This window comes from Yersinia aldovae ATCC 35236 (genome assembly GCF_000173735.1).
GTDB lineage: Bacteria > Pseudomonadota > Gammaproteobacteria > Enterobacterales > Enterobacteriaceae > Yersinia > Yersinia aldovae.
In genome coordinates this window covers 1-57,671 of the sequence record NZ_ACCB01000023.1, presented here as the reverse complement: position 1 = coordinate 57,671, position 57,671 = coordinate 1, and the positions used below count along the sequence as shown (strand labels likewise).

The following is a 57,671-nucleotide window of genomic DNA, read 5'->3' as shown; positions in this document are numbered from 1 at the left end:
TGCTGATAACCGGCAGCGCTGAGGAGTTGGTGGCCCTGCTGGAAGATATCCCATAACGCATCATCATCCGGCAGCACCGGCGGGCGTGAACTGAAACCGGTGTTCGGCTCAATAGTCAGTTGATACCAGGATAAATGCGGAGGATTGAGCGCAATTGCCTGACGCAAATCATCCAGCGCCTCTTCCAGCGTTTGGTCCGGCAACCCGTGCATCAAATCCAGATTGAAACTGCGTAGATTCAGTGAAGTTGCCAGCTCTGCGGCCCGTATTGCCTCATCCGGCCCGTGTATCCGCCCCAGACGCGTTAGTTTCTGCGCGCTAAAGCTTTGCACGCCGATGGAGATGCGATTAATCCCGGCACGCTGGTAGCCGCTGAAACGATCAGCTTCAACCGCGCCGGGATTGGCCTCCATCGTGATTTCTGCATCAGTAGCGACCGGTAACCTTGCGCGCACGCCGTCAAGCAACTGCTGCATCGCCTCGGCGCTGAGCAGGCTGGGTGTACCGCCACCGATAAAAATTGTGCTGATTTCACGGCCATTAACCAAAGGAACATCAGCATCCAAATCCGCCAATAAATGCTCTACATATTCCTGATGAGGAACATCGCCTTTCAGCGCATGAGAGTTGAAGTCACAGTAAGGGCATTTCTGTACACACCACGGAATATGAATGTAGAGACTCAGCGGGGGTAATTTAAGCATTGCGCAGCGTATCCAACATCAATTTCAGCGCCTGACCACGGTGAGATACTGCGTGCTTCTCTTCACGAGTCAGTTCTGCGGCAGTTTTACCCAGTTCTGGCACATAAAAAATAGGGTCATAACCAAATCCGGCCGCACCTGCGGGTTGGTGAGCAATCACTCCCGGCCATTGGCCGTGGAATACCAATGGCGTTGGGTCTTGGGCATGGCGCATATAGACCAACACGCAATGGAATTGGGCGGCCCGCTGTGCCTCAGGGACATCTTTCAGTGCTACCAGTAGCTTCTCCAGATTTTCCTGGTCGCTGGCATCTGTACCCGCATAGCGCGCGGAATAGATACCCGGAGCACCGCCTAATGCATCAACCGCCAAACCTGAGTCGTCAGCCATCGCTGGCAAACCGGTGATTTGTGCTGCATGACGTGCTTTTAAGATGGCGTTTTCGATAAAGGTTAAACCCGTCTCTTCGGCGGATTCTACACTCAGTTCGGTTTGCGCCACCACATCCAAACCAAAGTCGGCCAGCAAGTTTGCCAGCTCACGCACTTTGCCGGGATTGCCGGTCGCTAATACTATTTTTTGCATGGAGGGTCCTGAATTTTATGTGAGCAAACAGTTATAGCGAAATATCTGCTACTCAATCAGTGCCGCAACTTCTGGCGGAACTTGCTGCGGGTTAATGATTTTGATCTGTTTATGCCGCCCTAGCTCGCCTTTTTCGAGAATCACCTGACTTTTGGCGACCCGGAATTGTTTGGCGATAAATTTGATTAAATGGGCATTGGCCTGGCCATCAACGGGTGGGGCGGTAATGGCGACTTTAAGTTCATCGCCATGTAAACCGACTATCTGGTCACGGCTGGCTTTCGGCTGAATATATAGCCTGAGCACCAGCCCGTCCAGCAAGGGAGTGACTGCACTCACAGCACGAACCAAAGCTCGCCTAGCAGATCCATACCTAAATAATTGATCAGATACAAAATAAGGATAACCACCATCGCGGAGAAATCGATCCCTCCCATCGCCGGCAGGATGCGGCGGATCGGGGCCATTAGCGGCTCAGTTAGCTGAAGCAACAAATAATCCATCGGGCCGCGCCCCTGGCTTATCCAGCTCATCAATGCGCGGATAATCATTACCCAGAAAATCAGATAACCGGCGGCTTTTACTAATGAAATAACACCGAACAGTAGGTTATACAAACTGAGAGACATCGAACTGCTCTGGATAAGCACCAATAGCGGATACTTAATGGTCATTAGCAAGAACGCCAACAGCAACGATGCACTGTCGATCGGCCCCATTGACGGGATTATACGGCGCAGTGGGCCAATAATCGGCTGGGTTATTTTGACGACAAACTGTGAGAACGGATTGTAGAAATCACTGTGAACCCACTGCATCCAAATACGTAACAGCAGTACCATCACGTACAGGTCAATGACCGTTTTGGCCAGAAAAGTCAGCGTTAGCATGAGTCGCTTTTGTCCTTAATAAAATGAGAGTGTATTCGTCTATTTTAACTGCCCCTATCTTAACGAGAAAGCCTCGGGGCCAGTGTCGGATTTTGTAAATTTCGCGCGGCTAGAACAGTTTTTCCATCTCTTTAGCTCGCTTAATGGCAGCTTGCATGGCATTAGCAACGGTTTCCGGCAAATGCTGTTCATTAAAGATACGAATGGCTTCGGCGGTGGTGCCACCTTTAGAGGTGACTTGTTCACGCAATGTCGACAGTGGCAATTGTGGGTTAGCCTCCACCAGCGCAGTTGCCCCTGACGCTGCTTGTTGCACCAGTAAACGGGCTGTTTCACTGTCAAAACCTAATCGCTCGGCTTCTTGTTGCATCGCTTCCATAAACAGGAAGAAATAGGCCGGAGCGCTACCTGCGGCGGCAATAATACTATTGATACCGTTTTCATCATTTACCCAGCAAACTTTACCCACCGAACTCATTAGCTCAGCAGTAAAATCACGATCACTTTGCGAAACCTGCTGCGGTGCATACAAGCCGCTCATGCCTTTGCCCACTAATGACGGCGTGTTAGGCATAATGCGTACCAGATTCAGTTTATCGCCCAGTAACTCATCGAAACGGGCAACCTGCACACCGGCGGCAATGGAAAGCACCAGCTTGCCGTTAAAATCGATATATTCCTTTAAAGGCTGGCAGACATCCGCCATTAACTGCGGTTTTACTGCTAATACCACCACTTGGGCCTTTTGTGCTTGGGCAATATTATCATTACTACTGATAACGCCGAACTCAGCAGCCAGTGCATCACGATGCTTCGCCGAAGGAGCACATACACTGATTTTGTTGGCCGGATAACCACCAGCCACTAAGCCGGCAATAATAGCGCGCGCCATATTGCCCGCGCCGATGAATGTTATGTTGCGATGTTGCATCAAATTCTCCTGTGCCCTTCGCACTAGTATGTTTAAGCGCGGGAACCAAAAATGGCCGTACCAATGCGCACTAACGTGCTACCGGCGCTAATCGCCGCAGCCATATCATCAGTCATACCCATAGAAAGCGTATCCATCTGAGGGTAGCGGGCTTTTAAAGTCAAGAACGCCTGATGCATTTGCTCAAATACTGCCAGTTGCCGCTGATAATCACTTTCTACTGCGGGGATTGCCATCAGCCCACGTAAATTCAGATTAGGCAACTCGCTAAGGCTATCGGCTAATGCAGGTAACCCGGCTAAGGCAATACCCGATTTACTTTCCTCATCGCTGATATTGACCTGTATTAACACATTCAATGGTGGCATTGCCGCCGGACGTTGTGCGCTCAGGCGCTGCGCTATCTTCAACCGATCAACGGTATGGCACCAGGCAAAGTTTTCTGCCACTAATCGGCTTTTATTGGATTGTAGCGGGCCGATAAAGTGCCATTCAAGATTAGCGTTATTGGCAAAATAGTGGATTTTATCCACGCCTTCCTGCACGTAGTTTTCACCAAAGGCGTATTGCCCGGCAGCGATAGCTTCTTCGATGGCTGTCACAGGTTTTGTTTTACTGACAGCAAGTAAGATAACTTCTTCTGGAGAGCGTGCGCAATTGCGTGCAGCCGTTGCGATTTTTGCTCTGACATCCTGTAGATTCTGCTCAATTGTGCTCATATGGACCCAGGAGTTTGATATGGATTTCACCAGTCTGGATGACAGAAACACAGACCCGGATAACCCGGCCTTTAGCCGCATAGCCGCCAAAAGCATTGATTTAGAAAAACCTGATCTTACCGGTGAGGGTTTTAATGAACAGGACTTTATTAATAAGGTGGTGGCTAGTGTAAATCATAATGCCTCGGATCTGCACCTTTGTACCGGTTATCACCCAGTATTGCGTATTGACGGTGAGTTACAAACATTTACTCATTGGCCGCGAGTCAGTAAACATTGGCTAAACGGGCTAAGTCAGTATCTATTAAGTGAGGTACAGCAATATCGATTACAACAACAGGGGCAGGTTGATTGCGCTTATAGCACCCCCGATGGGCAACGATTACGGGCTAATCTTTTTCATCAAAGGCTGGGGCAATCTGCCGCTCTTCGACTGATCCCCACAACCAGTCCGTCGCTGGTGGCATTGGATGTGCCGCCAATTATTAATCAGCTTATTCTACAAGTGAATGGGCTAATTCTGGTGACGGGTGCAACCGGTAGCGGTAAATCTACTACGCTGAGCGCCATGATCAGTGCCATTAATCAGCAGCAGGCACGTCATATCATTACCCTCGAAGATCCCATCGAATTTATTCACTCCAATCAGTCATGTTTGATACAGCAACGAGAGCTAGGCTGCCATACTCGCTGTTTCAACAGTGCACTACGTGGCGCACTGCGGCAGGATCCCGATATCATTTTGCTTGGTGAGTTACGGGATTTGGATACCATTCGATTGGCGCTTACGGCTGCGGAGACTGGCCATCTGGTATTGGCAACACTGCATACCCGCACCGCGACGCAGGCAATAGACCGATTAGTCGATGTTTTTCCGGCAGAAGAGAAAGCAACGATTCGGGCGCAGTTGGCGGCCAGTTTACGCGCTGTAATTGCACAAAAATTATGTCATAAGGCGGGTGGGGGCCGTGTGGCGCTGTTTGAAGTTCTCACCCAGACTACGGCGGTAAGCCACTTGATTCGGGAAGGTAAAACCTACCAATTACCCACAGTGATACAGGCAGGTCAGCAGTGGGGGATGCAGACGTTTGAACAAAGTATGGCGCAGCGGAGAGAGCAGGGTACTTTAGCCGTAGCGCATTGATTCGGTCATTCCAGGCAAGGCTAACACCGCTGCGGTTTCAATTTGACGAATGATATGGCCTGGTGGGTTATCCGGGCCATATCAAGTCGATGCTATGGGCGTAATTAAGCCGCTGGGATCTGCTGAGTAATACAGTGAATATTGCCACCACCTAACAAGATCTCTCGAGCAGGAACACCGACAATCGCGTAGTCAGGGAACATCTGCTGCAACAGATCGTGCGCCAGCCCGTCAGTGCGGCTATCCAACAGCGGATAAATAATTTGTTGATTGCTTATCAGGAAGTTGACGTAAGAACCCGCCAGACGCTCACCGGCAGTACGTGGCACAGCATCACTGGATAACACGTCGAAAGTCTCTTCTTCGGTGTTATACAGCGGGCCGGGTGCGGGTAACTTCCAGATTTTCAGCTTACGGCCTTGGGCATCAACCGCTTTGGATAACACCTCAAAAGCAGCAACAGATCGGGCGTACTGTGGGTCTTGCTGGTCGTCAGTCCAATGCAGAGCAACTTCTCCTGGGCGAACGAAACAGCACATATTGTCGATATGACCATCGGTCTCATCGTTATAAACGCCGTCTTGTAACCAGATGAAATGGCTGACACCCAGGTATTCACGCAGCAACTGTTCAATCTGTGCCTGATTGAGATGCGGATTGCGGTTTGGATTGAGCAAACATTCAGCGGTGGTCAGTAGAGTACCTTCACCATCGGTATGGATAGACCCCCCTTCCAGTATCAATGGTGCGCTGTAATGGGTGCAATGCAGATGCTCACAGACCTGGACTGCCACTTTCTCATCCTGTTGCCAGTCAGCATACAGGCCACCGTTAAGGCCACCCCAAGCGTTAAATTGCCAATCAACCGCGCGGCGTTCACCGGCAGCGTTGATGACCATTGTCGGGCCAGTGTCACGCATCCAGGCGTCGTCACTGGCCATTTCGACCAGCGTGACGCTGGCAGGTAGGGTTGCTTTGGCCTGTGGCATAAATTCAGCGGGCACGCCCATAAATACTGGCGTTGTGCGGCTAATCGCTTCGGCAACTTTGGCAAATGTTTGTTGAGCAGGGATACCTTTACCGCGCCAGTTATCCTGACGATATGGCCACAGCATCCAGACGGCATCTTGCTTTGCCCATTCAGCAGGCATAAAGAAGCCATCCTGCTGTGGTGTGCCTGCTAATGCCTGGGTTGGTAAAATCGTGTCTTGTGCCGCCATCATTATCTCCGGGTCTTGCCGTCAGAAGTGGCTAACACCTGATACATTTCTGGGCGGCGATCGCGGAACAGGCCCCATGAAGCGCGTTGGGCTGCAATTTCTTGTAAATCAAATTGATGCACCAAAACAGCTTCGTCGGTTTTGTTGGCCTGAGCCAGTAGCGCACCGGTTTGATCAGCAATGAATGAAGAGCCGTAGAAGGTCATTTCTAACCCATCGATATATTTACTTTTCTCGGTGCCAATACGGTTAGAGGCAATCACAGGCACCAGATTAGCGGCAGCATGGCCTTGCTGAACACGAGTCCAGTGCGGTTGGCTGTCAATGTCGGGGTAAGCGGGTTCGGAGCCGATAGCCGTCGGGTAGAAGATTACCTCAGCGCCAAGCAGTGCCAGACTACGGGCAGTTTCTGGGAACCACTGATCCCAACAAATACCGACACCCACTTTGGCATAGCGGGTCTGCCAGACTTTAAAACCGGTATCGCCCGGAATAAAGAATTGCTTTTCTTGATAGGCCGGGCCATTAGGAATATGAGTTTTGCGGTATACATCCAATACTAGGCCGTCAGCATCAATCATAACCAGCGAGTTATAATAGGCGTTGTTGGCTTTCTCAAAGAAACTCAGTGGCAATACCACTTCCAGCTCGGCTGCCAGCTTGGAAAAATGTAGAATAAGTGGGCTATTGTCCAGCTCTTGGGCCAGCGCATAGTGTTCCGGGCTTTGATCAATGCAGAAATAAGGTGCCGCAAACAGCTCCTGAATCAGAATTATCTGCGCGCCTTTGGCGTGGGCTTGTCGCACCAGTTTCTCGGCATTTGCAATGTTCTTAGGCAGATCCCAGGAACAGGCCATTTGAGTCGCAGCAACAGTTACTTTTGTCATGAGAAAACCTCAATAAATGTAAAAAACACCCGCAAGGGGTGCGCAATATTTTGAGCCGCTGATTGGCATAGGTTCAGTATACAATTCTGTGGGTATGGGTGTCATGTTATGCAAAGATTGTAGTGGTTGGCCGCGGAAACAGTAAATGGAAAACAGCAGATATGAAGGTTAAATTAGTGTGTTCAAGCCTGCCTGTTCGTCAAACCAACTTTCCAGAATAATCACCGCAGAGGCGGCATCAACACTGCCTTTATCCAGCGCACGGTAACCGCCGCTATCGAATAAATTAGCGCGAGCCTCCACGGTACTGAGGCGCTCATCCTGTAAGGCTATCTGTACACCAAAACGGCCATGAAGACGATTGGCAAACCGGCGAGCACGCGCTGTTAGCGGTTGCTCGGTACCATCCATATTCAGTGGCAGACCAACCACAACTAAATCAGGTTGCCACTCTTTCAGCAGTTTTTCGACTTTCTGCCAATCCGGTGTGCCGTCTTGCGCTTTAAAGGATGTCAGGGCGCGAGCCGTTCCGGTCACTTCCTGACCGATAGCCACGCCGATACTTTTGGTTCCAAAATCAAAGGCGATAATGGTGCGGTTAGACATTATGCGTGTCCTGCCTGCGGAGCAATATTAAAGATATTAATACCCAATTTATTGGCAGCGGCCTGCCAACGTTCAGCAATCGGCGTGTTAAACAGGATATTGGTGTCTGCTTCAGTGGTTAGCCAGGCGTTATCCAGCAATTCCTGTTCCAATTGCCCTTGCTGCCAGCCCGCATAACCGAGTGCCACCAACAGATTTTTAGGCTGCTCTGATGTACCAAATGTCTCTAACACATCTTTAGAGGTGGTTATCATGGTTTCAGGAGAGATAGGAATACTGGAGCCAAACCCTTCTCGTGGCGAATGCAGAATAAAACCACGGTCTTCTGCCAGTGGCCCGCCCGCTAATACTGGTTTATCCAGGCGTATTGATGGGTCACGAGGCGTTGGCGTGATATTCAGTTTCTTCAATACGGTTTCTACCGTGAACTGCTCCAAGGGTTTGTTAATGACCAACCCCATCGCCCCCTCATCATTGTGCTCGCAGATATAGACAACCGAGCGCTTAAATTGAGGATCCTGAAGTGAAGGCATAGCAATAAGAAAATGATGCTGTAAATTCATTATGTTATAGAGAGGATTCGCTGAGTTAATGAATGAAATACTGCCAGTATGCGGATAAATGCGGATAAAGTCACGGCTCCCCTTCGTCCTTGAAGCCGCAGGGTTGTTAGCTGTGTTCGCGCACCCGAATCACTTACTTGAGTAAGTTCATCGGGATTTGCTCTCTTGCTGCCTACCTGCAACGTCAATGACTTTGGGGGGTTCTCTTCGTCCTTGAAGCCACAGGGTTGCTAGTTGTGCTCATGATTCGGCCCATCCTTGGGCCTTACTTTTATGAGGCCGCGGTAAGCGGCGCTCAAGTCATTTTTTTGGTTTATTTGTTTGCTAACCGCACTTCGATGGCATCCATCAGCATGCCGGTAATCGACATATCCGGGAAGGCGGCTTCAATTTCACGAATGCAAGTCGGGCTGGTGACGTTAATTTCCGTCAGACGATCGCCGATGATATCCAATCCGACAAAAATTAAGCCTTTTTTCTTCAGTACTGGTGCAACCGCGCGAGCAATTTTCCAGTCACTTTCACTCAGTGGGCGGGCTTCGCCACGGCCACCGGCTGCCAGATTGCCGCGGGTTTCGCCTTGAGCCGGAATTCGCGCTAAACAATAAGGAACCGGTTCACCATCGACCACCAGAACACGTTTATCGCCTTCTTTAATGGCCGGCAGAAAATTCTGCGCCATACAGAAACGGCTGCCCAGCTCTGTCAGTGTTTCAATAATAACCGACAGGTTAGGGTCATCGCGTTTCACGCGGAAGATTGAGGTGCCGCCCATACCATCCAGCGGTTTTAGAATAATATCGCCGTGTTCCTGATGGAACTTGCGGATATGGTCTTTACTGCGGCTAACCAGTGTGTCGGGTGTTAGTTCAGGGAACCACGCGGTAAACAGCTTTTCGTTACAGTCGCGCAGGCTCTGTGGCTTGTTGACCACCAGCGTGCCTTTATCTTCTGCACGTTCCAGAATATAGGTGGCGTAGATGAACTCAGTATCAAATGGCGGATCTTTACGCATCAGAATGACATCAAGATCATGCAGCGCGATGTCTTGCTCTGTGCCAAAACTGAACCAGTCGTCTTTGTCCTGTTTTACATTCAGCAGGCGGGTGCGAGCGCGGCCGTCACCACCACGCAGGTAAAGGTCACCCATCTCCATATAATGCAGTTCCCAGCCACGCTGCTGCGCTTCCAACAGCATAGCGAAGCTGGAGTCTTTCTTGATATTAATGGACGAGATTGGGTCCATTACGATGCCGAGCTTGATCATTCTTTTCTCCTAACGGGAACGAATTTTATCCCAGATCGCCAAACCGCACCTGTAAAGCAGTGATTGCGGTAAGGGCGGTAGTTTCGGTACGCAGCACTCGCGGCCCTAGCAGGATATCAGTAAATCCAAGGCGTGAGGTCATGGCAATTTCATCGGCAGAAAGGCCCCCTTCCGGGCCAATCAACAAACGCACTTTGTTGAGTGACGCAGAGAGGGTATTGATACTGTTATTAGCGCGCGGGTGCAGGTTCAGTTTTAGGCTGTCATCTTGCTCTGCACACCATTCAGATAGCTGCATTGCTTCGCGGATCTCCGGGATCTTATTGCGCCCGCATTGCTCACAGGCCGCAATAGCAATCTTCTGCCATTGCTGAATCTTCTTCGCCAGACGTTCACCATCCAGCTTAACGCCGCAGCGTTCGGAAAATAGCGGGGTAATCACATTGACACCCAGTTCAATGGATTTCTGGACGGTAAATTCCATTTTCTCGCCACGAGAAATTACCTGGCCTAAATGCAGATTTAGTGGTGATTCGCGGTCTTCCAACAGCCCTTCAGCGATGCGTACAATCAGGTTCTTTTTATCGGCGCGGATAATTTCGGCGGTGAAAACCTGATTGCTGCCATCAAAGAGTTGCAGATTTTGACCTTCCATCATGCGCAGCACTCGGCCCACATGATTGGCCGCTTCATCGCTGAGTGCCAGTTCAGTATTTGCCTGCAAAGGCTGCGGATGGTAAATGCGGGGTATACGCATGAGTTGATCGACGTCCTGAAACGAAAACATACCGTGTGGCAAATGGCACCACACGAAATAAATAAGTGCCTAAGGATACCAGAGGCAGGGATGTCTCAGCCAATATACTAGATTAGCCTTTTTGCTGCTGGCAAGCGCGTTGTACATAAGGGTTATGATTCCCTTGTGCTTTTGCGACGCGCTCATCACGTAGACATTCCCATTCTGTCACCGGATAGAGGCGGTTCCAGGCATCAAACAGCTTGCTTTGCTGGCTGGAAAGCCGCAACTGGTACTGGTCGCGCATATAAAAATAGGTACGCGCAATCGTCCCGCGTGCGCGTACCGGAGGCTCTGCCAGCTTGTTTTTGAAATCAACTTTCATCGCACACTGACCATATTGGCCGTCGCCGCCATTCCATTGGGAATACATAAAGTTGTTGCGATCACCATTCACTTCACCGATAGCCGGTTGCAGATTATGCAGGTCAGTCTCTATCTGACGATAAACAGGATCTTTTGTGCAGTTTTTGCGACCACCTTCCTGCCAGCATTGGCGCTGATGACCAAATTGCCAGGCGGGAACCACATGCTCCCATTCGATTCGCGCAGCTCGTTGGATATTTTTTCGCGGCTGATAGCCACAACTTTGCAGATCCGGGATACCCTTTTTACCTTGCCAATCAATGCGGCAACCACAGTAGAAACTACCGGGCGCATCCTGATTGATTTTGGCAGCCACCGCTTTTGCCTGAGAAAAGTTATTGATACTTTGGCTGTAGCCGGGGAGCGCAAGCAGTGGGGAGAACAAAACCAGCAGGAATAGAAGTTTGCGTAACATATCTCAAAACAGCCCGATGATGAAAAACAGGCAGGTTATAGATAATAGTTATGGATGGCAAATTAACGTGCTGTTTTATAACAGGTAACGTTAATTACTAACGGCTTTTACCCCCGTAAATTGCAGTTTTTCGCCACATTGACGGCAGCGATATTCGCTCTCACCACGTTGCACTTTATTGTGGCGACGAATAGTTAAGGCGTGTTGCTGGCACTTGCATTGGTAATTGAAAGTCTTACTGCGCACAGAGGTGACTTCAAACTGATGAGTGCGGCTGGCTGGGACTTGCAATACCTGTTCCATCATCCAGCGCCACTCTTTACCATGCGGAGGAACGCGACCAAATTGGCGATAAACCAGCAAATGGGCCAATTCGTGAGGCACAACTTCATCAATAAAAGGCTGTTGATTTTCCAGTAATAATACCGGATTAAGGCGAATTTCGAAGGATTGCAGATAAGCGCTGCCCGCACTGGTGCCGCGCTGATGGTAGTTAATTTTTGGCTCCGGATAGTCGGAGCCAAGATGCTGATTTGCCAGCAGTAATTTGTGGCGCAGACAGCACATAACGGCTTGCTGTAACGCGATGGGGATTCTAAATGCACTCATATCGCGGAAGAATAAAACGGCAGATAACCAGATGCAAGCCAGTAGTTTGGTCTATTCTTAATGAAATATTATATAAAAAATATAATATAAAAATATATAATGAAATTTCAATACCTGAGATACACATGAATAACAATAAAATGATCAGTATGACTCTGATGAGGCATGCAGCAGGGCAAGCCTGTGATGTGCTGCGAATATTGGCGAATGAGGATCGGTTGTTATTACTGTGCCAACTAAGTCAGGGGGAGAAGGCCGTTGGTGAATTGGAAGCGGCACTAGGCATTCACCAACCGACACTTTCGCAACAGCTCGGTATTTTGCGCAGTGATGGGTTGGTAAACACCCGCCGAGAGGGGAAACGCATATTTTATTCCATCGCTGATAGCAAGATATTGACGCTGCTTGAGGTGTTGTATCAGCTTTATTGTCCACAACAAGAGGTGAGTGATGACTATTGATTGGGCTAACTTTACGCCCTACAGCGCACTGGCTGGTGGGGCTATTCTCGGTGGGGCTGTTGCTATTTTTTTGTTATGGAATGGCCGTATCGCAGGTGTCAGCGGTATTTTGGGTGGTTTGCTGCCGCCGAAAATCGGTGATGTTTTTTGGCGTGTCGCGTTTGTTGCCGGATTGATGGCCTCTCCTTTGGTTTACTCCCTGTTTACCCCGCGACCTATCATCCAGATTGATAGCAGTTTACCTGTTCTGGTCCTGGCCGGATTGCTGGTCGGGATTGGGACTCGCTATGGTGCCGGTTGTACCAGTGGCCACGGTGTTTGTGGGTTAGCCCGATTATCACCGCGTTCATTGGTCGCCACCTTGAGTTTTATGCTGTCCGGTTTTATTACGGTGTGGTTGGTTCGTCATCTACTGGCTTAGGAACAGATTATGAATATATTCTTCTCATTGCTGACGGGGCTGATCTTTGGTTTGGGGCTAATAGTGGCCGGTATGACTAACCCTGTGAAGGTTCTGGGGTTTCTCGATATTGGCGGCCAATGGGACCCATCACTGGCTCTGGTGATGATGGCGGCAGTGGTTGTCGCGACACTGGCCTTTCGCTGGGCAAAAAAACGTAACGCCACTTGGCGAGGACTTCCTCTTAACATACCAACGTCTACCCGCGTGGATCGGCGTTTAATGGGCGGCAGCGTGTTATTTGGTATCGGCTGGGGGTTGGCAGGGATATGCCCGGGGCCAGCGTTGGTGCTCCTGGGCGCGGGGATGTACAAAGGTGTCATCTTTGTCGCCGCGATGCTGGCAGGAATGGCAATATTCAGCTTGATTGAGCGCTATCGAAAGTCATAAAAAATCAAGCATAAAAAAACCCCGGCTGGCGGGGTTTTTGTTATTGAGATCTTACCGTCTGAAAGTTATTTCAGGCCAGCAGCTTCTCGCAACAAGTCGGCTTTGTCGGTATTTTCCCAAGGGAACTCTTCGCGACCAAAGTGACCGTAAGCGGCGGTTGCTTTATAAATCGGGTGCAGCAGATCCAGCATCTTGATCAAGCCATAAGGGCGTAAGTCGAAGAATTCGCGCACCAGAATAATTAACTGCTCGTCTGAAACTTTCCCGGTACCGAAGGTTTCCACCATGATCGAGGTGGGTTCTGCAACGCCGATGGCGTAAGAAACCTGAATTTCACAACGATCGGCCAGGCCAGCCGCGACGATATTTTTTGCTACGTAACGTGCGGCATAAGCAGCAGAACGGTCAACTTTGGATGGATCTTTACCAGAGAATGCGCCGCCACCATGACGTGCCATGCCGCCGTAGGTATCAACAATGATTTTACGGCCGGTCAGACCACAGTCACCCATTGGGCCACCGATCACAAAACGGCCCGTTGGGTTGATATGATATTTAGTCGTCGCCGTGAGCCATTCAGCAGGCAGAACCGGTTTGATGATCTCTTCAATCACCGCTTCTTGTAAATCTTTCAGGCCGATATCTTCTGAATGCTGAGTTGACAGGACTACCGCATCAATCCCGACAATGTTGCCGTTATCATACTGGAAGGTGACCTGGCTTTTTGCATCCGGGCGCAGCCACGACAACGTGCCGTTTTTACGCACCTCAGCCTGACGTTGTACCAACCGGTGAGCATAGGTAATGGGGGCTGGCATTAAAACGCTGGTTTCGTTGGTGGCGTAGCCAAACATCAAACCCTGATCGCCCGCGCCTTGCTCCAGTGGGTCTGAGCGGTCAACTCCTTGATTGATATCAGGAGATTGCTTACCAATCGCACTTAAAACGGCGCAAGAGTTGGCGTCAAAACCCATCTCAGAATTAACATAACCGATTTCGCGCACGGTATTACGGGTGATCTCTTCGATATCTACCCACGCGCTGGTGGTGACTTCACCACCCACCATGACCATACCCGTTTTGACATAGGTTTCGCAGGCAACACGCGCTTTCGGGTCTTGTTCAAGAATCGCGTCAAGAACTGCATCAGAAATCTGGTCCGCAATTTTATCCGGATGCCCTTCAGAAACTGATTCTGACGTAAATAGGTGTTTAGCCATTATCTTCTTTACCTTGAAATACAAGTGAAAAGTCACTGCATAGCGCTGAGTGTCAGGTAACAAAAACCTTCACTTAATGAAGTATTCTGATACGTTGATATCTCGCAACGCCTCTTTAGGCAAAGCCTTAGCAGTTTATCCCATTCGTACCTGGCGCCGCAGCTAACAACCTTGCAACACCACGTTTTGGGAATATCAATTTAGAAGCCTTGCATGATTTGTCGCATACTCAGCATTCTGGCAATTAGAATCTTTGGATGTATTAACATCTGGACGTCTATTTTAGGTCAGCTTTTACCCTTAATGCCAGCCCTTTTTGCATCAAGATATTTCTCACTTTAGTTGTCAGTTGATTTATTTACCGCTTGATACACTTGCAGGCCATTTTCATTTTGCATTTTGCTCGCATTATAGGTATAAACTGCGCGCGCAGCTTATTTGATATGCAATGATGAAGATGGCAGAAGATGACATTAGCTCATTGTGAGATTCGCGGAGTTTTACACTCAGGCGCTTAACGGCGATGAGCGCTAAAATAGCGGCGTCATCGAACTGTTACTTAATTTGTCTATTATCTATTAATAAGGTCTTGTCCGTTCATTGAGAGCGGCATGCGTGGAGGTGGTTGGATTAATGATCCGTTGTCTACTGGTTGCTGCACATCAACAGCTGCGTCGTTCTGGCGTTCAATCTCCCCTTGCAACCTTCCTTTCTTGTACACCATCAAGGCGATGTTACACCCACATGGGTGCGACTCAGGATTCGCGGACGGGTTAATCACCGTCTGAAGCACTGAATCCGGCTAGCTTGAGGACTTTGCGGCTAATCCGATTCACAAAATCTCAATACGTATTTACAGTCAAACGTATTTTCCATTTAAACGTGTTTTACCCTTTTGGGTAATGAATAGCTGAGTGATAAACCGCTTGTGGGTCGCGCTTTTTAGTGCAATCTTCTGCCAGTTTGGCATTCACGCGGCTTGTCCTTGCTGGTTGTGGCTGCGATAGTGGCTGACTTTATCGTCAGTATCGCAATAGAGGCGAATTATGTCTGATGATAACTTGATTGGCCGTCCGGTAGCTGCGGGCGCACATGTTTCTTTACGCTCCATGCAGGAGGTTGCCATGAATGACCGCGATGCCAGCAAAATGCTGAGCACATATAACGTCGCCTATTGGGGTGGCAACTATTATGACGTCAATGAGTTGGGTCATATTAGTGTTTGCCCTGATCCAGATGTCCGTGAGGCGCGTGTCGATTTGGCACAACTGGTTAAAGGAATGCAGCTTGAACAGGGGCAACGTCTGCCTGCGTTATTCTGTTTCCCACAAATTTTGCAGCACCGTTTGCGTTCAATCAACGGTGCATTTAAGCGTGCGCGTGAGTCTTTCGGCTACGAAGGCGATTATTTCCTGGTTTACCCGATTAAAGTCAACCAGCATCGTCGGGTGATTGAGTCACTGGTGAACTCCGGTGAACCGTTAGGGCTGGAAGCGGGTTCTAAAGCTGAAATGATGGCAGTGTTAGCTCATGCTGGCATGACCCGTTCGGTTATTGTTTGTAACGGCTATAAAGACCGTGAGTATATTCGTCTGGCGTTGATCGGTGAAAAACTGGGCCATAAGGTTTATCTGGTTATCGAAAAGATGTCAGAAATCAAAATGGTACTGGAAGAAGCTGAACGTCTGAATGTTGTGCCGCGCTTAGGTGTCCGCGCACGTTTGGCGTCACAAGGCTCCGGCAAATGGCAGGCCAGTGGTGGTGAGAAATCCAAATTTGGTCTGTCTGCTACCCAGGTGTTACAACTGGTTGATATGTTGCGTAAAGCCAATAGCCTGGAGAGCCTGCAATTACTGCATTTCCATTTGGGATCTCAACTATCCAACATCCGTGACATCTCCACAGGTGTGCGTGAATCTGCCCGCTTCTATGTGGAATTACACAAACTGGGTGTCAATATCCAGTGTTTCGATGTGGGTGGTGGTCTGGGGGTGGATTACGAAGGGACACGCTCCCAATCCGATTGTTCGGTTAACTATGGCCTGAATGAATATGCCAATAATGTTATCTGGGGTATCGGTGATGCCTGTAACGAGCATGGCTTACCACATCCCACCGTGATTACCGAGTCTGGCCGCGCTGTAACTGCGCACCATACTGTGCTGGTATCCAATGTTATTGGTGTGGAACGTAATGAGTTCAGCGAACCACAGGCACCGGAAGAAGATGCACCTCGTGCGTTGGAAAGCCTGTGGGATACCTGGCAGGAGATGCAGGAGCCTGAAAATCGACGTTCACTGCGTGAATGGCTGCATGATAGCCAGATGGACTTACATGATGTACATAGCCAATATGCCCACGGCATACTGGACCTGACACAACGCGCTTGGGCAGAGCAGATGTATTTGAGCATTTGTAATGATATCCAGAAGCAACTGGACCCAAGCAATCGCGCGCACCGGCCCATTATTGATGAACTACAAGAGCGCATGGCTGATAAGCTATACGTGAATTTCTCGTTGTTCCAATCCATGCCTGATGCATGGGGTATCGATCAGCTATTCCCGGTATTACCGCTCGAAGGCTTGAATAAGCCGCCAGAGCGCCGCGCGGTATTGCTGGACATTACCTGTGACTCAGACGGCACTATCGACCACTATATCGACGGTGACGGTGTGGCAACCACCATGCCGATGCCGCCGTATGATGCAGAGAATCCTCCACTGCTGGGCTTCTTTATGGTGGGTGCGTATCAGGAAATTCTGGGCAATATGCACAATTTGTTCGGTGATACTGCCGCAGTAGATGTGTATGTGTTCCCTGACGGCACGGTTGAAGTCGAGCAGACTGACGAAGGTGATACCGTCGCAGATATGCTGGAATATGTGCAGTTGAATCCGAAAAAATTGCTAAACCAATTCCGCGATCAAGTGAAAGAAACGGATCTGGATGTAGAATTGCAAACTCAATTTATGGAAGAGTTCGAAGCGGGTTTGTACGGTTATACCTACCTTGAAGATGAATAACGGCTAGCGGGTTATCCAATATTGACGAAAGGGCAAACGCAAGTTTGCCCTTTTTGTTTGTGCTGTTACTGGTTATTCAGCGGATATCAACCACACTAATGTTAGTGATTTATGGTGACAATCTGAGGGGGCTTTAATGGGATGGGTTAGTGTTTGTAAGGCCAATTACGTCAAGCCGGACTCTCCTTTCTCCGCTCAGGCTGAGGGTAAAAGCATCGGTATCTATCTGGTGAATGGTGAATATTTTGCGATGGAGGATATTTGCCCTCATGCCAATGCATTGTTAAGCCAGGGGTTTATGGATGGTGAAACAGTCGAATGCCCATTGCACGGCGCATTGTTTGATGTACGAACCGGACACTGTCTGCGCGAACCCGGTGATCGGGATTTAGACACCTACCCGGTGCGCATCAATGGTGACCAGATCGAGGTCAATCTGAGTATAGATCTTCAAGGATGACAAATAAGCAGTGACGAAGGTTCAGCAGTGAGTCATAACGCCCGCATAATCACGAGCGTTATAATTATAAGCTACCTGGATTTACTTCCCGGCAGCGATACGTTGGCGGATATGATCGGCCCGCCCTTGTGATGATGGATGATCATCAAACATGCTGCTGGAGCGGCCAGCCTCCATCGTTGCCAGCTTCTCAAAGCTGGTGACCAAACCATTTGGATCGATACCGCGTTTTTTCAGCAAATCAAATGAGTAATCATCGGCTTCGCTTTCTTGCTTTTGTGAGAATTGCGCATTGACCAGTTTCTCACCGATATCGGCCAACTGAGACTGGGACAACTGACCGGTAACACCGCCAGCAGAGGCTGCGGCAGTGCGCAGGGCGGTGGTGCCGTAAGCCACTTGCATCGCTTTACGGGTATGGCCTAACGCCACATGGCCCATTTCATGGCCGAGTACGCCCTCGACTTCATTGTCGGTCATCATGTCCATCAGACCGCTGTAAACACGAATACAGCCATTTGCCATCGCCCAGGCATTCACGTCTTTAGTGACATAAACCTTATAGTTAGCTGGCGTACCATTGATGTTATCCCCCAATGCGGCTGAGATTTTGGCCAGACGTTTTGCATAGGTGCTGTCTGCTGGCGCTATTTGAGCCTTCTGATCCATTTCTACGCAAGATTTATCACTGAGCGTTTTGACATCAGCATCGCTCAGGGTTGCGGCCTGAAACGCTTGTGCGCCCGATTGCATCAAGCCATCAGCACTCATATTCTGGCAGCCGCTAAGCAGTGCCGTAAGGCTTAGTGCAATCATTGAGGTACGAATTTTCATAACACTTTCTTCCTGTGGTCATGCCATTTTTATCATTAGATAAGGCAATTTTGCTGGCGATAATAATTTATTAAGGGCGAGGATCTGTTTACCCTCATTATCCCTAAGTCACTATCACATTATTGCCAACTATCGCATTAATAGCTGTTGAATCGACGACGGTTGTTCTACTCTGTCGGCAATAGGTCTTGCCCGAAATAGTCGTTGCAACGTATGGTTTGTATCGGTCTGTTTGCAAAAACGAATACTTCCAGCCGCACCGAGCGGTTAATTTGCTCATTGTTTGGCTAAAAACGCAGCGAGGTTAGCGCGCCTTGGGCGTTACAGCTATAGCTTTATTCTGAAAATCAGCAAATTCCATTGGTCATTAATATGGAAGTTATAGCTTATTTGGTTTTAGTGATTGCCGTTTCAATGTCGAGTCTGAGAAAATGGTAACCTTGAACGCTTTTTTTAATCCGACCTGGAGTAAAACATGTCCTCTCGTAAAGAGCTTGCCAACGCGATCCGCGCATTAAGCATGGACGCCGTGCAAAAAGCGAATTCCGGCCACCCCGGTGCCCCAATGGGCATGGCAGATATTGCAGAAGTTCTGTGGCGTGATTATCTGAACCATAATCCAACTAATCCACACTGGGCTGACCGCGACCGTTTCGTCTTGTCGAATGGTCACGGCTCCATGTTGATCTACAGCTTGCTGCATCTCACCGGTTATGATCTGCCGATGGAAGAGCTGAAAAACTTCCGTCAGTTACACTCTAAAACGCCAGGGCACCCTGAGTACGGCTATACCGCTGGGGTAGAAACCACCACTGGCCCATTGGGTCAGGGCATTGCCAACGCAGTGGGTTTTGCGATTGCAGAACGCACGCTGGGCGCGCAGTTTAACCGCCCTGGCCATGATGTTGTTGATCACCACACCTACGCATTTATGGGTGATGGCTGCATGATGGAAGGTATCTCTCATGAAGTTTGCTCACTGGCTGGTACCATGAAGCTGGGCAAATTGACCGCATTCTATGATGACAACGGCATCTCTATCGATGGCCATGTTGAAGGCTGGTTCACTGATGACACCGCTGCTCGTTTCGAAGCTTATGGCTGGCATGTGGTTCGGAATGTTGATGGTCATAACGCTGATTCTATCAAAGCCGCCATCGAAGAAGCCCATAAAGTTACCGATAAACCATCACTACTGATGTGCAAAACCATTATCGGTTTTGGTTCACCGAAGAAAGCCGGCACTCATGATTCACATGGCGCACCATTAGGCGCTGACGAAGTTGCCGCTACCCGTGAAGCCTTGGGTTGGAAATACGCAGCATTCGAAATTCCACAGGATATCTATGCCGCGTGGGATGCTAAAGAAGCAGGTCAAACTAAAGAAGCTGCCTGGAATGAGAAGTTCGCCGCTTACGCTAAAGCGTATCCGGAACTGGCCGCTGAATTCAAACGCCGCGTCAGCGGTGAGTTGCCAGCTAACTGGGCGACTGAATCCAAGAATTTCATCGAACAATTGCAAGCTAATCCTGCCAAGATTGCCAGCCGCAAAGCATCACAAAATGCGCTGGAAGCTTTCGGTAAAGTGTTGCCTGAATTCCTCGGTGGCTCCGCCGACCTGGCACCCAGCAACCTGACTATCTGGTCTGGTTCTAAGTCTTTGGGTGACGATCTGGCGGGTAACTACATTCACTACGGTGTGCGTGAATTTGGTATGTCTGCCATCATGAACGGTATTGCTCTGCACGGTGGTTTCATCCCTTACGGCGCAACCTTCCTGATGTTTGTGGAATATGCCCGTAACGCAGTACGCATGGCCGCGCTGATGAAAATCCGCAGCATCTTTGTTTACACTCATGACTCTATCGGTCTGGGCGAAGATGGCCCAACCCATCAGCCGGTTGAGCAGATGGCCAGCTTGCGTGTGACACCAAACATGAGCACCTGGCGTCCATGTGATCAGGTTGAGTCTGCGGTAGCGTGGCAATATGCGCTGGAACGTAAAGACGGCCCAAGCGCACTGATCTTCTCTCGTCAGAACCTGGCACAACAGCCACGTACTGCTGAGCAGTTAGCCAACATCTCTAAAGGCGCCTATGTGCTGAAAGATTGTGCAGGCCAGCCTGAACTGATCTTTATTGCTACCGGTTCTGAAGTTGAATTGGCGGTTGCTGCTGCAGACCAACTGACTGCTGCTGGCCGTAAAGTGCGTGTTGTGTCTATGCCATCGACCGATGCATTCGACAAACAAGACGCGGCTTACCGTGAATCTGTATTGCCATTGGCTGTTAGCGCGCGCGTTGCAGTTGAAGCCGGTATTGCAGATTACTGGTACAAATACGTTGGTCTGAATGGCGCTGTTGTGGGTATGCATTCCTTCGGTGAATCTGCCCCTGCGGAATTACTGTTCAAAGAGTTTGGTTTCACCCTGGAAAACGTAGTGGCTCAGGCTCAGGCGTTGTTGAAATAGTTTTTGTTCAAACCGCAGGACGTTACCAGTGCTATCAATCGCTGTAAATAGTGATGAGAAACCCGGTAATACACCTGTTAAAAGACCGCTTCGGCGGTCTTTTTTTTCGCCGATTGATGGATGAATTGTGCCCTTTATCAGGCAGATATTCCTTTTATGATTAGTTTGGTTTATTCTGGCTGAAGCGTTTCAGTCATGATTGATTTTCAGTTTCAGTAAAATTCGCTGAGGAAAAAGCCGGAAGTATTCTGGCTCAATTGTGATAAGACGATTAACATTTTAGGGTACGGTGCAGTACGCTATGGGGTTGCATGATAATAACCAGAAACAGGGAGTAACATGACAATCCGCATAGCGATAAATGGCTTTGGCCGTATTGGCCGGAGCGTTTTACGCGCATTGTATGAATCGGGTCGGCGGGCAGAAATTTCAGTGGTCGCAATCAATGAGTTAGCTAATGCAGAAGGGATGGCCCATCTGTTGAAGTATGACTCCAGCCACGGCCGCTTTGCCTGGGATGTTCGTCAGGAATGTGACAAATTATACGTTGGGGACGATATTATCCGGCTGATACATCAGTCAGAAATTGGGCAGTTACCCTGGGGTGAGTTAGGAATTGATGTGGTTCTGGATTGCAGCGGCGTTTATGGTAGCCGTGCCGATGGTGAGGCGCATTTAACCTCCGGTGCCAAAAAGGTGCTGTTTGCCCATCCCGGTGGCCATGATTTGGATGCGACGGTGGTGTATGGAGTTAACCATCAGGATTTACAGGCGAACCACCGAATTGTTTCTAACGCCTCCTGTACCACCAACTGCATTATTCCTATTATTCAGTTGTTGGATGATGCCTATGGCATTGAATCCGGCACGGTGACGACCATTCATTCATCAATGAATGACCAACCGGTTATTGATGCTTATCACCAGGATTTACGTCGTACCCGAGCCGCAAGCCAGTCGATTATTCCGGTTGATACCAAACTGGCAGCAGGGATTACCCGTATTTTTCCGAAGTTTTGTGACCGGTTTGAAGCCATCTCAGTAAGGGTGCCAACCATCAACGTAACCGCTATCGATTTAAGCGTCAGTGTGACAAACCCGGTTGGTGTCGCTGAGGTTAACCAACTTTTGCAAAAGGCAGCAAGAGGTTCATTTCGTGGTATAGTTGACTATACGGAATTACCATTGGTGTCGACCGATTTTAACCATGATCCGCACAGTGCGATTGTCGATTGCACGCAGACGCGGGTCAGCGGGCAGCACCTGATTAAGACCTTGGTATGGTGCGATAATGAATGGGGTTTCGCCAATAGAATGTTGGATACGACATTGGCGATGGCCAGAAGTGGTTTCTAGTATGGCATGTTAACGTCTTGTTTTTCCGTGGTTTTACTGCGGTTATATCAACGTTGATGTGCAGCTTATGCAACTTTAAAGAGAATCAACAAGAGGATTCACCATGTCTGTAATTAAGATGACCGATCTGAGTCTGGCAGGCCTTCGCGTGCTGATCCGTGCGGACCTCAATGTTCCGGTAAAAGATGGCAAAGTGACTTCTGATGCGCGTATCCGTGCATCTCTGCCGACGATTGAAGCGGCATTGAAGCAAGGCGCTAAAGTAATGGTTACCTCTCACTTGGGTCGCCCGACCGAAGGCGAGTACAACGAAGAGTTCTCCTTGCTGCCAGTCGTTAACTACCTGAAAGATAAATTGTCTGCTCCGGTACGTTTGGCGAAAGACTATCTGGATGGCGTTGAAATTGCAGCTGGCGAGTTAGTGGTGCTGGAAAACGTTCGCTTTAACAAAGGCGAGAAGAAAGACGACGAAGCGCTGTCTAAGAAATATGCTGCACTGTGTGACGTCTATGTGATGGATGCGTTTGGTACTGCGCACCGTGCACAAGCCTCTACTCATGGTGTGGGTAAATTTGCCCCGATCGCCTGTGCTGGCCCGCTGTTGTCAGCAGAGCTGGAAGCCTTGGGCAAAGCACTGGGTAACCCAGCGCGTCCAATGGTTGCCATTGTAGGTGGTTCTAAAGTTTCAACCAAACTGACTGTATTGGGTGCTCTGTCTAAAATTGCAGACCAACTGATTGTTGGTGGCGGTATCGCCAATACCTTCGTTGCCGCTCAAGGCCACAATGTGGGTAAATCTCTGTATGAAGCAGACTTGATCCCAGAAGCAAAACGCCTGCTGGAAACCTGTGATATCCCCGTTCCTACCGATGTGCGTGTTGCAACAGAGTTCTCTGAAACTGCCGCTGCAACCCTGAAGCCGGCTAACCAAATCAAAGATGACGAGCAAATTCTGGACTTGGGCGACGAATCTGCGGAGCGTCTGGCTGAGATCTTGAAAAACGCCAAAACCATTCTGTGGAATGGCCCGGTTGGTGTGTTCGAGTTCCCTAACTTCCGTAAAGGGACCGAAATCGTGGCTCGTGCCATCGCAGAAAGCGACGCATTCTCTATCGCAGGCGGCGGTGACACTCTGGCAGCAATCGATCTGTTCGGTATTGCTGACAAAATCTCTTACATCTCCACCGGCGGCGGTGCATTCCTTGAGTTCGTAGAAGGGAAAAAACTGCCAGCGGTGGTGATGCTGGAAGAGCGCGCCAAGCAGTAATTTAGATAACGGGGGGCGAGAGCCGCCCGTTTCGCTTTTAGCTAATGAAGCTCGCGGGCTTTATACCCTAAATAATTCGAGTTGCAGGAAGGCGGCAACGAAATGAACCCAAGGAGTTGAGATAACTCAATGACTTGAGTGAATGATGGCAGCCAACGCACATGCAGTTTGAAGTATGACGGGTATAGGCGATTTACATTTAGGGCCTATCCTTACCGGATAGCTGCTATCTTCAGTCGACGAAACAGGACAACGTACATGTCTAAAATTTTTGATTTCGTAAAACCAGGTGTCATCACAGGTGATGACGTTCAGAAAGTGTTCGCAGTAGCAAAAGAAAACAACTTTGCTCTGCCAGCAGTTAACTGTGTCGGCACCGACTCTATCAACGCAGTGCTGGAAACAGCAGCCAAAGTGCGTGCGCCGGTTATCGTGCAGTTCTCTAACGGTGGTGCTGCATTTATCGCAGGTAAAGGCGTTAAAGCAGAAGGTCAGGGTGCTGCAATTCTGGGCGCTATCTCTGGTGCGCACCATGTGCATCAGATGGCTGAACACTACGGTGTTCCAGTGATTCTGCATACTGACCATTGCGCCAAGAAATTGCTGCCTTGGTTAGACGGCTTGTTGGACGCAGGCGAGAAACATTTCGCAGCGACCGGCAAACCGCTGTTCTCTTCTCACATGATTGATTTGTCTGAAGAGTCCCTGGAAGAAAACATCGAAATCTGTAGCAAGTACCTGACTCGCATGGCGAAAATGGGTATGACGCTGGAGATCGAACTGGGTTGTACCGGTGGTGAAGAAGATGGCGTGGATAACAGCCATATGGACGCATCTTCACTGTACACTCAACCGCAAGATGTTGATTATGCTTACGAAAAACTGAACGCTATCAGCCCACGTTTCACCATCGCTGCCTCTTTCGGTAACGTACACGGTGTTTACAAGCCAGGTAACGTGAAACTGACCCCAACTATTCTGCGTGATTCTCAGGATTATGTTTCCAAGAAACACAATCTGCCGCACAACAGCTTGAACTTCGTATTCCACGGCGGTTCAGGTTCTACTGCTGCTGAAATCAAAGAAGCAGTTAGCTATGGCGTAGTGAAAATGAATATCGACACCGATACCCAATGGGCCACGTGGGAAGGTATTCTGGGCTACTACAAAAAGAACGAAGCTTACCTGCAAGGCCAACTGGGTAACCCAGAAGGTGCTGACAAACCGAACAAGAAATTCTACGATCCGCGTGCGTGGCTGCGTGCTGCACAGGTGACTATGGTCGCTCGTCTGGAAAAAGCATTTGAAGAACTGAACGCGAAAGACGTTCTGTAATTTAGCTCCGCTTTAAAAGACTAAAAGGCCCTGCGGGGCCTTTTTTCTTGTCTGAACTCTGTGATTAATCACGGCTATTTGTGCCACTATTTGCAGAATTGTCTGATATTTCAGAATTTAACCCTTTCTTCGAATTGGCAACGTTTCCTATTGTTCGTTACCCTAAGCTGGTTGTCTGGAGTGTTAGTCGGCATTTTTTATTAATTTTTATGTAATCTCTCCCGCTGGGAGCTTTTTGTAGGATGGTTTAAATGGAAGAATTAAACGTAGTTGATGGAATCAATAATGCGAGCACTTGGTTGGTGGATAATCAGGATCTGCTGATTCAATATGCGGTTAATGTCGTGGCCGCACTGATGATACTGACTGTCGGTTCAATTATCGCTAAAGTCGTATCACGGATGCTGGGCCGCGTCATGAAGTTACGTGGCATTGATGTCACCGTAGCTGATTTTCTGGCAGCAATGGCGCGCTACAGTATTCTGGCATTCACTATTGTTGCCGTTCTGGGGCGTCTTGGGGTGCAGACCGCGTCAGTTATTGCGGTTATCGGTGCTGCCGGTTTAGCTGTTGGTTTGGCGCTACAAGGCTCACTGTCTAACTTTGCCGCCGGTGTGCTGCTGGTGGCCTTCCGTCCGTTCAAAGCGGGCGAGTATGTTGATCTGGGTGGTGTCGCGGGTACGGTAGTGCAGGTGCAGATCTTCTCCACCACACTGCGGACGGTTGATGACAAAATCATTGTAGTGCCAAATGGTAAAATCATTGCCAACAATATCATCAATACCAGTCGTGAGCCGAACCGCCGCACCGACATGGTTATTGGTGTTGCCTATGACGCTGATATTGATGTGGTGAAGAAAGTGCTGGGTGACATCATTGCCGCAGATAAGCGCATCATGCATGACAACGGTGTCACGGTGCGTCTAAATGAGATGGCCGCGTCTTCCCTTAACTTCACCGTGCGCGTCTGGACAACTAATGGCGATGCGATGGAAGTGTATTGGGATCTGATGGAAAACTTCAAGCGCGCGCTGGATGCTCACAAAATTGGCATTCCTTACCCACAGATGGATGTGCATTTACATCAGGTTACTAAGGCGGAATCTGCTCCGTCTGCATAGTACCTCACGCAGTCTGACGGGCTATTTTTAGCCCGTTTTTTTATCTTTTCCTCATATGCGAATTGCAGTTTATCCCCTAAATAATTCGAGTTGCAGGAAGGTCGCCAACATACATGCAGCTTGACGTATGATGTCCATACTTATTATTAGCTTTACTTATGGCTAATAAGAAATATCAATTTCCTCTGATGGTGCTCTCCCCGTACTATGCGGCTAATTGCTCTCATTTTCTCTCAGTTAGTTCTGAGTATTATTTAGAGGTAACAGTATGTTAGTTGTGTATTTACAGGGTTTTGTGCTTGGTGCTGCGATGATTTTACCCCTTGGGCCACAAAACGCTTTTGTGATGAATCAGGGCATAAAACGCCAGCACCATCTGATGAGTGCCTCTTTGTGCGCGTTGAGCGATATTATCTTAATTTGTGCCGGAATTTTTGGCGGTAGCGCCTTACTGAGCCGCTCCCCTTTGCTGTTGGCATTGGTTACCTGGGGTGGAGTCGCCTTTCTACTATGGTATGGCTGGGGCGCGTTGAGGGCGGCATGGCGGGGAGCTGACACCACATCAATGCTAGCCACCGGTGCACAGGGCCGCTGGCCGATAGTGATAACACTGCTGGCAGTGACCTGGCTGAATCCTCATGTCTATCTTGATACCTTCGTGGTGCTGGGTAGCCTGGGTGGGCAGCTTTTACCTGATGTGCGGCCGTGGTTTGCTTTTGGTGCGGTGAGCGCTTCGGTTACCTGGTTTTTTGCGCTGGCGTTGTTGGCGGCGTGGTTATCGCCGTGGCTTAACCGGCCAACCTCACAGCGAGTCATTAATTTACTGGTCGGCGGCGTGATGTGGTTTATCGCTTTTCAGTTAGCACGACAGGGATTGAATCTGTGAGTTTTTATCATTAATCCGAATCCCTAATTCAGTAAGATATGCTACGGTTGTCTTATACCCGTCATACTTCAAGCTGCATGTGTGTTGGCTGCCTTCGTTCGCCCCAGTCACTTACTTATGTAAGCTCCTGAGGACTCGCTCAGTTGCCGCCTTCATGCAACTCGAATTATTTAGTGCATAGTTTTATTATGATTATCTTAGGAGGCACCGTGAAGTTGAAGACATTGGCTTTGGCCGCAATGATGGGATTAGGGACGTTACCTTTGGCGCTACAAGCTCAAGCTGCCGAAGTGCCAGAAGGGCCGCATGTTGTCACCTCCGGTACTGCCAGCGTTGATGCGACACCGGATATCGCGACTATCGCAATTGAAGTTAGCGTATCGTCCAAAGATGCTGCGGATGCGAAAAAACAGGTTGATACGCGGGTAGCGCAATATTTTGATTTTCTACGTAAAAACGGCATTGAAAAGAAAGATATCAATGCGGCTAACATTCGTACCCAGCCAGAATACGATTACCAGAAGACCGGCGAAGCCGTGCTGAAAGGCTACCGTGCGGTGCGTCAGGTGCAGGTAACCCTACGACAACTGGATAAATTGAATGATTTACTGGATGGTGCGCTGAAATCTGGCCTAAATGAGATTCGTGCGGTGGAGTTAGGGGTAGCAAACCCCGATGTTTACCGCGAACAGGCGCGTAAAAAAGCCATTGAGAATGCCATCACTCAGGCCGGTTCGTTGGCTGATGGATTTAAGGTGAAGTTGGGACCGGTATACAGCATCCGTTACCATGTTGCTAACTACCAGCCAATGCCGGTAGCCCGCATGTTCAAAAGTGCCGAAGCCGCTCCGGCAAGTGATGCAGCTCAAACCTACGAACAACAGACCATCCATTTTGATGATCAGGTTGACGTAGTATTTGAGCTGAAAACCAGTGCCAACACGCCTGCTACCGCTGCGAAATAAGCTAGTCTTGCCGTAATACCTGACGCCCGTGAGATAACAGGGCGTCAGTCACCTTTCTCATCGTCCGGCTTTCTGGTGCGAATCGATGCCAGAACAGCATTCGCCGCTGCAATAGCCCCGGCGTCAGATTAATCAATTCGCCAGATGCCAACTCTTTTTCAATTTGCAGATGCGGGATCATACAGCAGGTGGTTCCCTGCCTTGCTAACTGCACAAAGGCTTCGGAAGAGTTAACAATATGGCAGGGTACGCTGCCCGGTGACAAATCAAAATTCTGCTGTAAAAACGCCTGATGCATATCATCCAAATGGTCAAAGGCTACGGCTGGCGCTTTCAGCAATGCCGAGCGGGTCACGCCATTGGGGAAATAACGATCTGCAAACGGTTTTGATGCAACAAACAGGTAATCCAGTGCGCCGAGTTGATCGACCAGGCAGCTTGGCAGCGGCTGCGGTTGGATACTGACAGCCCCCACCACTTCACCACGACGTAACCGCTCTTGCGTTCGGGTCTCATCCTCGACTTGCAAATTCAGCCGAATAGGGGAGTCCGCCAGCACCGGTTTCAGCGCAGGGAGCAGCCAGGTCGCCAGACTGTCGGCGTTGACTGCCAATGACAGCAACAGCGGTGTATCGCCACCGTTATCATTGCCAAGCCACTCCTCTTCCAGCAGTTCAACCTGATGCAGCAAAGCGAGCAACTTCTGCCCCTGTTCAGTCGGGCGGGGAGGCACCGTGCGCACCAGTAGCGGTTGACCGAACAGATTTTCCAACTGCTTAATGCGTTGAGACACTGCCGATTGGGTGATGCAAAGTTTTTGTGCCGCGCGTTCAAAACCGCGCTCACGGATCACCGCGTCCAGCGCTTGTAGCGTTCGGTAGTCTGGGCGTTTCATCGGAGTCATCTCTCCAAATATTTAAGTTAATACCGCACTATGCCACATTTTGATCATTTTTCTATGTTGGAATGCAGATAGGCCCGCCACAAATAAACTGACGAAACTGTGATCCAGCTAAAATTAACCACCCCGCAGGCAGGCTTTATTGCGACGTTTTATCACGTATATGCTCTATAATGACGTCAGGTTTTCTTTCACATCAAGGCGTGAACTTACCATGACTCAGGATGAACTTAAAAAAGCAGTGGGCTGGGCTGCGTTGGAGTATGTCACACCCGGCACTATCGTTGGGGTGGGTACAGGCTCCACTGCGGCACATTTTATTGATGCTCTCGGCTCGATTAAACATCAGATCGAAGGGGCTGTTTCCAGCTCGGATGCCTCTACCGCTAAGTTGAAAAGCTTAGGTATTCAAGTGTTTGATTGCAATGAAGTTGATGTGCTGGATATCTATGTCGATGGCGCTGATGAAATTAACGGTCAGATGCAGATGATCAAAGGCGGCGGTGCGGCACTGACCCGCGAGAAAATCATTGCTGCCATTGCCCGTAAGTTTATTTGCATCGCAGATGCATCGAAACAGGTTGATGTGCTGGGCAGGTTCCCGCTGCCGGTTGAAGTTATTCCGATGGCGCGTTCTTATGTTGCTCGCGAACTGGTGAAATTGGGTGGATTACCGGAATATCGCCAGAATGTGCTGACCGATAACGGTAACGTTATTTTGGATGTACACAATCTGACTATTCTGGATGCCATTGCGCTTGAAAATAAAATCAATGGTATTGCCGGGGTGGTCACCGTTGGGCTGTTTGCTAATCGTGGCGCTGATGTGGCACTGATTGGTACTGCCGACGGCGTTAGAACCATCATAGCAAAGTGATCGGTTAAATGGCTTCAGGATGAGGTTTAGACGCTTTATCCTGATGATTTTTTGCCTTTAAGTCTCTTTTCTTTAAATGGCTAAATTTGGTGATATATATCACATTTCGCCATTTCATTTCATTAACCTGCCATTAACGCTATTTTTGTCAGTCTTTTCTTCCATAAATTAACATCCACACTGATGGTTATGCTGACAGCCAGGCAATCGTTTGTATTGCTGCCTGCGTAATATTTGTTATGTTGACAGGGTGCTGACCGGATTCATTCGATAGCGGCAGCCACATCTGAAGTCTGAAAATAGGGTCGGGGACATGGCAAAAGTATCATTGGAGAAAGACAGAATTAAGTTTCTGTTAGTGGAAGGGGTTCACCAGAGCACGGTTGATAATCTGCGTGCAGCCGGTTATAGCAATATTGAATACCATAAAGGTGCCTTAGACACCGAATCACTGAAAGCATCGATTAAAGATGCTCACTTCATCGGCATTCGATCGCGCACGCATCTGTCCGAGGAAGTCTTTGCGGCAGCAGAAAAATTGGTCGCAGTGGGTTGCTTCTGTATCGGTACCAATCAGGTTGATTTAAATGCCGCGACCAAGCGTGGCGTGCCGGTATTCAACGCGCCTTTCTCCAATACCCGTTCAGTGGCCGAAATGGTGCTGGGTGAGTTACTGCTGATGTTCCGTGGCATTCCATCGGCAAACGCTAAAGCGCACCGTGGTGAGTGGAACAAACTGGCCGTCGGCTCCTATGAAGCTCGCGGTAAAAAGCTCGGTATTATCGGTTACGGTCATATCGGGACTCAGTTGGGGATTCTGGCTGAAAGTGTCGGGCTGAAGGTGTTTTTTTACGATATTGAAAACAAGTTATCTTTGGGCAATGCGCAGCAGGTTCGCCACCTGTCAGACTTACTGAATATGAGTGATGTGGTTAGCCTGCATGTGCCGGAGAATCATTCCACCAAGAATATGATTGGCCGTGAAGAATTGGCATTAATGAAGCCGGGTGCCCTCCTGATTAATGCCTCACGCGGCACGGTGGTTGATATCGCGGCGCTGTGTGATGCCCTGGCGAGTAATCACTTAGCTGGCGCGGCCATTGATGTGTTCCCTGAAGAACCTGCCACCAATAAAGATCCGTTTAATTCGCCGTTGTGCGAGTTCGATAATGTGTTATTGACTCCGCATATCGGTGGTTCTACTCAGGAAGCGCAGGAAAACATCGGTGATGAAGTGGCTGGCAAACTGGCGAAATATTCCGACAACGGTTCAACGTTATCGGCGATGAATTTCCCTGAGGTTTCTCTGCCTGCGCATGGTGATAATACCCGCCGCCTGCTGCATATTCATGAGAACCGTCCGGGTATTCTAACCAGTATTAACAAAATTTTTGCTGAACAAAACGTCAACATTGCGGCGCAATATTTGCAAACCAGCGCTGAAATCGGTTACGTCGTTATTGATGTTGAAACGGATGATGCAGAAAATGCAGAAAAAGCATTACTGGCGATGAAAGCAATTCCAGGGACTATCCGTGCGCGTTTACTTTACTAATGAGTAAAACATCACTGGCGAATGGTGCCTGATAACCCGGTATCTGCGGATACCGGGTTTTTTATTTATTATCGCGAGACTTTAATTAACCCACTGCCACACTTTGGCCGGTGTCACAATTTCAGGCAACGGCACATCCCACAGCTCAGATGGCAAGTGCTCTACCCATTGGCAATCATGGGCCAAGCCAATAGGATACGGGCCATCATGTTGCCAGTGTTGCAGCGTGCGGTCATAAAACCCCCCACCCATCCCTAAACGTTGCCCGTGGCTATCAAACGCCACCAGCGGGGTTATTACCACATCTAGCTGGTTTAGGGGCAATACGTCGCGTACATCTAATGGCGGTTCAAGAATTTTAAGGCGATTGCGAATGAGCGGGCTATCAGGCTGATAACGCAGGAACAGCAAATTACCAGGGCTGAAGGGATGAAGTACGGGCAAATAAACCTGTTTTTTCTGCTGCCACAATAGCTTAATAACCGGGCCGGTATCTAACTCGCCATCAAAAGAGAGAAATACGGCAACAGTGTTGGCCTGCTGAATTCGGTAATGGGAAGCAATGCGTTTTGCGGCGAGATTGGCAGAATGCTGTTGTTGTTCTGGAGTTAAAACACGCCGACGCTCACGTATTTCGCCGCGAATTCTTTGCCGTTCAAGGGCATGTTGCGGATTCAAATGCATGTTATCGATTCAAGAGTATATAGTTGATTCATATGACATGTTATTGATTAAGGTAGGCAAAGAGCTGCCACTAGTCAGACTGAATGTAATAACCGTTGGAATACAGGTTATCCGTTAAAGAGGGGATCTCCGAGATGCCGCCGCAGGCTGTAACCCTTGAACCCATGGTTCAAGGTGAACGCAGCGTCGCAACCTTAAGGCTTCTCGGCGGACCGAGCATGCGCACCAGTTACGGAGTCACTACATTCTGTTGGTATTAATTATCGGCTCAGGGGACTGGCCCGCTGGCAAACACCTCAGAGAATTTTTTACTCACTGCTGAATCTATCACTCAACAGAGATTTATTCAAACTGTGCATCCTGACGTTCAGAGATGCGACCCTGTTCAAGCAATGCCTGTTCAATGGTCTGTTGTAACATCCGAATACGTTGCTCCATATTGGATGCATAGTCACGGGTTTTCAACCTTTCCTGAGCCAATTCGTGACACACATTCAATGCCGCGATAAAAACTAACTGCTCAGTATTGGTGACTCTAGTGCGAACTTTAAGATCTTGCAACCGTTGGTTAAGATCTTCTGCAGCCATGTTCAACGCATCTTGTTGTTCTGGCGGACAATTGACTCTTAACGAGCGACCAAAAATTTGAATATCTACCGGTTGTGCAGACATGCCACCTTCCTGACTAATTTTCGCGCCAGCCCTGCAAACCAGAGGCAAAATGCTCGTCGCTACAAAGCGGGCGTCACTATATATACCTTGATACCAAGATTCAACCCCTAATCCCCATAGGGTATAGCGTGTTGCGTTTTCTGGTATAGCGACCTTTCTTGGTGGTAGCATAACACGAACTTATCCTGCCAACGATGACCAATACGCATGTCTATAGAGAATACATTACCAACTTACCCATCACTTGCCCTGGCATTGAACCAGCAGGCAGTGGCACTCACCCCTGCTGAAATGCATGGCCTGATCAGCGGTATGCTGTGTGGTGGCAGTAAAGACAATGGCTGGCAGACGCTGGTGCATGATCTGACTAACGAAGGTGTCGCCTTCCCACAAGCGCTCAGTTTACCGTTACAACAGTTACATGAAGCAACACAAGAAGCATTGGAGAACGAAGGTTTTATGTTCCAGTTGCTTCTCCCTGAAGGGGAAGATGCCACGGTATTTGATCGTGCAGATGCCCTTTCTGGCTGGGTAAATCACTTTCTGCTGGGGCTGGGGATGCTGCAACCCAAGCTGGCTCAGGTGAAAGATGAAGTAGGCGAAGCCATTGATGACCTGCGTAATATTGCCCAATTAGGTTACGACGAAGATGAAGATCAAGAAGAACTGGCGCAATCCTTAGAAGAAGTTCTCGAATATGTGCGTGTAGCCGCGATTTTATGTCATATCGAATTCACTCGACAAAAGCCGACAGCTCCAGAAGTGCGCAAGCCAACGTTACATTAATTTAAAGCGTGTAATATATTGAATTTAGGTGATTAAATTCGGCAATTTCAGGAGGGTGTGATGACTCAACAAGAATACCAGAACCGCCGTCAGGCGTTGTTAGCGAAGATGGCGGTGGGCAGTGCAGCCCTGTTTTTTGCCGCGCCTGAGGCTACGCGCAGTGCGGACTCTGAATATCCCTATCGGCAGAGCAGCGATTTTAGCTATCTGACCGGCTTCAATGAGCCACAAGCGGTATTGATTCTGGTAAAAAGCGATGAGAGCCATAACCACAGCGTGCTGTTTAACCGGGTGCGGGATTTAACCGCTGAAATCTGGTTTGGCCGCCGTTTAGGGCAAGATGCCGCCCCCGCTAAGTTGGGTGTTGACCGCGCACTCCCTTTCGATGAAATCGACGAACAACTCTATTTACTGCTTAATCGCCTTGATGTGATTTATCACGCGCAGGGGCAATATGCTTACGCAGATAAAATCGTTTTCGCCGCGCTGGAAAGATTACGTAACGGTTTTCGTAAAAATCTGCGCGCACCTGCAACCTTAACTGACTGGCGGCCCTGGCTGCACGAAATGCGCCTGTTTAAGTCAGAAGAAGAAATTGCCGTGATGCGCCGCGCTGGTGAAATAAGCGCGCAAGCCCATACCCGCGCGATGGAGAAATGCCGCCCAGGAATGTTCGAATACCAACTGGAAGGGGAAATTCTGCATGAGTTTACCCGTCATGGTGCGCGTTATCCGGCCTATAACACTATCGTTGGCGGCGGTGAGAACGGCTGTATTCTGCATTACACCGAAAATGAGTGTGAACTGCGCGATGACGAATTGGTGCTAATTGATGCGGGTTGTGAATATCAAGGCTATGCCGGTGATATCACTCGCACCTTCCCGGTTAGCGGTAAATTCACGCCAGCTCAGCGCGAAATTTATGACATCGTACTGGCGTCAATTAACAAAGCTCTGGAATTGTACCGGCCTGGCACCAGTATTCGCGAAGTGACCGAACAAGTGGTGCGCATCATGGTTGCCGGTCTGGTGACGCTGGGTATCCTGAAAGGGGATGTCGAGCAGCTCATTGCCGAGCAAGCACATCGGCCTTTCTTTATGCACGGCCTGAGCCACTGGCTGGGGTTGGATGTGCATGATGTCGGCGATTATATCAATAGTGACCGTGGTCGTATTCTGGAACCGGGTATGGTGCTGACCATTGAACCGGGTCTGTATATCGCGCCAGATGCTGATGTGCCGTCGAAATACCGTGGCATTGGTATTCGTATTGAAGATGATATTGTTATCACTGCTGATGGCAATGAGAACCTGACCGCCAGTGTGGTCAAAGATCCTGATGCCATTGAAGCACTGATGGCGGCGGCGAGATAACGGATGAGTGTAATCATTGTGGGTGGCGGCATGGCCGGTGCAACACTGGCGCTGGCTATATCCTCTCTTACTCAGGGAAGGGTGCCCGTTGCTTTGGTTGAAGCACAGTTGCCTGCAAGCCGGCAACATCCGGGCTTTGATGCCAGAGCGATTGCACTGGCGCAGGGCACCTGTCAGCAATTGGAGCGCATCGGTATCTGGTCGTCGCTGGCTGACTGCGCCACCGCGATTGAACATGTGCATGTCAGTGATAGCGGCCATGCCGGTTTTGTGAACTTACGCGCGGCAGATTATCGTGTTCCGGCGTTGGGCAATGTTATCGAGCTGCATGAGGCAGGGCAGCGGCTATTTACATTGCTGAACAACGCGCCAGGAGTGACACTGCATTGCCCGGCAACCGTGGTTGATGTGGTTCGTAGCGCGGAATCAGCCAGTGTTACGCTGGATAACGGGCAGCAATTGAGTGCCAAATTGCTGGTGGCCGCTGATGGTTCTCACTCGGTGCTGGCGCGCACCTGTAATATTCAATGGCAACAGCAGGACTACCAGCAGGTTGCGGTGATAGCCAATGTCACCACCGCTCAATTGCCCAATGGACGTGCATTTGAGCGCTTTACTCGCCACGGGCCGCTGGCATTATTGCCGATGTCTGAAGGGCGCAGCTCTCTGGTCTGGTGTCATGCCAAACAAGACCAACAACGGGTTGACAGTTGGGATGATGCCCGCTTTGTCGCGGAGTTGCAGCAAGCCTTTGGTTGGCGGTTAGGGAGAATCCTCCATGCGGGTAAACGCCATAGCTACCCGTTGCAGTTACTAACGGCTTCACGCCATGTCAGCCACCGTTTGGCGCTGGTGGGCAATGCCGCACAAACGCTGCATCCGATCGCCGGTCAGGGCTTTAATCTGGGCCTGCGCGATGTAATATCGTTAGCTGAAACAGTTGCTCAGGCAGGGCGTGATCCCGGCGATTATGCCGTGCTTGCCCAATATCAGCAGCGCCGTCAGCCGGATCAACAAGCGACTGTTGGTGTGACCGATGGTTTAATTCGCTTGTTTGCCAACCGCTATGGGCCGCTGGTGGTTGGCCGCAATCTTGCGCTGATGTCAATGGAACAGTTGCCTGCAATACGTGATACTTTTGCGCGGCAGACATTGGGGTGGGTTAAGCGTTAGTTTTACCCGTCATCTTTTACGTTGCAGGTGTGTTGGCTGTGCTTAATAACCCGAATCACTTACAGGTGTAAGCTCTGCGGGATTAATGAACCTCATCGCTGAAGCTTACCCTGCGGGCAGTATAAATGCTGTTCAAATCGGTTCTCGACCGATTTGTATCTCGCTTGCCGCGTTCCTGCATCGAGACGTTTATAGGGTAAATGAAGTTCATATTTTTATGGGATATATCTCGGTATGCAATCATATGACGTGGTAATCGCCGGTGGCGGAATGGTCGGTCTGGCACTGGCCTGTGGGCTACAAGGCAGCGGGTTGCGCATTGCTATTATTGAGCATCAGCCGATAGTGGAGCCGTTACCTGCACCGGTAGCGGGGGCGTTGGCGCTTCGTGTCTCGGCGATCAATGCTGCCAGTGAGCGCTTACTGCAAAAAATTGGTGTATGGGAGAATATCTTAGCCCTGCGTGCCAGCCCTTATAGTGGAATGGAAGTATGGGACCAAGACAGTTTTGGTAAAATTGCTTTCCATGCCGATGAATATGGTTTCAGTCATCTCGGTCATATCATCGAAAATCGGGTGATCCAGCAGGCGTTATGGCAGCGTGCCAGTCAACTGGCTGATGTCACCCTGCTGGCACCTGCGAGCCTTAAACAGGTGGCTTGGGGTGAAAGCGAAGCCTTTATCACTTTAACAGATGACCGAATGCTAAGTGCCAAACTGGTGGTGGGGGCAGATGGGGCTAACTCCTGGTTGCGCCAACATGCGGATATCCCGCTGACATTTTGGGATTATGCCCACCATGCGTTGGTAGCAACCATTCGCACGGAAGAGGCTCATCAAGCCACTGCACGTCAAGTCTTTCATGGTGATGGTATTTTGGCCTTTCTGCCGTTTAGTGACCCACACCTTTGCTCGATTGTTTGGTCATTACCCCCTGAGCGCGCCGCCGAGTTATCCGCGCTGCCCGCCGAGCAGTTTAACCGCGAGTTGGGAATGGCATTTGATCTGCGTTTGGGGCAATGTCAGCTTGAAAGTGAGCGGCAGACTTTCCCGCTGGCGGGGCGTTATGCCCGCAGCTTTGCTGCACACCGACTGGCGCTGGTGGGGGATGCCGCCCATACCGTGCATCCGTTGGCTGGGCAGGGGGTTAATCTGGGCTTTATGGATGCCGCTGAGCTGGTTTCTGAACTACGCCGCTTGCAGCGTCAGGGCAAAGATATCGGTCAGCATCTTTATCTGCGCCGCTATGAGCGCCGCCGTAAACACAGTGCCGCAATGATGCTCGCCAGTATTCAGGGTTTCCGCTCCCTGTTTGCGGGCAGTAATCCGGCTAAAAAACTACTGCGTGATATTGGCTTAACGCTGGCTGATAACTTGCCAGGGGTCAAACCTCAATTGGTGCGCCAGGCGATGGGGTTAAGTGATTTACCCGATTGGCTCGACGAATAATCTTGTACCCGCTAACACCCACCTTCAGTTGAAATAATCTAATTTCAACCTGCTTTTCGCATTAGTTTTTTTCACTCATAGCCAAAACCTGATAAGTTGAATCTGACAGGGTTTTGGTTATTCGGTTATATAACATCGCTATTTTTACGGTTTAATTGTTAATTATGTGCCTATGTGCGCAGTTTTACAGTGGAAAACTCTGCACAATACCCTTGTTTTTTGCCTGCTGCCTGCGTGTTATCGCCTATTTTAGCTTATGGTTCCCTGATAGATTCGGTGATAACGTTGGGCAAAAGGTATCGTTTGCGTAACGGTGTTCATGCCTATTTTTATTGGGGGATGAAGCCGGTATAAAACACTCATGACATGTTATAGCCAAAGCAATTGGAGTTGTAGGTAGGCGGCAAGCGAATGAATTCCCGATGAGCTTACACCGGTAAGTGATTCGGGTGAATGAACGTAGCCAACGCCCCTACGGCTTCAAGTGCGAAGGGTATATTGAGGGAGAGTAGATGGCTAAGCAGACCCCGTTGTATGACCAGCACGTAGTATGCGGTGCTCGGATGGTAGATTTTCATGGTTGGATGATGCCATTGCATTATGGCTCCCAAATCGACGAACACCATATCGTGCGTCAGGATGCCGGTATGTTTGATGTTTCTCATATGACCATCGTCGACTTACACGGTGCCCGTACCCGTGAATTCCTGCGTTATCTGTTAGCCAACGATGTCGCCAAACTGACCCAACCGGGCAAAGCCCTTTACACCGCAATGCTGAATGCCTCCGGCGGTGTTATCGATGATTTGATTGTTTACTTCCTACGTGAAGACTATTTCCGTTTAGTGGTTAACTCCGCCACCCGTGAAAAAGATCTGGACTGGATCATTCAACATGCTGAGCCATATCAGGTTGAAGTGACGGTGCGTGATGATTTGGCGCTGGTGGCAGTACAAGGCCCGACAGCACAACAGAAAGTGGCAACCTTACTGACTCCTGATCAGCAACAGGCGATCGCAGGAATGAAACCGTTTTTTGGTATTCAAGCTGGTGATTTGTTTATCGCTACCACCGGTTATACCGGCGAAGCGGGCTATGAAATTGCGCTGCCGAAAGAGCAAGTGGTTGATTTCTGGCAGCAATTGCTGGCAGCAGGCGTAAAACCTGCGGGCCTTGGTGCTCGCGATACTTTGCGGCTTGAAGCCGGGATGAACCTCTACGGGCAGGAGATGGACGAAGGTGTTTCGCCATTAGCCGCCAATATGGGCTGGACCGTAGCCTGGTTGCCGGAAGAGCGTCAGTTTATCGGCCGTGCAGCACTGGAAAAGCAGCGTACGGGGGGTACTGAACACTTGGTAGGCTTGATCATGACGGAAAAAGGCGTATTACGTAATGAGCTGCCGGTACACTTTTCTGATGCCTCAGGCAACCCAAAAGTGGGTGTTATCACCAGTGGTTCATTCTCGCCAACATTGGGCTTTAGCATTGCGCTGGCCCGTGTCCCCGCAGGGATTGGTGAAAATGCGGTGGTACAGATCCGTAACCGTGAAATGCCGGTTCGGGTGGTTAAACCGGGTTTTGTACGGGCAGGTAAGCCGGTCACGCTGTAATTATTGAGAGTAGATCGTTATTGCGAATTCTATGAGCCACACCCTTTTGGCTCTATCACTATTTAAGGAGCATCAATGAGTAACGTACCAACAGAATTGAAATATGCGTCATCTCATGAGTGGGTTCGTGCAGACGGTGATGGTGTTTATAGCGTCGGTATCACGGAACATGCGCAGGAACTCCTCGGCGACATGGTTTTCGTTGATTTGCCTGAAGTGGGCAGCGACGTTTCAGCCGGTAGCGATTGTGCGGTTGCCGAATCAGTTAAGGCCGCTTCCGATATTTACGCACCGATCAGCGGCGAAATCATTGCGGTTAATACCGAACTGGAAAGCTCGCCAGAGCTGGTGAACAGTGCGCCGTACACCGATGGCTGGTTGTTCAGCATCAAAGCGTCTGATGAAGGCGAATTGGCAGATTTGTTGGATGCTGAGGCTTATCAGGCGACGATCGACGAGTAAATGAGTTTAGGGCTATTTTATTTGCCATTTTGAACCTGGGCAGTGCTCGAAACCCTCACGTAGCCATTATTTACAAGGTCATGGTGTACGCTCCGGTTTCTGTGCGCTGTCCGAGTCCAAACTGCCTGCAACAATTACGCCCTACAAAGTACGCTTTATGAAATAAGTCCAACTTCCCGTCCCATGCCCTATTCAGGAATTTGTAGCACATGACTCAGAATCTCAGCCAGCTTGAACATAACGATGCTTTTATTCAGCGCCATATTGGCTCTTCAGCTCAACAACAACAAAAGATGTTGGAAGCCGTGGGTGCCCGCTCGTTAAGTGCATTAATCCAACAGATTGTTCCGGTAGATATCCAGTTGCCAAGCCCACCACAAGTTGGTGATGCTGCCACGGAACATCAGGCGCTGGCGGAACTTAAAGGGATTGCCAGCCAGAATCAGCGCTATAAATCCTATATTGGCATGGGCTACAGCCCGGTGCTGACCCCGCCGGTTATCTTGCGCAATATGCTGGAAAATCCAGGTTGGTACACCGCCTATACCCCTTATCAGCCAGAAGTTTCTCAGGGCCGCCTTGAAGCGTTGTTGAATTTTCAGCAATTAACCCAAGACCTGACAGGGTTGGATCTGGCCTCTGCTTCTTTGCTCGATGAAGCCACTGCTGCTGCCGAATCGATGGCGCTGGCCAAACGTGCCAGTAAACTGAAAGAGGCAAACTGCTTCTTCGTCGCCGATGACGTGCATCCGCAAACCTTGGATGTGGTGCGTACCCGCGCTGAAACCTTTGGTTTTGAGGTAATTGTTGGTCGTGCTGAAAGTGTGCGGGAGCTGGACGGCGTGTTCGGGGTGCTGCTGCAACAAGTGGGCACCACCGGCGAATTGCATGATTATTCAGCGCTGCTGGCTCATCTGAGAAAACGCAAAATCATTACCTGCGTTGCCGCCGATATTATGGCGTTGGTACTGTTGACCGCCCCTGGAAAACAAGGTGCCGATGTCGTATTTGGCTCCGCTCAGCGCTTTGGTGTGCCAATGGGCTACGGTGGCCCACATGCCGCCTTCTTTGCCTGCCGCGATGAATTTAAACGCTCAATGCCGGGCCGTATTATCGGGGTATCGCGTGATGCAGCGGGCAACACTGCGCTACGTATGGCGATGCAGACCCGTGAGCAACATATTCGCCGCGAAAAAGCCAACTCGAATATCTGCACTTCTCAGGTTTTACTGGCCAATATTGCCAGCTTGTATGCGGTTTATCATGGGCCGCAAGGCTTGCAGCGTATCGCTGGCCGCATTCACCGCATGACCGATATTCTGGCTGCCGGTTTGCAACACGCGGGCTTGACGCTGCGCTTCAAAAATTGGTTCGATACCCTGACGGTTGAAGTCGAAGATAAAGCTACCGTGCTGGCCCGTGCATTGAGTTTTGGTATCAACCTGCGAACTGATATTGATGGTGCGGTGGGTATTACGCTGGATGAAACCACCTCGCGCGAAGATATTCAGACTTTGTTTACCCTATTCGCCGGTGATAATCATGGTCTGGATATTGACCTGCTTGATGCCAAAGTCAGCCAGAACAGTCAATCAATTCAAGATACTATGTTGCGTCGTGACCCTATTCTGACTCATCCGGTATTTAACAGTTACCACAGCGAAACCGAAATGATGCGTTATATGCATCGTCTAGAGCGCAAAGATTTGGCGCTGAATCAGGCGATGATCCCGTTGGGATCCTGCACGATGAAGCTAAATGCCGCCGCAGAGATGATCCCGATCACTTGGCCGGAATTCGCCGAGTTGCATCCCTTCTGCCCACCAGAGCAAGCGGCTGGTTATCAGCAGATGATTGGTCAATTGTCACAATGGCTGGTGCAACTGACCGGTTATGACGCGGTTTGTATGCAACCAAACTCAGGCGCACAAGGTGAGTATGCCGGTCTGCTGGCGATTCGCCGTTATCATGAGAGCCGTAATCAGGCGAATCGTGATGTCTGTTTGATCCCAAGCTCTGCGCACGGTACTAACCCCGCATCGGCGCAAATGGCGGGGATGTCGGTTATCGTTGTGGCTTGTGATAAACAAGGCAATATCGACTTACATGACCTGCGCCAGAAGGCCGAGGACGTGGGGGATAAATTGTCCTGTATTATGGTAACTTACCCGTCGACTCATGGCGTGTATGAAGAAACCATTCGTGAAGTTTGCCAAATTGTACATCAGTTTGGTGGTCAGGTTTATCTGGATGGCGCGAACATGAATGCACAAGTGGGGATCACCACGCCGGGCTATATCGGCGCAGATGTTTCACACCTTAACTTGCATAAAACCTTCTGTATCCCACACGGCGGCGGTGGCCCAGGTATGGGGCCGATTGGCGTCAAAGCGCATTTGGCGCCGTTTGTTCCAGGCCACTGCGTGGTACAAATCGACGGTATGATAACCCAACAAGGCGCGGTTTCGGCGGCCCCATTTGGCAGTGCGTCAATTTTACCTATCAGTTGGATGTACATTCGCATGATGGGGGCAGATGGGCTGAAACAGGCCAGTCAGGTCGCCATTTTGAATGCCAACTATATCGCGACCCGCCTGAAAGAGGCTTATCCGGTACTGTATACCGGCCACGGTGGCCGCGTGGCGCACGAATGTATTCTGGATATTCGCCCGCTGAAAGAAGCGACCGGGATCAGCGAGATGGACATCGCCAAACGTTTGATCGACTTTGGTTTCCATGCGCCGACCATGTCGTTCCCGGTTGCTGGCACGTTGATGGTGGAGCCGACGGAATCGGAAAGCAAAGCGGAACTGGATCGCTTTATTGATGCGATGCTGGCTATTCGCGACGAGATAGCCAGCGTCGCGCGTGGCGAATGGCCGTTGACAGATAACCCGCTGGTGAATGCGCCGCATACTCAAGCAGAGCTGGTGGGTGACTGGCAGCACCCGTACAGTCGTGAGTTGGCGGTATTCCCGGTGGCTGGTGTGATGGAGAATAAATACTGGCCGAGCGTGAAACGTCTGGATGATGTGTACGGTGACCGTAATTTGTTCTGCTCATGTGTACCTATCAGTGATTATATCCTTCGTTCTTGACGGTGCGGCGGTGTTAATGATGCTCACCCTGCGGGCGAGCATCAATGCTATTCAAATCGGTTGCGCGCTGTCTTGCCGTAACACCAATTACTTTGGATAGACAAACAATCCTTACTGTAAATAACAAAGGGTCGCGCAAGCGGCCCTTTTGCCTGGTTTATTATTTTGTCGCCGGGTGTGTTAATTTGGGAAAAATACACCGCTAAGTATGGAGCAGGGATATGCATAAGAAAGTTGCATTAGTGACGGGTGGAAGCCGGGGAATTGGTCGCGCGACTGCATTGCTGCTGGCAAAACATGGCTATCGGGTTGCGGTGAATTATATCAACGATGAGCAGGCGGCGCGGCAGGTGGTGGCAGAGATAGCCGCCGCAGGGGGGTTGGCGATTGCGCTACAGGCGGATATTGCCGATGAACTACAGGTTGTGGCGCTATTTGAACAGCTTGAAGCCCAACTTGGGCCAATCAGCGCACTGGTGAATAATGCCGGTATCCTGTTTCCGCAAACCTGCATTGAAGGGCTAACCGCCGAGCGCATCAATCGGGTGCTATCTACCAATGTGACCGGTTACTTCTTATGTAGTCGTGAGGCGGTCAAACGTATGGCATTGCGTCATGGTGGTCGTGGTGGTGCGATTGTTAATGTTTCTTCTGCGGCTGCACGTTTGGGCGCGCCGGGGGAATATCTTGATTATGCTGCCTCTAAAGGTGCTATTGATACTCTGACCACCGGTTTGTCACTGGAAGTTGCTGGCGAAGGCATTCGAGTTAATGGTGTGCGGCCAGGCTTTATCTATACCGATATGCATGCCAGCGGCGGGGAGCCTGGGCGAGTTGATCGGGTACAAGGTTTGTTACCGATGAAGCGGGGCGGGCATCCGCAAGAAGTGGCAGAAGCGATTGTCTGGTTACTTTCAGATAGCGCCTCTTACGTGACTGGCAGTGTGTTGGATATGGCAGGGGGCAAATGAATAGGGGCGGTATTGTCCCGATATTCACTCTAGATCGTCGATATCGCGTATATGAAAGAGAAACAGTAGCACTCTGATATCAATGTGATAACGCGATTACCATCCCACCAGGTGCCTATTTAACTATCACTTTCGCGTTCTCACCTAACATATTGATCCGCAGACATGGCGGGTTACATCTACTGACGGAATATTTAAGCTTACACGTGTACACTGGAATCATTCTCAGTTAACCTGAGTGTGGTTTTTTTGTGCGATTAGCAAGCCGCAGTGCCGCTCATCGGGTGAGATAATAATATATATGCAGGATAATCAGTATTGAAGAACAAATCAGTGTCATCGGCTACTTTGGTCGCGCCAACGCTTGCCACAACACCGGTTTATCCGTGGGCGGAAGAGATAGCAAACAGTATCAGCCACGCAATTGGTGTGGTATTTGGCATTATCGGGCTGGTATTACTGCTGGTACAAGCGGTTGATAGCGGAGCCGATACGAAAGCACTGACCAGTTATAGCCTGTATGGTGGCAGTATCATCTTGTTGTTTCTGGCTTCAACGCTGTACCACGCGGTTCCACACCGCAAGGCGAAATTGTGGTTACAAAAGTTTGACCATTGCGCCATCTACATTCTGATTGCCGGAACATATACACCGTTTCTACTGGTTGGGTTGGATTCGCCACTCGCCCGTGGTTTGATGGCGGTTATCTGGGGGCTGGCGCTGTTCGGCGTGATATTTAAACTGGCTTTTGCGCACCGGTTTGAAGTGCTGTCGCTGGTGACTTATCTGACGATGGGCTGGTTATCGCTGATTGTGATTTACCAACTGGCGGTAAAACTTGAAATGGGTGGGTTGGCATTGCTGACTCTCGGTGGCTTGCTGTATACCTTGGGCGTGGTTTTTTATGCATCTAAACGTATCCGCTTCGGTCATGCCATTTGGCACGGTTTTGTGTTGGCTGGCAGTGTTTGCCACTTTATGGCGATCTATTTATACGTTTGAGGCTTTTGTGACATGAATTAAGGCCGGATAACCGGCCTCACTGTATTACAGGCAAATATTATTTATCTTCGGCCAGTGAATAAGGCAGCGGCTGGATAGTCAGCACACTCTCGACATCATCGCGCACCCGCAGCACACTGTCTGCATCCAGATCGTTATTCAATACCGCCTGTACCCACACGGTGCCATCACTAAGTTGAGTCGCTGCCAGTACACTACCGGTACGTCGCCAGTTTTCACCCAACTGCCATTCTAAATCCTCACCCGCGGCGGGGACACGATTGGCATGACCTGCCAGCCAATAGAGCGCACGCTTGTTTGCGCCACGGTATTTTGCCCGCGCAACCATTTCCTGCCCCGAGTAACAACCTTTACTGAAACTAATGCCATTCAATGCCTGAATATTGGTCGCTTGGGGAATAAACTGCGCGCTACTTTCGCTATCAATAATTGGGAAGCCCGCCTCAATATCCAGCGCCAGCCACTGTTTACTGTTGTTAAATTGCGCACTACCAGATAACGTCGCCACTAATTGCTGTGCTTGTTCTGCATCGGTTACCAGTAGAAAACGCTCGGCGGGCAGTGAGAAATGCAACAGCGTACTCTGCCCCTGTTGCACTACCGGGTGTTCGGTACTTGGCAATTCGGTGAACACTTCTGCCAGCGCCGTTTTAGCTGCTGTACCGGCAATACCCAACAGTACGACATCGGGCTGTGGTGCTATCACCACCTTAGAGAATACGGCGTATTTCTTTAGCTCGCTCAGTTGGCTATCCAACAGGCTGCGTCGTTCAATAAAGGCTAAACCTTCGCCGCGATAGAACAACCGTAAGTTGCTCCACATCTTCCCTTTGGCATCACAATGGGCGCAAAGGACATGCTGGTCAGCAGGCAGGGCGTCTATATCTGCGGTCACCTGACCTTGCAGATACTTGACTCTGTCAGCGCCGGTTAAGGTGACCAACGCCCAGTCATCGAGAGAGATTAGTGTTAATGGCAACCCGGAAGAGGCGACCGGTGGTTGTGCAGTGAACTGAGTATTATATGTCATGCTGTACCTGCCGATAAATAGCACCTGCTAATGAGGTGCAGTGAGCTGATACCCCAATGGTAAAATAGCCGGTTAGCTTTGCAAGCAGTTATTCCATTGATTCAGTAATGTTTGCCAATATCTGAGGTACAATAACCACATACTCCGTGGCAGGGTGTAGATGATGCTTAAAAAAGCAGCGTCTGTTACGCATTTAGCGCCTTAACCCTGCATTTTGGTAGGGTAATCTTTCCGTTAGCTACAAGGTATAATAACTCGCTGAGTCGGGTGCAAGATACCGGCCCGATTTGGACAATATCCTTACATTGAGGAGTCAATCAGGACATGGAAATTGATAATAAAGCCCGTATCCATTGGGCGTGCCGCCGTGGGATGCGTGAATTAGACATCTCTATCATGCCATTTTTTGAATATGAGTATGATGGCTTGAGTGATCATGAGAAATATGTGTTTATTCGTTTGCTTGAGTGTGATGATCCAGACTTATTCAACTGGCTGATGAATCACGGGGAGCCGCAGGACAGTGATCTGCGTCAGATGGTCAAACTGATTCAAACACGAAATAAAGCCCGTGGCCCAGTGGCGATGTGACCTGCGGGTATCCTGGCATACTCAACTCTTCTCTTTATTAGCACACGGTGTATTGGTCATATTAACGTTGGTGGCACCCTGGCCGCAGGGGTACATCGCTTTATGGCTGGTGTTACTGACGCTGGTGGTATTTGAGTGTATCCGCAGTCAGAAGAAAATCACGTCCTGTCAGGGCGAAATCAGGTTAAAACCCGGCAATTTAGTGCTATGGAAAAGGCACGAATGGAAAGTGACCAAACCGCCGTGGATCACCCATTATGGCGTGTTGTTAAATTTACAGCAGGTCAGTAGCTGTTCGACGCGTAAACGTTTATGGCTGGCTGCCGACAGCATGTCGGAAGATGAGTGGCGGCAGTTATGTGTGCTGCTACGGTATTCATTTGGCTCTGATGACGGAGAAAGTCTATGAAGCCATTAATCTGGCTGATAGAAGATGAGCCAAGTATTGCTGACACGCTAATTTATAGTTTGGAAAGTGAAGGTTTTACCCTTCGATGGTTTGACCGGGGGGAACCTGCACTTGCTGCTCTGGCTAATGGCCCACCGGCCTTAGCGATAGTTGATGTCGGGCTGCCTGATATTAATGGTTTTGATTTATGTCGCCGTATATTAGCGTTGGCACCGGAGTTGCCGGTGGTGTTCTTAACTGCTCGCAGCGAAGAACTGGATCGAATTGTTGGTTTAGAAATCGGGGCTGACGACTACATTGCCAAGCCTTTCTCGCCGCGCGAAGTGAGTGCCAGAGTGCGTACCGTGCTGCGCCGCTTACAAAAATCCCAAAGACTACCTGCGGCTGCCTCGCTGCATCAATTCGGTGATTTCACGCTGGATGAAGCTGGCGTGCGGGTGACTTACCATCAACAAGTTTTAGGGTTAACCCGCTATGAATATCTGTTGCTGAAAACATTGTTATTGGCTCCCGAGCGCATATTTTCGCGCCAGCAACTGATGGATATTGTTTGGGCACAAGCAGAAGAGAGCCAGGATCGCACTGTCGATACTCACATCAAAACCCTGCGCTCAAAACTGCGTATGATTCACGATGAAGAGTCGCCAATCCTCACTCATCGCGGGCTGGGCTATAGCCTAAGTTATTCGCTATGAGCTGCGGTTAATGAAGATTGGCATCCGTTTACTGTTGGGTTACTTCCTTATCGTCGCCATCGCCGGTTACTTTGTTATTCGTATTTTCGTGCAAGAAGTTAAACCCGGAGTGCGGCGTGCAACCGAAGGCACGTTGGTGGATACCGCGACGTTGCTGGCACAGTTTGCCCGGCAGGATATGGTGCAAAATAAAGTGGCGGGTGGTCAATTGACACAAGCCTTTTCTTCACTTAATTTGCGGCCAATTGGTGCCAATATTGAGGGTATTCGTAAGGATCGTAATGAATATCGGGTTTATCTGACTGATGCCGATGGGCGGGTGATATTTGATTCATCAGGTAAAGCTGTCGGGCAAGATTATTCGCGCTGGAATGATGTTTGGCTGACGTTGCGTGGTGAGTATGGCGCACGCAGTACCCGTACCAACCCCAATGATGAACAAAGCTCGGTGATGTATGTGGCCGCTCCGGTCATAGTTGAGAACCGAATTGTTGGCGTGCTCAGTGTGGGTAAACCCAATATCTCAATGGCACCGGTGATTAAGCGCAGTGAACGTAAAATCTTGTTGGCTGGCGGCGTATTACTGGGTATTGCTCTGTTGATTGGGCTGGTATTTGTGTGGTGGATTAACCGCTCTATCGGCAAGCTGGTGGATTACGCCGAGCGAGTCGCCGAGGGGCTGCCGGCGTCGTTGCCAGCGATGGGCAGCAGTGAACTGAGTGATTTAGCCCATGCGCTGGAAAGTATGCGCCTGAAGTTGGATGGTAAAGCCTATATTGAACAATATGTTCACACGCTGACTCATGAGCTAAAAAGCCCGCTGGCCGCCATTACGGGGGCCGCAGAGCTACTGCGCGAATCGCCGCCACCCGCTAGCGCGCAACGTTTTCTAACGAATATTGAGCAGCAAAGCGTACGCATTCGGCAATTAGTCGATAAAATGTTGGTGCAAGCGCGGCTTGAGAGTCGGGTCGATTTACAACTATTATCTTTGGATATCAGTAATATACTCAAACAAGCCTTCAACGCCAAAGAAGCTCAGGCAGTCAGCCGAGGTATTAACTTGCGGTTAATCCGTGCCGATAGTGCGATATTAACCGGTGACGGGTTATTGCTGAGTCAGGCGTTGACCAATCTGATTGATAATGCACTGGATTTCACCCCCATTGGGGGGATGTGATCCTGAGTGGTACGCGGCAGGATCACGAATATCTTATTATCGTTGAAGACAATGGCAGTGGTATCCCTGTTTATGCCCAAGATAAAATTTTTGACCGTTTTTATTCCTTACCGCGTGCCAATAGCCCTAAAAGTACCGGGTTAGGGCTGAATTTTGTGCGTGAAGTTGTCGCTATCCATCAAGGGAGTATTCAGTTGGAAAACCGCTTGCCACAAGGGGTTTGCGCCCGTTTGATGCTACCTGTTGATGCCCCTTGAACGGCTGACTTCACTTTCACTTCACATAACCTCATTCTCCTTTCACTTCACTCTCTTAAGCTGTTCTCCTGATCTTAAAAGGAGTGCATATCATGTTCAAATCTGTTCTGTTTTGGAAACTCGCCACGTTACTGGGCTTAATTTTGTTGATGATGATCCCCAAAGAGATGCTGCTGAATGCCATCTATGAACGCAGTGGTTATCGTCAGAGTGTGATCGATAAAGTCAGTGACAGTACCAGCCGATCACAGAAGATCCTCGGCCCGTTGATTGTGGTGCCATACAGCGAATGGGTTGAAAGTGAAGTTGATGGCAAGAAGCAAGGGCAACGAGTCAGTCGTCATCGTTATTTATTGCCTGAAGTCATGACGGTAAAGGGTGCGCCGGATGTTGAGGTTCGCCAGTTAGGTATTTATAAAGCGCAGGTTTATCAGGGCGAACTCTATTTCCACGGGCAATTTGAACCCTCTTCGCTAAGTGATTTACACCGTGAAGGGGTGATTATCGGTACGCCATCTCTGGTGCTGGCGCTAAGTGACTCTCGCGGCATTCAACAGATTTCACCACTAAAAATTGGCAGCACTAAAATTAATTTCGAGCCAGGGGCTTTTCTTGGGCGGGCAGCTCAAGGTGTCCATGCGCCACTGACATTAGAGCAGGTGCAGCAGGGTAAGTTTGATGTTGATTTTAACATGACCCTGACCGGCACTAACAGCCTGTCGGTAGTTCCTGTTGGGCGCAGCAGTGAGCTGACATTGCAAAGTAACTGGCCACATCCGAACTTTGTCGGTGAGTTTTTACCAATGCAGCGCAAGGTTGATGAAAACGGTTTTAGCGCGCACTGGAGCAGTAACTGGCTGGCTAACAGCATGAACATTAATTTTGCCGCTGATAGTGTGCGTTTCGATTTTGATGAATTACCAGCGTTCACGACCAGCCTGATTGAACCGGTTGATCATTATCAATTGACGGCGCGGGCTATCAAATATGCCATTCTGTTTATCGGCCTGACGTTCTTTAGCTTCTTCCTGTTTGAAAGCCTGACGTCATTACGCGTGCATCCCATTCAATATCTGTTAGTCGGTGCAGCGCTAGTGCTGTTCTATCTCATGTTACTGGCGTTCTCCGAGCATCTTGGTTTCACAATGGCTTATGTTATCGCCAGTTTGAGTTGCAGCGGGTTGATTGCCATCTATTTGAGTGCGGTATTGGGGGGCTGGCTGCGTGGTGTGCTGTTTGCCTGCGGTCTGTTGTTATTGTACGGCGTATTATATGGGCTGCTGCAATCCGAGGATAACGCGCTGTTATTAGGCTCAGGATTGCTGTTTATCATACTGGCGACGGTGATGTTGCTGACCCGAAGGCTGGATTGGTATCAGGTGGCAAATCCGCAGCGTTTCACCGCGCAGACGTGTTCCGAACCCAATATTGAACCGATGCCAAACGCGTCGATATCTGCCGAGAGTAAGGCCACAGGTGCGTTCCGTTTATGGAAATAAGATAAATTTCAGCAACAAAAACGGGCATATCAGGTGCCCGTTTCGCTAATAACAGCGATATTATCTGGGTTGCAACGCTATATTCGATTACAACAACGCATCCATCTCTAACAAAATCTGATCACACCATTGTTCGATACGTTGTTCGCTTAAATCGTACTGGTTAACCTCATCTAACGCTAACCCGACAAAATGTTGGCCATCAGCACTGAGCGGTTTTGGGCTGGTAAACTCAAACCCTTCGGTTGGCCAAAAGCCGATAAACTTCACACCCAGCGGTGCAATATGGTCATGCAACATGCCCAGAGCATCAAGGAACCATTCGCTATAGCCGAATTGATCACCCATGCCATACATAGCAACAATTTTTCCCTTCAAATCAAGCTGCGTTAACTGCGGCCAGACCGCCTCCCAGTCTTCTTGTAGCTCGCCGAAATCCCAGGTGGGGATACCCAGAATCAAGATGGCGTACTCTTCCATCAGGCGAGGGCTGACATCTTTCAGGTTATGCAAATCAACCAGTTCTTCACCAAGAATGTCGCGGATTTTTTCTGCCACCATTTCGGTATAGCAGGTACTGGAGCCGTAAAAAAGACCAATCTTCATGATGTATAGCCATAACATTACTAATAAGGAATAGCATCGAGTGTACCAGATTTGTTCTGTCATCAGGCATAATGGCTATTGAGATCAATCAAAGAGAGAAACAGCCATGCAACAGCAAAATAACCCGCTGATTGAGCAGTTTCTTGATGCCTTATGGCTGGAAAGAAACCTGGCCGAGAATACACTGGCGTCATACCGTCTGGATTTACATGCTTTAACTGGATGGTTAGAATGTCACGGTAGTGATTTATTGCGCGCAGTACCGCAGGACTTGCAATCCTTCCTAGCGGAGCGCATTGAGGGCGGTTATAAAGCCACCAGTTCGGCCCGTTTACTGAGCGCCATGCGTCGTTTGTTCCAATATTTATACCGTGAAAAGTTGCGTGAGGATGATCCGACCGCGCTGCTATCGTCACCTAAATTGCCGCAGCGCTTACCTAAAGATTTAAGTGAGGCGCAAGTTGATGCGCTACTCAACTCGCCCAATGTTGATATCCCCTTAGAATTGCGCGATAAAGCCATGCTTGAGGTGCTCTATGCTACCGGTTTGCGAGTGTCTGAACTGGTTGGGCTGACTATCAGCGACGTCAGCTTGCGTCAGGGTGTGGTTCGAGTCATTGGTAAAGGGAATAAAGAACGGCTGGTTCCGCTGGGCGAAGAAGCGGTGTACTGGATTGAGAACTATATGGAACACGGGCGTCCGTGGCTGATTAATGGTCAGTCGCTGGATGTGCTGTTCCCCAGTAACCGTAGTCAGCAAATGACCCGGCAGACTTTCTGGCATCGCATTAAACACTATGCGATCCTTGCCGGTATTGATAGTGAGCGGCTTTCCCCTCATGTATTGCGGCACGCTTTTGCTACGCACTTGCTGAATCACGGCGCAGATTTACGGGTAGTACAAATGTTACTGGGTCACAGTGATCTGTCGACAACCCAAATTTATACACATGTAGCTACAGAACGTTTGAAACAGCTACATCAACAGCATCATCCACGCGCATAGTTTTTTTGCTTTGTAGAAAATACAGGTTTTGCAGAAAACAGATGTTATGTGGAAAGAGATAGGATTAATAAATGAAACGAAGTTTATTGCTGCTGCCGATGTTAATCGCTGCACTCACGGGGTTGGCTCATGCAGATGATGCCACTATTCAACAGACACTGAAAAAGTTAGATATTCAGCAAGCGGATATCCTGCCATCACCCATTCCGGGCTTGAGCACCGTGATAACCGAAAGCGGTGTGCTGTACATCTCGGCCGACGGTAAGCATCTGTTGCAGGGGCCACTGTACGATGTCAGTGGTCCCCAGCCTGTCAATGTCACCAACCAGATGTTGTTGAAAAAGTTAGAAGCATTGAGCGGTGAAATGATTGTGTACAAAGCACCGCAGGAAAAACATGTTATCACTGTGTTTACCGATATCACCTGTGGTTATTGCCGTAAAATGCACGAGCAGATGAAAGACTATAACGCGCTGGGTATTACCGTACGCTATCTGGCATTCCCGCGTCAGGGCTTAAAGTCTCAGGCAGAACAAGATATGCGTTCTATCTGGTGTATGGCTGATCGCAATAAATCTTTCAGTGATGCCATGAAAGGCGGTGCGGTTTCCCCCGCGACCTGCAAAATTGATATCAGCAAACACTATCAGTTAGGTGTGCAGTTTGGTATTCAAGGCACGCCAGCTATCGTGCTGCAAAACGGTACTCTCATTCCGGGGTATAAGGAGCCAAAAGAGATGTTGCAGATGCTTAATGCACATCAGGCTTCTTCAAAAGCGGCGGGTTAATCACTCGTGACGTTGAAAACTCAACTTCGCCGCCGTGAGGCGGTGGATGATAGCCATTTACCCGCACACTTGCCCCCGTTGCTGCGTCGCCTCTATGCCAGCCGGGGTGTAAAAAGCCCCGAAGAGCTGGAGCGGGGTGTCAAAGGCTTGTTGGCTTGGCAGCAACTGGATGGCATTGATGCCGGTGTTACTCTGTTGCAGCAAGCGTTGGCTGACCGGCGGCGGATTGTCATTGTCGGTGATTTTGATGCCGATGGTGCCACCAGTACCGCGCTGGCAGTGCTCGCATTACGCAGCATGGGCGGCAGCAATATCGATTATCTGGTACCCAACCGCTTTGAAGATGGCTATGGGCTGAGTCCTGAAGTGGTTGAGCAGGTGGCTGCCCGTGGCGCGGAACTGATTGTCACGGTGGATAACGGAATCTCCTCTCATGCAGGGGTGGATTTGGCACATGCCTTGGGTATTCAGGTGTTGGTCACTGATCATCACCTGCCAGGGGAAACCTTGCCTGCGGCTGAGGCTATCATTAACCCCAATCTGGCTGGTTGTGATTTTCTCTCCAAATCACTGGCTGGGGTGGGTGTCACCTTTTATCTGATGCTGGCATTGCGTGCCCGCCTTAGAGATTGCGGTTGGTTTGAACAACGAGCGTTAGCGGTGCCCAATTTGGCTGAATTGCTGGATTTAGTCGCGCTAGGCACCGTGGCAGATGTGGTGCCACTGGATGCCAATAACCGGATTTTGGTGCATCAGGGGCTAAGCCGTATCCGGGCGGGTAAGTGTCGGCCGGGTATTCGCGCGTTGCTGGAAGTGGCTAACCGCGATGCGCGCCAGCTAGCAGCAAACGATCTGGGTTTCTCTCTCGGCCCGCGCCTTAACGCTGCTGGCCGTCTGGATGATATGTCCATTGGGGTTGCATTGCTGCTCAGTGACGATATTGCTCAAGCACGCGCACTGGCAATCGATCTCGATTCATTGAATCAGACACGGCGTGAGATAGAGCAGGGGATGCAGGTTGAAGCCTTGCAGCTATGTGATCAATTAGAGCGTACCAGCACTGAATTACCTTACGGTATCGCGATGTATCACCCCGAATGGCATCAGGGTGTGGTGGGGATTCTGGCTTCTCGTATTAAAGAGCGTTTTCATCGGCCGGTTATTGCTTTTGCCCCGGCGGGCGAGGGCTTACTGAAAGGCTCTGGGCGCAGTGTGGCGGGCTTGCATATGCGTGATGCACTTGAGCGTCTCGATACATTGAACCCTGGGTTGATGCTGAAGTTTGGTGGTCATGCAATGGCGGCGGGGCTATCGCTGGAACAGGATAAATTCGATGAGTTCCGCCAGCGCTTTGCTGATTTAGTCGGTGAATGGATGGACGCTTCGCAATTAGAAGGTGTGATTTGGTCTGATGGTGAGCTGAAAGGCAACGAATTATCACTGGAAACGGCAGAGTTGCTGCGCGATGGTGGCCCGTGGGGGCAATCCTTCCCTGAACCGACATTTGATGGCAAATTCCGCATCTTACAGCAGCGATTGGTGGGTGAACGCCACCTGAAACTTATGATTGAGCCGCTAAACGGCGGGCCTTTGCTGGATGGTATTGCTTTTAATATTGATACCACCTTATGGCCGGATAGCAGTGTGCGTGAAGTCAAGCTGGCTTATAAACTTGATATTAATGAATATCGCGGTAATCGTAGTGTCCAGTTGCTGGTTCAGCATTTGTGGCCTTATTAATTTAAAGATTCACCTCAGGGTAAATGCAACTTATAGCGCTATTCGTCGAGATAGCGCTATAAATACAGCCAACTTGCTATAAACCGTCGTACAGATCCGTTAGAATTACCAATTCTGTGCCCTAAATAATTTGAGTTGCAGGCAGGTGGCAACTGAGTAAATCCCGATGAGTCTATTTATTTTAAGGTCAATAGGCAGTCAATGATTCGGGTGAACGAAGACAGCCAACACACATGCAGCTTGACGTATGACGGGTATAATGACATTCCGTCATCTACGACTTAACGTAAGACTCAAAACCATGTTTGAAATAAACCCGGTAAAAAACCGAATTCAGGACCTGTCTGATCGGACAGCCGTTCTCAGGGGGTATCTTTGACTATGATGCCAAGAAAGAGCGACTGGAAGAAGTAAACGCCGAGCTGGAACAGCCCGACGTCTGGAATGAGCCTGATCGCGCACAAGCGTTGGGCAAAGAGCGTTCAGCGCTGGAAGAGATAGTCTCGACCATTGATCAATTGGATCAAGGTATGGAAGACGTTTCCGGTCTGCTGGAGTTGGCGATTGAAGCTGACGACGAAGAGACTTTTAACGAAGCTGTAGCTGAGTTAGATACTCTCGATGGTAAGCTAGGTCAGCTCGAATTCCGCCGTATGTTCTCTGGTGAATATGATAGTGCCAACTGTTATCTGGACTTGCAAGCTGGCTCCGGTGGTACAGAAGCTCAGGACTGGGCCAGTATGTTGCTGCGTATGTACCTGCGTTGGGCGGAAGCCAGAGGTTTCAAAACTGAAATCATTGAAGAGTCGGATGGTGATGTTGCTGGCTTGAAGTCAGCCACCATTAAGATCATCGGTGATTATGCGTTTGGCTGGTTACGCACTGAAACGGGTGTCCATCGCCTGGTACGTAAAAGCCCGTTTGACTCCGGTGGCCGCCGTCATACTTCTTTCAGTTCTGCTTTTGTCTACCCAGAAGTTGACGATGACATTGATATCGAAATCAACCCGGCAGACCTGCGTATTGACGTTTACCGCGCATCTGGCGCGGGTGGTCAGCACGTTAACAAAACGGAATCGGCGGTACGTATTACCCACCTTCCAACCAATATCGTGACACAGTGCCAGAATGACCGTTCTCAGCATAAAAACAAAGATCAAGCCATGAAACAGTTGAAAGCAAAGCTGTATGAGTTTGAGATGCAAAAGAAAAATGCTGACAAACAAGTTCTGGAAGATAACAAGTCTGATATCGGCTGGGGTAGCCAGATCCGTTCTTATGTACTGGATGATTCCCGTATCAAAGATTTGCGTACCGGTGTGGAAACACGTAACACGCAAGCGGTACTGGATGGCGATCTGGACAAATTCATTGAAGCAAGTTTGAAAGCCGGGCTATGAGGAACTGAGATGTCAGAGCAAAAACCACAAGTCGCTGAGCAAGCGCAAGATCTCAATAATGAGTTACAAGCTCGTCGGGAGAAATTGGCTGTACTGCGGGAGAAGGGGATTGCATTCCCTAATGATTTCCGCCGTGAGTACATCTCTGACCAGCTGCATACTGAGTACGGCGATAAAGAGAATGAAGAGTTAGAAGCACTGAACATCGAAGTGACTGTTGCTGGCCGTATGATGACTCGTCGTATCATGGGTAAAGCATCATTCGTGACGCTGCAAGATGTCGGCGGCCGTATTCAACTGTACGTTTCTCGCGATGACCTGGCGGAAGGCGTATATAACGAACAATTTAAAAAGTGGGATCTGGGCGATATCCTGGGTGCGCGCGGTAAGCTGTTTAAAACTAAGACCGGTGAGTTGTCTATCCACTGTAGCGAACTACGCCTGCTGACCAAAGCACTGCGCCCATTGCCGGATAAATTCCACGGTTTGGCGGATCAGGAAACCCGCTATCGTCAGCGTTATCTGGATCTGATCGCGAACGACGATTCCCGCCATACCTTCAAAATCCGTTCACAGGTTATGTCTGGTATCCGTAGCTTCATGGTGGAAAAAGGCTTCATGGAAGTCGAAACCCCTATGATGCAAGTGATTCCTGGTGGTGCTTCCGCCCGCCCGTTTGTGACTCATCACAATGCGCTGGATATCGATATGTACTTACGTATCGCGCCAGAATTGTACCTGAAACGTCTGGTTGTCGGTGGTTTTGAACGTGTGTTCGAAATCAACCGTAATTTCCGTAATGAGGGTGTTTCACCGCGTCATAACCCAGAGTTCACCATGATGGAACTCTATATGGCGTATGCGGATTACAAAGACCTGATCGTGCTAACTGAAGAGCTGTTCCGCACGCTGACTGAAACCATATTGGGTAGCAGTGTGGTGCAGTATGGTGAGCAGACCTTTGATTTTGGCAAGCCTTTTGCCAAATTGACCATGAAAGAAGCCATTTGCAAGTATCGTCCTGAAACCAACGTGGCTGATTTAGACGATATGGATAAAGCGGTGGCTATCGCTGAATCATTAGGTGTCAAGGTTGAGAAGAGCTGGGGCTTGGGCCGTGTTCAATGCGAAATTTTCGAAGAGACCGCAGAGAGCCACCTGGTTCAACCAACCTTCATCACTGAATACCCAGCAGAAGTTTCTCCGCTGGCACGTCGCAATGATGACAATCCGTTTATCACTGACCGCTTCGAGTTCTTTATCGGTGGCCGTGAGATTGGTAACGGTTTCTCCGAGCTGAATGATGCTGAGGATCAGGCACAGCGCTTTGCTGATCAGGTTAGCGCCAAAGAAGCTGGTGATGACGAAGCGATGTTCTTTGATGAAGACTATGTTACTGCACTGGAACATGGCTTGCCGCCAACAGCAGGCTTGGGTATCGGTATCGACCGTATGGTGATGTTGTTTACCAACAGCCACACCATCCGCGATGTTATCTTGTTCCCGGCGATGCGCCCGGTAAAATAAGTCAATCCGGCTAACGGTAAATACTCTTAGGGCGCTACGGTGCCCTTTTTATCAAACAAAACAGCGATAGTTATACTTGGTTTAATCTAATCGCTTAAAATACCAACGCTTAGGCTATATCTTCGCTTGCCCACGAGGAAGAACCGGTTATAATGCAAACCGCACACCGAAGCGGGTGTAGTTCAATGGTAGAACGAGAGCTTCCCAAGCTCTATACGAGGGTTCGATTCCCTTCACCCGCTCCAATCTAACATCTCGCAGTATCTCCCGAAGTACATCAAACCCAGTAAATCCGCACTTCTCAGGCTAATCTAGTTATTCCTATATACACGTTCGTCTATTGAAATCTACTTA

At 49.6% G+C, this 57,671-nt stretch carries 55 protein-coding genes, 1 tRNA gene, 1 other RNA gene and 1 pseudogene (1 of these 58 running past the window's edge); 36 read left to right on the top strand and 22 right to left on the bottom strand.

The annotated features are described in order from the left end of the window. The 6 genes from hemW to YALDO0001_RS11955 form a co-directional block, all read right to left on the bottom strand. Positions 1-704 carry the 5' portion of a radical SAM family heme chaperone HemW gene (hemW, locus tag YALDO0001_RS11980; protein ID WP_042839915.1) on the bottom strand. The gene continues 427 nt to the left of window position 1, outside the view, so 704 of the gene's 1,131 nt are visible here — the first part of the coding sequence; it begins with the start codon at positions 702-704; its stop codon lies off the left edge, out of view. Next, positions 697-1,290, bottom strand: a complete 594-nt coding sequence (locus YALDO0001_RS11975; protein ID WP_004703517.1) for an XTP/dITP diphosphatase — start codon at positions 1,288-1,290, stop codon at positions 697-699. The genes hemW and YALDO0001_RS11975 overlap by 8 nt, the downstream gene beginning before the upstream one ends. 48 nt (positions 1,291-1,338) lie before the next feature. Continuing rightward, positions 1,339-1,629, bottom strand: a complete 291-nt coding sequence (yggU, locus tag YALDO0001_RS11970; protein ID WP_042839914.1) for a DUF167 family protein YggU — start codon at positions 1,627-1,629, stop codon at positions 1,339-1,341. After that, the gene (locus YALDO0001_RS11965) at positions 1,626-2,180 is read right to left on the bottom strand and encodes a YggT family protein (protein WP_004703512.1); all 555 of its coding nucleotides are present in this window, start codon (positions 2,178-2,180) and stop codon (positions 1,626-1,628) included. Before YALDO0001_RS11965 ends, yggU begins: the two co-directional genes overlap by 4 nt. Positions 2,181-2,289: 109 nt before the next feature. Then, positions 2,290-3,111, bottom strand: a complete 822-nt coding sequence (gene proC / locus YALDO0001_RS11960) for a pyrroline-5-carboxylate reductase (protein ID WP_004703511.1) — start codon at positions 3,109-3,111, stop codon at positions 2,290-2,292. Positions 3,112-3,143: 32 nt separating this feature from the next. Beyond that, positions 3,144-3,830, bottom strand: a complete 687-nt coding sequence (locus YALDO0001_RS11955; RefSeq protein WP_004703509.1) for a YggS family pyridoxal phosphate-dependent enzyme — start codon at positions 3,828-3,830, stop codon at positions 3,144-3,146. A 19-nt stretch (positions 3,831-3,849) separates the two neighbouring features. Between YALDO0001_RS11955 and YALDO0001_RS11950 the strand changes: the two genes are divergently transcribed. After that, positions 3,850-4,974, top strand: coding sequence for a type IV pilus twitching motility protein PilT (locus YALDO0001_RS11950; RefSeq protein WP_004703508.1), 1,125 nt, complete (start codon positions 3,850-3,852; stop codon positions 4,972-4,974). 104 nt (positions 4,975-5,078) lie between these two features. Here YALDO0001_RS11950 and aguA read toward each other — a convergent pair whose 3' ends face one another. The 8 genes from aguA to YALDO0001_RS11910 form a co-directional block, all read right to left on the bottom strand. Continuing rightward, complete coding sequence (gene aguA, locus YALDO0001_RS11945) at positions 5,079-6,194, bottom strand: agmatine deiminase (RefSeq protein ID WP_042839912.1); 1,116 nt, start codon at positions 6,192-6,194, stop codon at positions 5,079-5,081. A 2-nt stretch (positions 6,195-6,196) separates the two neighbouring features. Further along, entirely contained in the window at positions 6,197-7,081 is an 885-nt protein-coding gene (gene aguB, locus YALDO0001_RS11940; RefSeq protein WP_042839911.1) for an N-carbamoylputrescine amidase, read from the bottom strand. A 168-nt stretch (positions 7,082-7,249) separates the two neighbouring features. Continuing rightward, complete coding sequence (gene ruvX / locus YALDO0001_RS11935) at positions 7,250-7,687, bottom strand: Holliday junction resolvase RuvX (RefSeq protein WP_042546841.1); 438 nt, start codon at positions 7,685-7,687, stop codon at positions 7,250-7,252. Next, the gene (locus tag YALDO0001_RS11930; protein WP_004703504.1) at positions 7,687-8,250 is read right to left on the bottom strand and encodes a YqgE/AlgH family protein; all 564 of its coding nucleotides are present in this window, start codon (positions 8,248-8,250) and stop codon (positions 7,687-7,689) included. Before YALDO0001_RS11930 ends, ruvX begins: the two co-directional genes overlap by 1 nt. Positions 8,251-8,563: 313 nt before the next feature. Further along, positions 8,564-9,517, bottom strand: coding sequence for a glutathione synthase (gene gshB, locus YALDO0001_RS11925; RefSeq protein WP_004703503.1), 954 nt, complete (start codon positions 9,515-9,517; stop codon positions 8,564-8,566). A gap of 25 nt (positions 9,518-9,542) precedes the next feature. Next, positions 9,543-10,274 carry a 16S rRNA (uracil(1498)-N(3))-methyltransferase gene (gene rsmE, locus YALDO0001_RS11920; RefSeq protein WP_042839909.1) on the bottom strand — a complete coding sequence of 244 codons (732 nt, stop codon included), beginning with the start codon at positions 10,272-10,274 and terminating at the stop codon, positions 9,543-9,545. Positions 10,275-10,386: 112 nt separating this feature from the next. After that, positions 10,387-11,094, bottom strand: a complete 708-nt coding sequence (endA, locus tag YALDO0001_RS11915) for a deoxyribonuclease I (protein WP_004703500.1) — start codon at positions 11,092-11,094, stop codon at positions 10,387-10,389. 90 nt (positions 11,095-11,184) lie between these two features. Then, a complete protein-coding gene (locus YALDO0001_RS11910) occupies positions 11,185-11,703 on the bottom strand; it encodes a SprT family zinc-dependent metalloprotease (RefSeq protein ID WP_004703497.1) in 519 nt (172 codons plus the stop codon). A 125-nt stretch (positions 11,704-11,828) separates the two neighbouring features. Between YALDO0001_RS11910 and YALDO0001_RS11905 the strand changes: the two genes are divergently transcribed. Genes YALDO0001_RS11905 through YALDO0001_RS11895 form a run of 3 tightly spaced genes read left to right on the top strand, consistent with a single transcriptional unit; the run spans position 11,829 to position 13,014 of the window. Further along, positions 11,829-12,164: an ArsR/SmtB family transcription factor gene (locus tag YALDO0001_RS11905; RefSeq protein WP_004703494.1), complete on the top strand. Its 336-nt coding sequence runs from the start codon at positions 11,829-11,831 to the stop codon at positions 12,162-12,164. Further along, positions 12,154-12,585 (top strand): YeeE/YedE family protein, encoded by a 432-nt coding sequence (locus tag YALDO0001_RS11900; protein WP_042839907.1) that lies wholly within the window; start codon positions 12,154-12,156, stop codon positions 12,583-12,585. Before YALDO0001_RS11905 ends, YALDO0001_RS11900 begins: the two co-directional genes overlap by 11 nt. Before the next feature lie 9 nt (positions 12,586-12,594). Next, entirely contained in the window at positions 12,595-13,014 is a 420-nt protein-coding gene (locus YALDO0001_RS11895; RefSeq protein ID WP_004703491.1) for a DUF6691 family protein, read from the top strand. Between the two features lie 65 nt (positions 13,015-13,079). On the opposite strand, the gene metK is transcribed toward YALDO0001_RS11895, so the two are convergent. After that, positions 13,080-14,234, bottom strand: a complete 1,155-nt coding sequence (gene metK, locus YALDO0001_RS11890; protein WP_004703490.1) for a methionine adenosyltransferase — start codon at positions 14,232-14,234, stop codon at positions 13,080-13,082. Positions 14,235-14,867: 633 nt separating this feature from the next. On the opposite strand from metK, the gene yqgG reads away from it, so the two are divergent. The 3 genes from yqgG (at position 14,868) to YALDO0001_RS11880 (ending at position 17,720) form a co-directional block, all read left to right on the top strand. Then, the gene (yqgG, locus tag YALDO0001_RS22540; protein ID WP_427926913.1) at positions 14,868-15,011 is read left to right on the top strand and encodes a small protein YqgG; all 144 of its coding nucleotides are present in this window, start codon (positions 14,868-14,870) and stop codon (positions 15,009-15,011) included. A 269-nt stretch (positions 15,012-15,280) separates the two neighbouring features. Then, the gene (speA, locus tag YALDO0001_RS11885; protein WP_004703489.1) at positions 15,281-17,260 is read left to right on the top strand and encodes a biosynthetic arginine decarboxylase; all 1,980 of its coding nucleotides are present in this window, start codon (positions 15,281-15,283) and stop codon (positions 17,258-17,260) included. Positions 17,261-17,396: 136 nt separating this feature from the next. Further along, positions 17,397-17,720 carry a non-heme iron oxygenase ferredoxin subunit gene (locus YALDO0001_RS11880; RefSeq protein ID WP_004703488.1) on the top strand — a complete coding sequence of 108 codons (324 nt, stop codon included), beginning with the start codon at positions 17,397-17,399 and terminating at the stop codon, positions 17,718-17,720. Positions 17,721-17,801: 81 nt separating this feature from the next. Here the strand turns inward: YALDO0001_RS11880 and loiP are convergent, their stop codons facing one another. Then, the gene (gene loiP / locus YALDO0001_RS11875; RefSeq protein ID WP_004703487.1) at positions 17,802-18,554 is read right to left on the bottom strand and encodes a metalloprotease LoiP; all 753 of its coding nucleotides are present in this window, start codon (positions 18,552-18,554) and stop codon (positions 17,802-17,804) included. A gap of 475 nt (positions 18,555-19,029) precedes the next feature. Between loiP and tkt the strand changes: the two genes are divergently transcribed. The 7 genes from tkt to YALDO0001_RS11840 all read left to right on the top strand — a co-directional run bounded on the left by tkt (position 19,030) and on the right by YALDO0001_RS11840 (position 27,954). Beyond that, entirely contained in the window at positions 19,030-21,024 is a 1,995-nt protein-coding gene (gene tkt, locus YALDO0001_RS11870; RefSeq protein WP_004703486.1) for a transketolase, read from the top strand. Between the two features lie 339 nt (positions 21,025-21,363). Further along, positions 21,364-22,380: an erythrose-4-phosphate dehydrogenase gene (gene epd, locus YALDO0001_RS11865; protein WP_004703484.1), complete on the top strand. Its 1,017-nt coding sequence runs from the start codon at positions 21,364-21,366 to the stop codon at positions 22,378-22,380. 103 nt (positions 22,381-22,483) lie between these two features. After that, a complete protein-coding gene (gene pgk / locus YALDO0001_RS11860) occupies positions 22,484-23,647 on the top strand; it encodes a phosphoglycerate kinase (RefSeq protein WP_042546828.1) in 1,164 nt (387 codons plus the stop codon). A 258-nt stretch (positions 23,648-23,905) separates the two neighbouring features. Then, entirely contained in the window at positions 23,906-24,982 is a 1,077-nt protein-coding gene (fbaA, locus tag YALDO0001_RS11855) for a class II fructose-bisphosphate aldolase (protein ID WP_004703478.1), read from the top strand. A 251-nt stretch (positions 24,983-25,233) separates the two neighbouring features. After that, entirely contained in the window at positions 25,234-26,103 is an 870-nt protein-coding gene (mscS, locus tag YALDO0001_RS11850) for a small-conductance mechanosensitive channel MscS (RefSeq protein ID WP_004703474.1), read from the top strand. Positions 26,104-26,371: 268 nt separating this feature from the next. Continuing rightward, positions 26,372-26,989: an arginine exporter ArgO gene (gene argO, locus YALDO0001_RS11845; RefSeq protein WP_042839906.1), complete on the top strand. Its 618-nt coding sequence runs from the start codon at positions 26,372-26,374 to the stop codon at positions 26,987-26,989. 209 nt (positions 26,990-27,198) lie between these two features. After that, positions 27,199-27,954: an oxidative stress defense protein gene (locus YALDO0001_RS11840; RefSeq protein ID WP_042546825.1), complete on the top strand. Its 756-nt coding sequence runs from the start codon at positions 27,199-27,201 to the stop codon at positions 27,952-27,954. A 1-nt stretch (position 27,955) separates the two neighbouring features. Here the strand turns inward: YALDO0001_RS11840 and YALDO0001_RS11835 are convergent, their stop codons facing one another. Further along, positions 27,956-28,849 carry a LysR family transcriptional regulator ArgP gene (locus YALDO0001_RS11835; protein ID WP_042839905.1) on the bottom strand — a complete coding sequence of 298 codons (894 nt, stop codon included), beginning with the start codon at positions 28,847-28,849 and terminating at the stop codon, positions 27,956-27,958. A gap of 220 nt (positions 28,850-29,069) precedes the next feature. Between YALDO0001_RS11835 and rpiA the strand changes: the two genes are divergently transcribed. Both rpiA and serA read left to right on the top strand, forming a co-directional pair. After that, positions 29,070-29,732 carry a ribose-5-phosphate isomerase RpiA gene (gene rpiA, locus YALDO0001_RS11830; protein ID WP_004703465.1) on the top strand — a complete coding sequence of 221 codons (663 nt, stop codon included), beginning with the start codon at positions 29,070-29,072 and terminating at the stop codon, positions 29,730-29,732. 313 nt (positions 29,733-30,045) lie between these two features. Beyond that, complete coding sequence (gene serA / locus YALDO0001_RS11825) at positions 30,046-31,287, top strand: phosphoglycerate dehydrogenase (protein WP_004703459.1); 1,242 nt, start codon at positions 30,046-30,048, stop codon at positions 31,285-31,287. Positions 31,288-31,368: 81 nt separating this feature from the next. On the opposite strand, the gene YALDO0001_RS11820 is transcribed toward serA, so the two are convergent. The 3 genes from YALDO0001_RS11820 to zapA all read right to left on the bottom strand — a co-directional run bounded on the left by YALDO0001_RS11820 (position 31,369) and on the right by zapA (position 32,643). Continuing rightward, positions 31,369-31,971 carry a 5-formyltetrahydrofolate cyclo-ligase gene (locus YALDO0001_RS11820; protein WP_004703457.1) on the bottom strand — a complete coding sequence of 201 codons (603 nt, stop codon included), beginning with the start codon at positions 31,969-31,971 and terminating at the stop codon, positions 31,369-31,371. A 122-nt stretch (positions 31,972-32,093) separates the two neighbouring features. Further along, a non-coding RNA gene (gene ssrS, locus YALDO0001_RS20205) (6S RNA) lies at positions 32,094-32,277 on the bottom strand. 36 nt (positions 32,278-32,313) lie between these two features. Continuing rightward, the gene (gene zapA / locus YALDO0001_RS11815; protein ID WP_004706812.1) at positions 32,314-32,643 is read right to left on the bottom strand and encodes a cell division protein ZapA; all 330 of its coding nucleotides are present in this window, start codon (positions 32,641-32,643) and stop codon (positions 32,314-32,316) included. 207 nt (positions 32,644-32,850) lie between these two features. Between zapA and YALDO0001_RS11810 the strand changes: the two genes are divergently transcribed. From YALDO0001_RS11810 to trhA, 9 genes are all read left to right on the top strand, one after another. Continuing rightward, positions 32,851-33,429, top strand: a complete 579-nt coding sequence (locus YALDO0001_RS11810; RefSeq protein ID WP_004703454.1) for a YecA/YgfB family protein — start codon at positions 32,851-32,853, stop codon at positions 33,427-33,429. A 60-nt stretch (positions 33,430-33,489) separates the two neighbouring features. Then, the gene (pepP, locus tag YALDO0001_RS11805) at positions 33,490-34,803 is read left to right on the top strand and encodes a Xaa-Pro aminopeptidase (protein WP_004703451.1); all 1,314 of its coding nucleotides are present in this window, start codon (positions 33,490-33,492) and stop codon (positions 34,801-34,803) included. Positions 34,804-34,806: 3 nt separating this feature from the next. After that, positions 34,807-35,976: a 2-octaprenyl-6-methoxyphenyl hydroxylase gene (ubiH, locus tag YALDO0001_RS11800; RefSeq protein ID WP_004703450.1), complete on the top strand. Its 1,170-nt coding sequence runs from the start codon at positions 34,807-34,809 to the stop codon at positions 35,974-35,976. A gap of 234 nt (positions 35,977-36,210) precedes the next feature. Continuing rightward, positions 36,211-37,425, top strand: coding sequence for an FAD-dependent 2-octaprenylphenol hydroxylase (ubiI, locus tag YALDO0001_RS11795; protein WP_004703448.1), 1,215 nt, complete (start codon positions 36,211-36,213; stop codon positions 37,423-37,425). Between the two features lie 512 nt (positions 37,426-37,937). Further along, positions 37,938-39,035, top strand: coding sequence for a glycine cleavage system aminomethyltransferase GcvT (gene gcvT / locus YALDO0001_RS11790; protein WP_042839903.1), 1,098 nt, complete (start codon positions 37,938-37,940; stop codon positions 39,033-39,035). A 75-nt stretch (positions 39,036-39,110) separates the two neighbouring features. Continuing rightward, positions 39,111-39,497 (top strand): glycine cleavage system protein GcvH, encoded by a 387-nt coding sequence (gene gcvH, locus YALDO0001_RS11785; RefSeq protein ID WP_004703442.1) that lies wholly within the window; start codon positions 39,111-39,113, stop codon positions 39,495-39,497. 209 nt (positions 39,498-39,706) lie between these two features. Beyond that, positions 39,707-42,595, top strand: coding sequence for an aminomethyl-transferring glycine dehydrogenase (gene gcvP / locus YALDO0001_RS11780; protein ID WP_004703440.1), 2,889 nt, complete (start codon positions 39,707-39,709; stop codon positions 42,593-42,595). Positions 42,596-42,816: 221 nt separating this feature from the next. Continuing rightward, positions 42,817-43,566, top strand: coding sequence for an SDR family oxidoreductase (locus YALDO0001_RS11775; protein ID WP_004703437.1), 750 nt, complete (start codon positions 42,817-42,819; stop codon positions 43,564-43,566). Positions 43,567-43,884: 318 nt separating this feature from the next. Beyond that, on the top strand, positions 43,885-44,568 hold the full coding sequence (gene trhA, locus YALDO0001_RS11770; RefSeq protein ID WP_086016810.1) for a PAQR family membrane homeostasis protein TrhA: 684 nt from the start codon (positions 43,885-43,887) through the stop codon (positions 44,566-44,568). Positions 44,569-44,626: 58 nt separating this feature from the next. Here the strand turns inward: trhA and ygfZ are convergent, their stop codons facing one another. Continuing rightward, positions 44,627-45,619, bottom strand: a complete 993-nt coding sequence (gene ygfZ, locus YALDO0001_RS11765) for a tRNA-modifying protein YgfZ (protein WP_004703433.1) — start codon at positions 45,617-45,619, stop codon at positions 44,627-44,629. Between the two features lie 324 nt (positions 45,620-45,943). Between ygfZ and sdhE the strand changes: the two genes are divergently transcribed. The 5 genes and pseudogenes from sdhE to creD all read left to right on the top strand — a co-directional run bounded on the left by sdhE (position 45,944) and on the right by creD (position 50,250). Next, positions 45,944-46,210 (top strand): FAD assembly factor SdhE, encoded by a 267-nt coding sequence (gene sdhE, locus YALDO0001_RS11760; RefSeq protein WP_004703431.1) that lies wholly within the window; start codon positions 45,944-45,946, stop codon positions 46,208-46,210. After that, a complete protein-coding gene (locus tag YALDO0001_RS11755; protein WP_042839902.1) occupies positions 46,191-46,619 on the top strand; it encodes a protein YgfX in 429 nt (142 codons plus the stop codon). Before sdhE ends, YALDO0001_RS11755 begins: the two co-directional genes overlap by 20 nt. Beyond that, on the top strand, positions 46,616-47,314 hold the full coding sequence (creB, locus tag YALDO0001_RS11750; RefSeq protein WP_042546812.1) for a two-component system response regulator CreB: 699 nt from the start codon (positions 46,616-46,618) through the stop codon (positions 47,312-47,314). The genes YALDO0001_RS11755 and creB overlap by 4 nt, the downstream gene beginning before the upstream one ends. Positions 47,315-47,324: 10 nt before the next feature. Continuing rightward, positions 47,325-48,751: pseudogene (creC, locus tag YALDO0001_RS11745) on the top strand (two-component system sensor histidine kinase CreC). 92 nt (positions 48,752-48,843) lie between these two features. After that, positions 48,844-50,250, top strand: a complete 1,407-nt coding sequence (gene creD / locus YALDO0001_RS11740) for a cell envelope integrity protein CreD (RefSeq protein ID WP_004703423.1) — start codon at positions 48,844-48,846, stop codon at positions 50,248-50,250. A gap of 87 nt (positions 50,251-50,337) precedes the next feature. On the opposite strand, the gene fldB is transcribed toward creD, so the two are convergent. Further along, on the bottom strand, positions 50,338-50,856 hold the full coding sequence (gene fldB / locus YALDO0001_RS11735) for a flavodoxin FldB (RefSeq protein ID WP_004703421.1): 519 nt from the start codon (positions 50,854-50,856) through the stop codon (positions 50,338-50,340). 106 nt (positions 50,857-50,962) lie between these two features. Here fldB and xerD point away from each other — a divergent pair, with 106 nt between their 5' ends. The 6 genes from xerD (at position 50,963) to YALDO0001_RS11705 (ending at position 57,562) form a co-directional block, all read left to right on the top strand. After that, on the top strand, positions 50,963-51,862 hold the full coding sequence (gene xerD, locus YALDO0001_RS11730; RefSeq protein ID WP_004703419.1) for a site-specific tyrosine recombinase XerD: 900 nt from the start codon (positions 50,963-50,965) through the stop codon (positions 51,860-51,862). A gap of 71 nt (positions 51,863-51,933) precedes the next feature. Continuing rightward, positions 51,934-52,650 (top strand): bifunctional protein-disulfide isomerase/oxidoreductase DsbC, encoded by a 717-nt coding sequence (gene dsbC, locus YALDO0001_RS11725; RefSeq protein ID WP_004703417.1) that lies wholly within the window; start codon positions 51,934-51,936, stop codon positions 52,648-52,650. A gap of 6 nt (positions 52,651-52,656) precedes the next feature. Continuing rightward, positions 52,657-54,390 carry a single-stranded-DNA-specific exonuclease RecJ gene (gene recJ, locus YALDO0001_RS11720; protein ID WP_004703415.1) on the top strand — a complete coding sequence of 578 codons (1,734 nt, stop codon included), beginning with the start codon at positions 52,657-52,659 and terminating at the stop codon, positions 54,388-54,390. Positions 54,391-54,691: 301 nt separating this feature from the next. Next, positions 54,692-55,790 (top strand): peptide chain release factor 2 gene (gene prfB / locus YALDO0001_RS11715; RefSeq protein WP_144404925.1). Its coding sequence is split into 2 segments (ribosomal slippage): positions 54,692-54,766 and positions 54,768-55,790, totalling 1,098 coding nucleotides; the frame shifts between segments, so codons are not numbered across the junction. 9 nt (positions 55,791-55,799) lie between these two features. Then, positions 55,800-57,317 carry a lysine--tRNA ligase gene (lysS, locus tag YALDO0001_RS11710; RefSeq protein WP_004703410.1) on the top strand — a complete coding sequence of 506 codons (1,518 nt, stop codon included), beginning with the start codon at positions 55,800-55,802 and terminating at the stop codon, positions 57,315-57,317. Between the two features lie 171 nt (positions 57,318-57,488). Continuing rightward, a tRNA-Gly gene (locus YALDO0001_RS11705) sits at positions 57,489-57,562 on the top strand. Positions 57,563-57,671 lie beyond the last annotated feature (109 nt).

Coding starts and splice junctions, on each gene's coding strand:
- serA (WP_004703459.1), top strand. CDS start 30,046: ATGGCAAAAGTATCATTGGAGAAAGACAGAATTAAGTTTCTGTTAGTG.
- YALDO0001_RS11905 (WP_004703494.1), top strand. CDS start 11,829: ATGAATAACAATAAAATGATCAGTATGACTCTGATGAGGCATGCAGCA.
- YALDO0001_RS11820 (WP_004703457.1), bottom strand. CDS start 31,971: ATGCATTTGAATCCGCAACATGCCCTTGAACGGCAAAGAATTCGCGGC.
- YALDO0001_RS11965 (WP_004703512.1), bottom strand. CDS start 2,180: ATGCTAACGCTGACTTTTCTGGCCAAAACGGTCATTGACCTGTACGTG.
- metK (WP_004703490.1), bottom strand. CDS start 14,234: ATGGCTAAACACCTATTTACGTCAGAATCAGTTTCTGAAGGGCATCCG.
- ubiH (WP_004703450.1), top strand. CDS start 34,807: ATGAGTGTAATCATTGTGGGTGGCGGCATGGCCGGTGCAACACTGGCG.
- creB (WP_042546812.1), top strand. CDS start 46,616: ATGAAGCCATTAATCTGGCTGATAGAAGATGAGCCAAGTATTGCTGAC.
- YALDO0001_RS11895 (WP_004703491.1), top strand. CDS start 12,595: ATGAATATATTCTTCTCATTGCTGACGGGGCTGATCTTTGGTTTGGGG.
- YALDO0001_RS11880 (WP_004703488.1), top strand. CDS start 17,397: ATGGGATGGGTTAGTGTTTGTAAGGCCAATTACGTCAAGCCGGACTCT.
- gcvP (WP_004703440.1), top strand. CDS start 39,707: ATGACTCAGAATCTCAGCCAGCTTGAACATAACGATGCTTTTATTCAG.
- fbaA (WP_004703478.1), top strand. CDS start 23,906: ATGTCTAAAATTTTTGATTTCGTAAAACCAGGTGTCATCACAGGTGAT.
- loiP (WP_004703487.1), bottom strand. CDS start 18,554: ATGAAAATTCGTACCTCAATGATTGCACTAAGCCTTACGGCACTGCTT.
- gcvH (WP_004703442.1), top strand. CDS start 39,111: ATGAGTAACGTACCAACAGAATTGAAATATGCGTCATCTCATGAGTGG.
- creD (WP_004703423.1), top strand. CDS start 48,844: ATGTTCAAATCTGTTCTGTTTTGGAAACTCGCCACGTTACTGGGCTTA.
- YALDO0001_RS11930 (WP_004703504.1), bottom strand. CDS start 8,250: ATGAATTTACAGCATCATTTTCTTATTGCTATGCCTTCACTTCAGGAT.
- aguA (WP_042839912.1), bottom strand. CDS start 6,194: ATGGCGGCACAAGACACGATTTTACCAACCCAGGCATTAGCAGGCACA.
- YALDO0001_RS11955 (WP_004703509.1), bottom strand. CDS start 3,830: ATGAGCACAATTGAGCAGAATCTACAGGATGTCAGAGCAAAAATCGCA.
- YALDO0001_RS11810 (WP_004703454.1), top strand. CDS start 32,851: ATGTCTATAGAGAATACATTACCAACTTACCCATCACTTGCCCTGGCA.
- mscS (WP_004703474.1), top strand. CDS start 25,234: ATGGAAGAATTAAACGTAGTTGATGGAATCAATAATGCGAGCACTTGG.
- rpiA (WP_004703465.1), top strand. CDS start 29,070: ATGACTCAGGATGAACTTAAAAAAGCAGTGGGCTGGGCTGCGTTGGAG.
- YALDO0001_RS11900 (WP_042839907.1), top strand. CDS start 12,154: ATGACTATTGATTGGGCTAACTTTACGCCCTACAGCGCACTGGCTGGT.
- YALDO0001_RS11910 (WP_004703497.1), bottom strand. CDS start 11,703: ATGAGTGCATTTAGAATCCCCATCGCGTTACAGCAAGCCGTTATGTGC.
- yqgG (WP_427926913.1), top strand. CDS start 14,868: ATGATCCGTTGTCTACTGGTTGCTGCACATCAACAGCTGCGTCGTTCT.
- YALDO0001_RS11950 (WP_004703508.1), top strand. CDS start 3,850: ATGGATTTCACCAGTCTGGATGACAGAAACACAGACCCGGATAACCCG.
- endA (WP_004703500.1), bottom strand. CDS start 11,094: ATGTTACGCAAACTTCTATTCCTGCTGGTTTTGTTCTCCCCACTGCTT.
- lysS (WP_004703410.1), top strand. CDS start 55,800: ATGTCAGAGCAAAAACCACAAGTCGCTGAGCAAGCGCAAGATCTCAAT.
- ubiI (WP_004703448.1), top strand. CDS start 36,211: ATGCAATCATATGACGTGGTAATCGCCGGTGGCGGAATGGTCGGTCTG.
- proC (WP_004703511.1), bottom strand. CDS start 3,111: ATGCAACATCGCAACATAACATTCATCGGCGCGGGCAATATGGCGCGC.
- tkt (WP_004703486.1), top strand. CDS start 19,030: ATGTCCTCTCGTAAAGAGCTTGCCAACGCGATCCGCGCATTAAGCATG.
- aguB (WP_042839911.1), bottom strand. CDS start 7,081: ATGACAAAAGTAACTGTTGCTGCGACTCAAATGGCCTGTTCCTGGGAT.
- xerD (WP_004703419.1), top strand. CDS start 50,963: ATGCAACAGCAAAATAACCCGCTGATTGAGCAGTTTCTTGATGCCTTA.
- gshB (WP_004703503.1), bottom strand. CDS start 9,517: ATGATCAAGCTCGGCATCGTAATGGACCCAATCTCGTCCATTAATATC.
- YALDO0001_RS11835 (WP_042839905.1), bottom strand. CDS start 28,849: ATGAAACGCCCAGACTACCGAACGCTACAAGCGCTGGACGCGGTGATC.
- sdhE (WP_004703431.1), top strand. CDS start 45,944: ATGGAAATTGATAATAAAGCCCGTATCCATTGGGCGTGCCGCCGTGGG.
- speA (WP_004703489.1), top strand. CDS start 15,281: ATGTCTGATGATAACTTGATTGGCCGTCCGGTAGCTGCGGGCGCACAT.
- fldB (WP_004703421.1), bottom strand. CDS start 50,856: ATGAAGATTGGTCTTTTTTACGGCTCCAGTACCTGCTATACCGAAATG.
- ygfZ (WP_004703433.1), bottom strand. CDS start 45,619: ATGACATATAATACTCAGTTCACTGCACAACCACCGGTCGCCTCTTCC.
- YALDO0001_RS11975 (WP_004703517.1), bottom strand. CDS start 1,290: ATGCAAAAAATAGTATTAGCGACCGGCAATCCCGGCAAAGTGCGTGAG.
- pepP (WP_004703451.1), top strand. CDS start 33,490: ATGACTCAACAAGAATACCAGAACCGCCGTCAGGCGTTGTTAGCGAAG.
- epd (WP_004703484.1), top strand. CDS start 21,364: ATGACAATCCGCATAGCGATAAATGGCTTTGGCCGTATTGGCCGGAGC.
- dsbC (WP_004703417.1), top strand. CDS start 51,934: ATGAAACGAAGTTTATTGCTGCTGCCGATGTTAATCGCTGCACTCACG.
- YALDO0001_RS11775 (WP_004703437.1), top strand. CDS start 42,817: ATGCATAAGAAAGTTGCATTAGTGACGGGTGGAAGCCGGGGAATTGGT.
- ruvX (WP_042546841.1), bottom strand. CDS start 7,687: ATGTCTAACCGCACCATTATCGCCTTTGATTTTGGAACCAAAAGTATC.
- gcvT (WP_042839903.1), top strand. CDS start 37,938: ATGGCTAAGCAGACCCCGTTGTATGACCAGCACGTAGTATGCGGTGCT.
- rsmE (WP_042839909.1), bottom strand. CDS start 10,274: ATGCGTATACCCCGCATTTACCATCCGCAGCCTTTGCAGGCAAATACT.
- argO (WP_042839906.1), top strand. CDS start 26,372: ATGTTAGTTGTGTATTTACAGGGTTTTGTGCTTGGTGCTGCGATGATT.
- zapA (WP_004706812.1), bottom strand. CDS start 32,643: ATGTCTGCACAACCGGTAGATATTCAAATTTTTGGTCGCTCGTTAAGA.
- pgk (WP_042546828.1), top strand. CDS start 22,484: ATGTCTGTAATTAAGATGACCGATCTGAGTCTGGCAGGCCTTCGCGTG.